At 44.1% G+C, this 57,671-nt stretch carries 56 protein-coding genes (1 of these 56 running past the window's edge); 28 read left to right on the forward strand and 28 right to left on the reverse strand.

Annotation, left to right across the window (positions count from 1 at the left end; genetic code table 11):
• The coding region (locus AB4503_RS03275; RefSeq protein ID WP_372113620.1) for an IS5 family transposase at positions 1-701 on the reverse strand (701 nt) is incomplete at its 3' end.
• 537 nt (positions 702-1,238) lie between these two features.
• Here AB4503_RS03275 and dcuC point away from each other — a divergent pair.
• Positions 1,239-2,606, forward strand: coding sequence for an anaerobic C4-dicarboxylate transporter DcuC (gene dcuC, locus AB4503_RS03280; RefSeq protein ID WP_065584770.1), 1,368 nt, complete (start codon positions 1,239-1,241; stop codon positions 2,604-2,606).
• A 202-nt stretch (positions 2,607-2,808) separates the two neighbouring features.
• On the opposite strand, the gene AB4503_RS03285 is transcribed toward dcuC, so the two are convergent.
• Positions 2,809-3,441: a response regulator gene (locus tag AB4503_RS03285; RefSeq protein WP_017062609.1), complete on the reverse strand. Its 633-nt coding sequence runs from the start codon at positions 3,439-3,441 to the stop codon at positions 2,809-2,811.
• A complete protein-coding gene (gene narQ, locus AB4503_RS03290; protein WP_017062610.1) occupies positions 3,428-5,158 on the reverse strand; it encodes a nitrate/nitrite two-component system sensor histidine kinase NarQ in 1,731 nt (576 codons plus the stop codon). The genes AB4503_RS03285 and narQ overlap by 14 nt, the downstream gene beginning before the upstream one ends.
• Positions 5,159-5,411: 253 nt before the next feature.
• Here narQ and napF point away from each other — a divergent pair, with 253 nt between their 5' ends.
• The 6 genes from napF to AB4503_RS03320 all read left to right on the forward strand — a co-directional run bounded on the left by napF (position 5,412) and on the right by AB4503_RS03320 (position 10,059).
• Positions 5,412-5,891 carry a ferredoxin-type protein NapF gene (gene napF, locus AB4503_RS03295; RefSeq protein ID WP_017062611.1) on the forward strand — a complete coding sequence of 160 codons (480 nt, stop codon included), beginning with the start codon at positions 5,412-5,414 and terminating at the stop codon, positions 5,889-5,891.
• 23 nt (positions 5,892-5,914) lie between these two features.
• On the forward strand, positions 5,915-6,220 hold the full coding sequence (locus AB4503_RS03300) for a chaperone NapD (protein WP_372113622.1): 306 nt from the start codon (positions 5,915-5,917) through the stop codon (positions 6,218-6,220).
• Positions 6,217-8,706, forward strand: a complete 2,490-nt coding sequence (gene napA / locus AB4503_RS03305; RefSeq protein WP_136978659.1) for a periplasmic nitrate reductase subunit alpha — start codon at positions 6,217-6,219, stop codon at positions 8,704-8,706. The genes AB4503_RS03300 and napA overlap by 4 nt, the downstream gene beginning before the upstream one ends.
• A 125-nt stretch (positions 8,707-8,831) precedes the next feature.
• A complete protein-coding gene (locus tag AB4503_RS03310) occupies positions 8,832-9,299 on the forward strand; it encodes a nitrate reductase cytochrome c-type subunit (RefSeq protein WP_102320773.1) in 468 nt (155 codons plus the stop codon).
• Between the two features lie 29 nt (positions 9,300-9,328).
• Complete coding sequence (locus tag AB4503_RS03315) at positions 9,329-9,910, forward strand: NapC/NirT family cytochrome c (RefSeq protein WP_009845456.1); 582 nt, start codon at positions 9,329-9,331, stop codon at positions 9,908-9,910.
• Between the two features lie 11 nt (positions 9,911-9,921).
• Positions 9,922-10,059, forward strand: a complete 138-nt coding sequence (locus AB4503_RS03320) for a TIGR02808 family protein (RefSeq protein ID WP_010430103.1) — start codon at positions 9,922-9,924, stop codon at positions 10,057-10,059.
• A gap of 437 nt (positions 10,060-10,496) precedes the next feature.
• On the opposite strand, the gene AB4503_RS03325 is transcribed toward AB4503_RS03320, so the two are convergent.
• Positions 10,497-11,180: an SH3 domain-containing protein gene (locus AB4503_RS03325; RefSeq protein ID WP_372113624.1), complete on the reverse strand. Its 684-nt coding sequence runs from the start codon at positions 11,178-11,180 to the stop codon at positions 10,497-10,499.
• 96 nt (positions 11,181-11,276) lie between these two features.
• Between AB4503_RS03325 and AB4503_RS03330 the strand changes: the two genes are divergently transcribed.
• Complete coding sequence (locus tag AB4503_RS03330) at positions 11,277-11,852, forward strand: hypothetical protein (protein ID WP_372113626.1); 576 nt, start codon at positions 11,277-11,279, stop codon at positions 11,850-11,852.
• A 269-nt stretch (positions 11,853-12,121) separates the two neighbouring features.
• Positions 12,122-12,364, forward strand: coding sequence for a hypothetical protein (locus AB4503_RS03335; RefSeq protein WP_017062621.1), 243 nt, complete (start codon positions 12,122-12,124; stop codon positions 12,362-12,364).
• 169 nt (positions 12,365-12,533) lie between these two features.
• Here AB4503_RS03335 and AB4503_RS03340 read toward each other — a convergent pair whose 3' ends face one another.
• Positions 12,534-12,992 (reverse strand): Lrp/AsnC family transcriptional regulator, encoded by a 459-nt coding sequence (locus AB4503_RS03340; protein ID WP_017062622.1) that lies wholly within the window; start codon positions 12,990-12,992, stop codon positions 12,534-12,536.
• A 149-nt stretch (positions 12,993-13,141) separates the two neighbouring features.
• On the opposite strand from AB4503_RS03340, the gene AB4503_RS03345 reads away from it, so the two are divergent.
• Both AB4503_RS03345 and AB4503_RS03350 read left to right on the forward strand, forming a co-directional pair.
• A complete protein-coding gene (locus AB4503_RS03345) occupies positions 13,142-14,071 on the forward strand; it encodes a DMT family transporter (protein WP_372113700.1) in 930 nt (309 codons plus the stop codon).
• Positions 14,072-14,229: 158 nt separating this feature from the next.
• Positions 14,230-14,694 carry an exoribonuclease R gene (locus AB4503_RS03350; RefSeq protein ID WP_136974735.1) on the forward strand — a complete coding sequence of 155 codons (465 nt, stop codon included), beginning with the start codon at positions 14,230-14,232 and terminating at the stop codon, positions 14,692-14,694.
• A 49-nt stretch (positions 14,695-14,743) separates the two neighbouring features.
• On the opposite strand, the gene AB4503_RS03355 is transcribed toward AB4503_RS03350, so the two are convergent.
• From AB4503_RS03355 to AB4503_RS03380, 6 genes are all read right to left on the reverse strand, one after another.
• Positions 14,744-16,117 carry a sensor histidine kinase gene (locus tag AB4503_RS03355; protein ID WP_372113628.1) on the reverse strand — a complete coding sequence of 458 codons (1,374 nt, stop codon included), beginning with the start codon at positions 16,115-16,117 and terminating at the stop codon, positions 14,744-14,746.
• A 66-nt stretch (positions 16,118-16,183) separates the two neighbouring features.
• Complete coding sequence (locus AB4503_RS03360; RefSeq protein ID WP_372113630.1) at positions 16,184-16,915, reverse strand: response regulator transcription factor; 732 nt, start codon at positions 16,913-16,915, stop codon at positions 16,184-16,186.
• 81 nt (positions 16,916-16,996) lie between these two features.
• Positions 16,997-17,677: a spondin domain-containing protein gene (locus AB4503_RS03365; RefSeq protein WP_017072230.1), complete on the reverse strand. Its 681-nt coding sequence runs from the start codon at positions 17,675-17,677 to the stop codon at positions 16,997-16,999.
• 9 nt (positions 17,678-17,686) lie between these two features.
• On the reverse strand, positions 17,687-18,376 hold the full coding sequence (locus AB4503_RS03370; RefSeq protein WP_372113632.1) for a spondin domain-containing protein: 690 nt from the start codon (positions 18,374-18,376) through the stop codon (positions 17,687-17,689).
• The gene (locus AB4503_RS03375) at positions 18,369-18,509 is read right to left on the reverse strand and encodes a hypothetical protein (protein ID WP_017067451.1); all 141 of its coding nucleotides are present in this window, start codon (positions 18,507-18,509) and stop codon (positions 18,369-18,371) included. The genes AB4503_RS03370 and AB4503_RS03375 overlap by 8 nt, the downstream gene beginning before the upstream one ends.
• Positions 18,510-18,775: 266 nt before the next feature.
• Positions 18,776-19,117 carry a YggL family protein gene (locus tag AB4503_RS03380; RefSeq protein WP_017062629.1) on the reverse strand — a complete coding sequence of 114 codons (342 nt, stop codon included), beginning with the start codon at positions 19,115-19,117 and terminating at the stop codon, positions 18,776-18,778.
• 254 nt (positions 19,118-19,371) lie between these two features.
• On the opposite strand from AB4503_RS03380, the gene AB4503_RS03385 reads away from it, so the two are divergent.
• Complete coding sequence (locus tag AB4503_RS03385; protein ID WP_372113634.1) at positions 19,372-21,399, forward strand: PhoX family phosphatase; 2,028 nt, start codon at positions 19,372-19,374, stop codon at positions 21,397-21,399.
• A 254-nt stretch (positions 21,400-21,653) separates the two neighbouring features.
• Here the strand turns inward: AB4503_RS03385 and AB4503_RS03390 are convergent, their stop codons facing one another.
• From AB4503_RS03390 to AB4503_RS03400, 3 genes are all read right to left on the reverse strand, one after another.
• The gene (locus tag AB4503_RS03390; protein ID WP_372113636.1) at positions 21,654-22,274 is read right to left on the reverse strand and encodes a LysE family translocator; all 621 of its coding nucleotides are present in this window, start codon (positions 22,272-22,274) and stop codon (positions 21,654-21,656) included.
• A gap of 166 nt (positions 22,275-22,440) precedes the next feature.
• Positions 22,441-23,727: a DEAD/DEAH box helicase gene (locus tag AB4503_RS03395; protein WP_017062632.1), complete on the reverse strand. Its 1,287-nt coding sequence runs from the start codon at positions 23,725-23,727 to the stop codon at positions 22,441-22,443.
• A 182-nt stretch (positions 23,728-23,909) separates the two neighbouring features.
• Positions 23,910-24,893: a GTP-binding protein gene (locus tag AB4503_RS03400; RefSeq protein ID WP_372113637.1), complete on the reverse strand. Its 984-nt coding sequence runs from the start codon at positions 24,891-24,893 to the stop codon at positions 23,910-23,912.
• Between the two features lie 545 nt (positions 24,894-25,438).
• Here AB4503_RS03400 and clcA point away from each other — a divergent pair.
• Both clcA and AB4503_RS03410 read left to right on the forward strand, forming a co-directional pair.
• Complete coding sequence (clcA, locus tag AB4503_RS03405; protein WP_017064484.1) at positions 25,439-26,845, forward strand: H(+)/Cl(-) exchange transporter ClcA; 1,407 nt, start codon at positions 25,439-25,441, stop codon at positions 26,843-26,845.
• A gap of 239 nt (positions 26,846-27,084) precedes the next feature.
• Positions 27,085-28,032, forward strand: coding sequence for a TDT family transporter (locus tag AB4503_RS03410; RefSeq protein WP_017062635.1), 948 nt, complete (start codon positions 27,085-27,087; stop codon positions 28,030-28,032).
• Positions 28,033-28,190: 158 nt separating this feature from the next.
• Here the strand turns inward: AB4503_RS03410 and hmpA are convergent, their stop codons facing one another.
• Positions 28,191-29,387 carry an NO-inducible flavohemoprotein gene (gene hmpA, locus AB4503_RS03415; protein ID WP_017062636.1) on the reverse strand — a complete coding sequence of 399 codons (1,197 nt, stop codon included), beginning with the start codon at positions 29,385-29,387 and terminating at the stop codon, positions 28,191-28,193.
• 368 nt (positions 29,388-29,755) lie between these two features.
• On the opposite strand from hmpA, the gene norR reads away from it, so the two are divergent.
• Together norR and AB4503_RS03425 are read left to right on the forward strand one after the other, a co-directional pair.
• Positions 29,756-31,348: a nitric oxide reductase transcriptional regulator NorR gene (norR, locus tag AB4503_RS03420; RefSeq protein WP_372113640.1), complete on the forward strand. Its 1,593-nt coding sequence runs from the start codon at positions 29,756-29,758 to the stop codon at positions 31,346-31,348.
• Between the two features lie 89 nt (positions 31,349-31,437).
• Entirely contained in the window at positions 31,438-31,797 is a 360-nt protein-coding gene (locus AB4503_RS03425) for a glutaredoxin (protein WP_017062638.1), read from the forward strand.
• A gap of 109 nt (positions 31,798-31,906) precedes the next feature.
• Here the strand turns inward: AB4503_RS03425 and AB4503_RS03430 are convergent, their stop codons facing one another.
• Positions 31,907-32,542 (reverse strand): OmpA family protein, encoded by a 636-nt coding sequence (locus AB4503_RS03430; protein WP_029235219.1) that lies wholly within the window; start codon positions 32,540-32,542, stop codon positions 31,907-31,909.
• Positions 32,543-32,800: 258 nt separating this feature from the next.
• Between AB4503_RS03430 and AB4503_RS03435 the strand changes: the two genes are divergently transcribed.
• The 6 genes from AB4503_RS03435 to AB4503_RS03460 all read left to right on the forward strand — a co-directional run bounded on the left by AB4503_RS03435 (position 32,801) and on the right by AB4503_RS03460 (position 38,398).
• Positions 32,801-33,427, forward strand: coding sequence for a thioredoxin domain-containing protein (locus AB4503_RS03435; RefSeq protein WP_017062641.1), 627 nt, complete (start codon positions 32,801-32,803; stop codon positions 33,425-33,427).
• 76 nt (positions 33,428-33,503) lie between these two features.
• The gene (locus tag AB4503_RS03440; protein ID WP_017062642.1) at positions 33,504-33,977 is read left to right on the forward strand and encodes an FKBP-type peptidyl-prolyl cis-trans isomerase; all 474 of its coding nucleotides are present in this window, start codon (positions 33,504-33,506) and stop codon (positions 33,975-33,977) included.
• Between the two features lie 172 nt (positions 33,978-34,149).
• A complete protein-coding gene (locus AB4503_RS03445; RefSeq protein WP_017062643.1) occupies positions 34,150-34,740 on the forward strand; it encodes a TetR/AcrR family transcriptional regulator in 591 nt (196 codons plus the stop codon).
• 143 nt (positions 34,741-34,883) lie between these two features.
• Positions 34,884-35,915: an NADP-dependent oxidoreductase gene (locus tag AB4503_RS03450; protein ID WP_017064480.1), complete on the forward strand. Its 1,032-nt coding sequence runs from the start codon at positions 34,884-34,886 to the stop codon at positions 35,913-35,915.
• A 35-nt stretch (positions 35,916-35,950) separates the two neighbouring features.
• The gene (locus AB4503_RS03455; protein WP_017064479.1) at positions 35,951-36,571 is read left to right on the forward strand and encodes a glutathione S-transferase family protein; all 621 of its coding nucleotides are present in this window, start codon (positions 35,951-35,953) and stop codon (positions 36,569-36,571) included.
• 150 nt (positions 36,572-36,721) lie between these two features.
• Entirely contained in the window at positions 36,722-38,398 is a 1,677-nt protein-coding gene (locus tag AB4503_RS03460) for an RluA family pseudouridine synthase (protein WP_102320759.1), read from the forward strand.
• Between the two features lie 166 nt (positions 38,399-38,564).
• On the opposite strand, the gene AB4503_RS03465 is transcribed toward AB4503_RS03460, so the two are convergent.
• The 3 genes from AB4503_RS03465 to AB4503_RS03475 form a co-directional block, all read right to left on the reverse strand.
• The gene (locus AB4503_RS03465) at positions 38,565-38,858 is read right to left on the reverse strand and encodes a YkgJ family cysteine cluster protein (RefSeq protein ID WP_080582263.1); all 294 of its coding nucleotides are present in this window, start codon (positions 38,856-38,858) and stop codon (positions 38,565-38,567) included.
• Between the two features lie 175 nt (positions 38,859-39,033).
• Complete coding sequence (locus AB4503_RS03470; RefSeq protein ID WP_372113642.1) at positions 39,034-40,218, reverse strand: serine hydrolase; 1,185 nt, start codon at positions 40,216-40,218, stop codon at positions 39,034-39,036.
• 178 nt (positions 40,219-40,396) lie between these two features.
• Positions 40,397-41,002: a DUF4136 domain-containing protein gene (locus AB4503_RS03475; protein ID WP_372113643.1), complete on the reverse strand. Its 606-nt coding sequence runs from the start codon at positions 41,000-41,002 to the stop codon at positions 40,397-40,399.
• Between the two features lie 268 nt (positions 41,003-41,270).
• Here AB4503_RS03475 and AB4503_RS03480 point away from each other — a divergent pair, with 268 nt between their 5' ends.
• Positions 41,271-41,525 carry a YgjV family protein gene (locus tag AB4503_RS03480; protein WP_017068159.1) on the forward strand — a complete coding sequence of 85 codons (255 nt, stop codon included), beginning with the start codon at positions 41,271-41,273 and terminating at the stop codon, positions 41,523-41,525.
• Between the two features lie 135 nt (positions 41,526-41,660).
• Here the strand turns inward: AB4503_RS03480 and AB4503_RS03485 are convergent, their stop codons facing one another.
• Positions 41,661-43,124 carry a diguanylate cyclase domain-containing protein gene (locus tag AB4503_RS03485; protein ID WP_372113645.1) on the reverse strand — a complete coding sequence of 488 codons (1,464 nt, stop codon included), beginning with the start codon at positions 43,122-43,124 and terminating at the stop codon, positions 41,661-41,663.
• A gap of 292 nt (positions 43,125-43,416) precedes the next feature.
• The gene (locus AB4503_RS03490; protein ID WP_372113647.1) at positions 43,417-46,584 is read right to left on the reverse strand and encodes a chitinase C-terminal domain-containing protein; all 3,168 of its coding nucleotides are present in this window, start codon (positions 46,582-46,584) and stop codon (positions 43,417-43,419) included.
• Positions 46,585-47,060: 476 nt separating this feature from the next.
• Here AB4503_RS03490 and AB4503_RS03495 point away from each other — a divergent pair, with 476 nt between their 5' ends.
• On the forward strand, positions 47,061-48,647 hold the full coding sequence (locus AB4503_RS03495; RefSeq protein WP_017072212.1) for a BCCT family transporter: 1,587 nt from the start codon (positions 47,061-47,063) through the stop codon (positions 48,645-48,647).
• A gap of 128 nt (positions 48,648-48,775) precedes the next feature.
• On the opposite strand, the gene AB4503_RS03500 is transcribed toward AB4503_RS03495, so the two are convergent.
• Positions 48,776-49,138: a RidA family protein gene (locus tag AB4503_RS03500; protein WP_017062654.1), complete on the reverse strand. Its 363-nt coding sequence runs from the start codon at positions 49,136-49,138 to the stop codon at positions 48,776-48,778.
• Between the two features lie 281 nt (positions 49,139-49,419).
• On the opposite strand from AB4503_RS03500, the gene AB4503_RS03505 reads away from it, so the two are divergent.
• On the forward strand, positions 49,420-49,866 hold the full coding sequence (locus AB4503_RS03505) for a DUF417 family protein (protein ID WP_372113702.1): 447 nt from the start codon (positions 49,420-49,422) through the stop codon (positions 49,864-49,866).
• Positions 49,867-49,982: 116 nt separating this feature from the next.
• Here AB4503_RS03505 and AB4503_RS03510 read toward each other — a convergent pair whose 3' ends face one another.
• From AB4503_RS03510 to AB4503_RS03535, 6 genes are all read right to left on the reverse strand, one after another.
• A complete protein-coding gene (locus tag AB4503_RS03510) occupies positions 49,983-50,501 on the reverse strand; it encodes a GNAT family N-acetyltransferase (RefSeq protein ID WP_102333488.1) in 519 nt (172 codons plus the stop codon).
• Positions 50,502-50,570: 69 nt separating this feature from the next.
• Entirely contained in the window at positions 50,571-51,035 is a 465-nt protein-coding gene (locus AB4503_RS03515; protein ID WP_017062657.1) for an acyltransferase, read from the reverse strand.
• A gap of 118 nt (positions 51,036-51,153) precedes the next feature.
• Positions 51,154-51,303 carry a hypothetical protein gene (locus tag AB4503_RS03520; protein WP_372082878.1) on the reverse strand — a complete coding sequence of 50 codons (150 nt, stop codon included), beginning with the start codon at positions 51,301-51,303 and terminating at the stop codon, positions 51,154-51,156.
• Positions 51,304-51,397: 94 nt separating this feature from the next.
• Positions 51,398-51,754 carry a hypothetical protein gene (locus AB4503_RS03525; RefSeq protein WP_102534947.1) on the reverse strand — a complete coding sequence of 119 codons (357 nt, stop codon included), beginning with the start codon at positions 51,752-51,754 and terminating at the stop codon, positions 51,398-51,400.
• 237 nt (positions 51,755-51,991) lie between these two features.
• Complete coding sequence (locus tag AB4503_RS03530; RefSeq protein ID WP_136981896.1) at positions 51,992-53,239, reverse strand: RidA family protein; 1,248 nt, start codon at positions 53,237-53,239, stop codon at positions 51,992-51,994.
• Between the two features lie 569 nt (positions 53,240-53,808).
• Entirely contained in the window at positions 53,809-54,693 is an 885-nt protein-coding gene (locus AB4503_RS03535; protein ID WP_017067592.1) for an AraC family transcriptional regulator, read from the reverse strand.
• Positions 54,694-54,886: 193 nt separating this feature from the next.
• Between AB4503_RS03535 and AB4503_RS03540 the strand changes: the two genes are divergently transcribed.
• The 3 genes from AB4503_RS03540 to AB4503_RS03550 form a co-directional block, all read left to right on the forward strand.
• Positions 54,887-56,035 carry an iron-containing alcohol dehydrogenase gene (locus tag AB4503_RS03540; protein ID WP_372103299.1) on the forward strand — a complete coding sequence of 383 codons (1,149 nt, stop codon included), beginning with the start codon at positions 54,887-54,889 and terminating at the stop codon, positions 56,033-56,035.
• Between the two features lie 225 nt (positions 56,036-56,260).
• Positions 56,261-57,007 carry an amino acid ABC transporter ATP-binding protein gene (locus AB4503_RS03545; protein ID WP_102333483.1) on the forward strand — a complete coding sequence of 249 codons (747 nt, stop codon included), beginning with the start codon at positions 56,261-56,263 and terminating at the stop codon, positions 57,005-57,007.
• Positions 57,007-57,671 carry the 5' portion of an amino acid ABC transporter permease gene (locus AB4503_RS03550; protein ID WP_102444212.1) on the forward strand. The gene runs 133 nt beyond the window's last position, so 665 of the gene's 798 nt are visible here — the first part of the coding sequence; the start codon lies at positions 57,007-57,009; its stop codon lies beyond the right edge, outside the window. Before AB4503_RS03545 ends, AB4503_RS03550 begins: the two co-directional genes overlap by 1 nt.

Raw genomic sequence — 57,671 nt, forward strand, 5'->3', positions numbered from 1 at the left:
CCCACGGCGAGATTTCGAGGATGACCACGCTCCCAGAAGGCTGCCCCTTCTCTTGGGGGAATAAGCGCAACGGCTCGCTTCATCTTAATAGCAGCGCGACACGCTCTCGTGTCGTAAGCGCCATCACCAGACACCTCAAGGATGCTTCGACGTGTTTGTTTCAGTAGGTTCGGGAGTACTTCACCATCTGTAACCGTTGATAAACTTAGCTCGGCGGCAATGATCTCATGAGTGCTTGTATCAACTGCAATATGCAGCTTTCGCCAGACTCTCCGCTTGCCATCCGTCCCGTGTTTTTTGACTTTCCATTCACCTTCGCCATAAACCTTAAGGCCAGTTGCATCAATGGCTAGGTGTTGTATCGCTCCTCTCGCTTTAGTCTTAAATGAGACCTCAACTTGCTTGGCCCTACGACTGATGCAGGTGTAATGCGGACAACTTAACGGCACATGGGCTAACCTAAATATCGAGTCGATAAATCCTTGCAGCGCTCTCAGTGGCATAGAAAAAACTCGTTTCACCATGAGTGCTGTCGTAATAACTAAATCACTGAACCGACGTGGCCTCCCGCGCTTATTCTGTTTGCTTTGCGCCCACCCACTTATTGCTTCTTCATCGATCCAGAAGGTCAGAGAACCACGGTTAATGAGCGATTGGTTGTATTGCTTCCAGTTGGTTGTTTTGTAACAAGGTTTAGGCATAAGGCTACGAGAGAGAGTGGTGGTAGCTGATCAGATCGTAGGTTCTTGATTTAGTTCCATGGAATTACGCAACAAAGCCTTGATATGAACTAAACTCACTCGCTATTTTTAACCCTAATTATATTTTAGTGCTAGCTTGTGTTTTAACGCTTACTTAGGAAAATAAGTAGGCGTTAAACGTAAGTAAGCGTCAAAGCTAAGATTCTCACCTCTTTACTTCGATAAATACCCACTTCGTTACACATTCCCTTCCAAAGTACAAAAAACACTCACGGTTTATAGAACGGCGCCACATATGCAACTAGAACAACCAAAAGTGATCCAAGTTATATTCTGACGAGCTACAAAATTTGTTTATTAACATCTAAACAACAGTAGTTGTTCATGATTTACAACCACAATTAACATCAAAGAAAATGTTTGTCTTAGATCATATCAACCTCAACTATGCCTCGTGCCACAGTGCAGTTTTCTGTACATTCATTGTCATATTCTGAAACACTTTCTTATATTTTTTTAAACTTTGTGGAGATTTCTATGTTAGAGCTCTTGATCGGATTAGTGATTACTATCGCTGTTGGTTACTTTATTGTGAAAGGCTATAAAGCGGCAGGTGTATTACTGACAGCTGGCCTTGCCCTACTTCTTATTACTGGCCTTATAGGTCACACAGTCTTACCCGCTAAGGTCGCTTCAACAGGTAACATGGTTACCGACTCACTAGAATTCGTTAAGTACATGCTTCAGTACCGTGGAGGCGGCCTAGGCATGCAAATCATGCTTCTTTGTGGCTTTGCTTCTTACATGACGCATATCGGCGCAAACAATGTGGTAGTAAAACAATTCTCTAAACCGCTTGCTGCTATCAAATCTCCATACGTACTTCTTGTTGCGGCTTACATCGTAGCGTGTCTAATGTCTCTAGCAGTAAGTTCTGCAACAGGCCTTGGCGTGCTATTGATGGCGACCCTATTCCCAATGATGACGGCAATGGGTATTTCTCGTCCAGCAGCGGTGGCGGTTTGTGCATCACCTGCAGCAATCATTCTTTCACCAACGTCGGGTGATGTGGTTATCGCAGCAGAAAAATCAGGTATGTCTCTTGATGTGTTTGCTGTTCAAACGGTACTGCCTGTTTCTATCTGTGCGATCATCGTGATGGCGGGTGCGGCTTTCTTCTGGAACAAATACCTAGATAAGAAAGAAAACACGCCAATGGAAAAAGTAGACGTTTCAGAAATTGAAACGAATGCGCCGGCTTTTTATGCTGCTCTTCCATTCTTACCTATTTTTGGAGTATTTCTATTCAACGGTCGTACCATTCCGGGCCTTTCACTTGATATCTACACCATCGTAGTAGGTTCAATTTTCGTGGGCGCTGTTATCGATTACGTTGTGAAGAAGTTTGACGGCGAAAAAACACTAGAAGACCTAGATTCTTGCTACCAAGGTATGGCCGAAGCATTTAAAGGCGTAGTAATGCTGTTGGTTGCGGCGGGTGTATTTGCTCAAGGTCTAATGTCTATCGGTGCAATTGATAACCTAATCGGTCTTGCCGAATCTGCAGGCGCAGGCGGTATCGCATTGATGCTTATCCTCACAGGTCTAACGGTTGCTGCGGCAATTGCGACAGGTTCAGGTAATGCACCTTTCTATGCATTCGTAGAACTGGCTCCATCATTAGCGGCGAAAATGGGCTTGAACCCAGCGTTCCTAATCATCCCAATGCTTCAAGCATCGAACCTAGGTCGTACAATTTCACCAGTATCTGGCGTAATCGTAGCGACTTCTGGTATGGGTAAAATCAGCCCATTTGAAGTCGTAAAACGTACGTCTGTACCCGTAATCTGTGGTCTTATTACGGTTATCTTCGGTACGCTTGTATTGGTTCCAATGTCGGCGTAAGCCTTAAGTTTCTAATCTCAAAGAACGAAGAACAAACGAACACCAATACTGAATATAAAATGCGTAAACAAAAAGGCGCTGAACTTAATAAGTTCAGCGCCTTTTTTAATGTCACTTTCTCAACATCGTTAAAACTATCGAGACATGTACAAAATGTATAAACAGTCAGGCTTGAAATAGTGTTATCTCAAAGGAACAAGCCCTACTTCATTTCACCATAGCGTTCTAGATACAGAACCGTTGCAGCGGTACGGGAAGGCACTTGCAGCTTTTTCAACAAGCTTTTCATATGTACCTTAACTGTCGATTCAGAAATAAACAGGTGATCGGCGATCTGCTTATTACGGTAACCTTTCGCGACTTCTTGAAGGATCTGCATTTCACGTTCAGTCAGTTGTTCGAAGATATCATTGCGGCTTCCAGCATCATTTAGGTAACGAGCAACCACACTGCTGTAAGCCTTGTCACCGCTGTGTGCTTGCTTAAGCAGTTCAATTAACTCATCGGGTTCAGTGTCTTTTAACAAGTAGCCATCAGCGCCTGCTTTTACAATCGCTTCAATGTCTGCAGGGCTATCAGAAACCGTTAGAATAACAATGTTTGCGCTAGAACCGTCAGTGCGAAGTGCTTTCAAGGTATCTAAACCAGACATGCCCTTCATATTGAGATCCAAAAGGATCAAATCAGGTTCTTCTTCATGAGCAAGAGCAACCGCTTCAGTGCCGTTACTTGCTTCTGCAATCACTTCGAATTCGTCTTCAAAGCTCAGTAATTGGCTTATACCTCTGCGCATCAATGGATGATCATCAACCAGCATTACTTTACAAATCGTCAACTTTAACTTCCTTCAAACTTTTATATTTCAATATGACTGTACAGCCTTCACCTTGCGCCGCTTCAATCGTCAAGTCGCCATTCAGTCTTGCCGCACGCTCCTGCATAATGCTCATCCCGTAGTGGTTCACCTTGGAACTACTTGAGTCAAAGCCATCTCCATTATCTTTTATCACGACTAATACTTCACCGTCCTCATCGATACAGCATACATCTATCAAGTCGGCATTGGCGTGTTTTATTGCATTTATTGTTGCTTCACGAATCAATTGAAGCAAGTGAACCTGACTATGCGCATCAAGCTCGATCGATGAGAGATTATTAGTGAGGTTAATCTTCGCATCGGTTCTCTCGCTGAGCGCCTCAAGCATGGTACTTAAGGCGTCTCCAAAGTTGCCCTCTTTAATGGTCAACCTAAATGTGGTGAGTAGCTCTCTTAACTGGGTATAAGCGTCGGCTAAGCCGTTTCCGATCTCAGACGCGATTTGTTCAGATTGCTCTCGGTGCTGTTGCTCTGGCAGTTTGCCAATCACACGCTTTAATAGTGTAACTTGAATTTTCAAGTACGACAGTGATTGAGCCAATGAATCGTGGAGTTCACGTGCAATCGTGGCACGCTCTTCCATGATAATAAGCTGTTCAGCTTTCTTTTGAGCACGATTGTAGTAGATCGCTCTCGATAGCAGTTGAATGAAGCTTTCGATCAGAGCTTTAGTTGAGTGCCCGTGGTGATATGAACAGTATAAATAGCCGAGAATAAGTTCGTTATCGTCGAGTTTCATCTCAAACTTTTCGTAGTCTAAATTCGAATCGTAACCTTCATCCATAATCAATGAACGGCCTGAGTTATCGACAATCTCGAGCCTCAGTGATCCAATCCCTTCCAAGCTCACGAGATGCTGCAAGATAGCTCGGAAGTTTTCAGGAGCAATACGCGTCACCGTGAGCTCTTGTGACGAGTTATAAAGTGCCTGCAGCGACTGGTTCGCATTTTGCAGCTCAATCGTCTTTGCATCCACCACATCTTCAAGGTTTCGATAAAGCACGCCTAAATCTTTGGCCATCGAGTTGAAGGTTTTGGTCAAAATGCCCATTTCGTTGTTACTGGTCACCTTGAGTTCTACCTCGAAGTCGCTGTTTTTGATTCTTTGGCTCGCACCGACAAGAGCATGTAGCGGTTTAACAACCTGTTTACGTACAAAGTGAACAACAAAAAGAGATATGACCAGAATCCCACCAAGGCCGATACCACCAGCCCACGCTAACTTTATTAACTTGTCTTCAGAGAACTCTTGCAGCTTATAAACGAAGCCATCGATTTCAGCCACGAAGTTTTCAACCAACACGAGATAGTGATCGCGCTCTTCGCTATTCAAGACCTGTTTTAGCTCATGCCAACGGCCGATAATTAAATAGTAATCTTCTGTGATGTCTGTCGGAACATTCCAACTGACCAAATTAGTCATGGATGGCGAGTAAAGAGAACTTTCGAATTCACGAATATGAGATTCATAATCGACAGATTCTATTTGAATATCATGGGCTAAACGGTAGCTTTGCATTCGCATTGAACCGGCCACGTTAACCGCTTCCGCATCATTCAAACTTGAAGCCAAAGTAAAGATGGCAAAGCCAGTCGTAGCAACCGACAACAGCAGTATAGAGAGCAAAGATTTTGCTATCGTACTTGTTACAGATGAAACCGGTTTTATAAGCAAAAGTGCCTTCCTATTGATAAATGACTTGCCAGCGATATCGTATTGTCACACATCAAAAATCATAGCTCCATTCAATATGTGATCACTCGCTCCGTAATTTATTGATCTAAGACAATATATGCCCCCAATTAGCCCTTAGGGGGTATTTATACAATTGTTTCTAAAACTACACTACTTGTGAGGACTCATTACAAGATATTAATAGAATAATGACCTACAATTACAACATCTTAGTAACATCTATAGGTATCTAGTGGTAGATCTATCAAAACGCCGTCTTTTTTCAAGACGAAAAGTTGACTCAAGCCAGATTCGTTTGCCTTGGATTGACAGCCTAGAAAGCTTTACAGATGACTGTACTCGCTGCGGTAAATGCATCGAGAGTTGTGAGACTAAGATAATCATTGTAGGCGATGGTGGTTTTCCCACTGTAGATTTCTCTATTGATGAGTGTACGTTCTGCTATCAATGTGCAGATGTTTGTCCCGAACCCATTTTTAAGCCAAAGCAAGGAGAGCCTTGGCAAGCAAAAGCACAAATCTCTGATAAGTGTTTAGCGCAACAAAATGTTGAATGCCGAAGCTGTGGTGACATGTGTGAACCTATGGCCATTCAATTTGAACTTAGAGCAGGCAGTGTTGCTCTACCAAAAATCGAGTTAGATGAGTGTAGCGGTTGTGGGGCCTGCGTAGCAATTTGCCCTACTTCGGCTATTCTTGTGAGTAATGCATAAAACAAAAATAACGAGAGCAATTTATGGCACTAAATGAAGTGCATATATCAAGTTTAGTCGTGCATGTGAGCCCTGAGCATCTAAATGAGATCAAAGCGGAGATCGATCAATTCGATAACGCTGAAATCTACGGAGATAGCCCTGAAGGCAAAATCATCGTGGTCCTAGAAACTGAAAACCAAGGTTTTGTAACGGACACCATCGAAGCAATAAACAACATTAAGAACGTTTTGGGGACAGCTTTGGTTTATCACCAAATCGAAACTGGACTCGAAGAAACGGATTTAGAAACTGGAAGTAACAATTCTCAACTTGAGGGTGAAGTATGAAAATGACAAGACGTGCGTTTGTGAAAGCAAACGCAGCTGCATCAGCGGCAGCCGTTGCAGGTGTAACTCTACCGGCAACAGCAACCAACCTGATTGCTAGCTCTGATCAAACAAAAATCACGTGGGATAAAGCGCCTTGTCGTTTTTGTGGTACGGGCTGTTCAGTACTAGTAGGTACTCAAAACGGTAAAGTGGTTGCGACTCAAGGCGATCCAGAAGCTCCTGTAAACAAAGGCCTTAACTGTATCAAAGGCTACTTCCTTTCAAAAATCATGTACGGCAAAGACCGTCTAGAACAACCTCTTCTTCGTATGAAAGATGGTGAGTTCCATAAAGATGGTGATTTCGCACCCGTATCTTGGGACAAAGCGTTCGACGTGATGGCTGAGAAATGGAAAGCTTCACTGAAGAAGAACGGTCCAACAGGTGTTGGTATGTTCGGTTCAGGCCAATGGACAGTAATGGAAGGCTACGCAGCCGTTAAGATGATGAAAGCGGGTTTCCGTTCAAACAACATAGATCCAAACGCTCGTCACTGTATGGCTTCTGCTGTAGTAGGCTTCATGCGCACTTTCGGTATTGATGAGCCAATGGGTTGTTACGATGACTTTGAACACGCAGACGCATTCGTACTGTGGGGTTCAAACATGGCAGAAATGCACCCAGTACTATGGACTCGTATTACAGACCGTCGTCTAAGCCACCCACACGTTAAAGTAAACGTACTGTCTACTTACTACCACCGTTCTTTCGAGCTTGCAGACACGGGTTACATCTTCGAACCTCAATCAGATCTAGCAATTGCTAACTTCATTGCTAACTACATCATTCAAAACGATGCCGTTAACTGGGACTTCGTGAACAAGCACACGAACTTCAAGCAAGCAACGACAGACATCGGTTACGGTCTGCGTGACGATGATCCACTACAGAAAGCAGCCGCAAACCCTAACTCAGGCGAAATGACTGCTATCTCTTTCGAAGACTACAAAGCGTCTGTTGCTGAATACACAGTTGAGAAAGCGTCTGAAATGTCAGGTGTACCTCAAGAAGACCTTATCAAGCTGGCTAAGCAATATGCCGATCCAAACATCAAAGTAATGTCACTTTGGACTATGGGTATGAACCAACATACTCGTGGCGTATGGATGAACAGCCTTGTGTACAACATCCACCTTCTTACAGGTAAGATTTCTACTCCAGGTAACAGCCCATTCTCACTAACTGGCCAACCGTCAGCGTGTGGTACAGCGCGTGAAGTTGGTACATTCGCTCACCGTTTACCTGCCGATATGGTGGTTGCTAACCCTAAACACCGTAAAATTGCAGAAGATATCTGGAAACTTCCAGAAGGCACCATTCCACCGGTACCCGGCGCTCACGCTGTTCTTCAAGACCGTATGTTGAAAGACGGTAAAATCAACGCTTACTGGGTAATGTGTAACAACAACATGCAAGCGGGTCCAAACATCAACACTGAACGTCTGCCAGGTTACCGTAACCCAGATAACTTCATTGTATGTTCTGACCCGTACCCAACGGCAACAGCTCAAGCGGCTGACCTCATCCTTCCAACAGCAATGTGGATTGAGAAAGAAGGCGCTTACGGTAACGCAGAGCGTCGTACACAAGCATGGTACCAACAAGTGAAAACTGTAGGTGAAGCTAAGTCTGACCTATGGCAAATCATGGAATTCTCTAAGCGCTTCACTATTGAAGAAGTTTGGGGTGAAGAACTGGTTGCGAAAATGCCTGAGTACCGTGGCAAAACCATGTACGACGTGCTTTACAAAAACGGCAACGTTGATGCATTCCCACTGTCTGAAGCTCAAGAGCTTAACGACGATGCACAAGCTCAAGGTTTCTACGTTCAAAAAGGTCTATTCGAAGAATACGCAGCCTTTGGTCGCGGCCACGGTCACGATTTAGCACCATACGATCGCTACCACCAAGTTCGTGGTCTACGTTGGCCTGTTGTTGACGGTAAAGAGACACTATGGCGCTTTAAAGAAGGTTCAGATCCATATGCTAAGAAAGGTTCTGATTGGGACTTCTACGGCAAACCAGATGGTAAAGCACTGATCATCAATGCACCATACGAAGCGCCACCTGAAGTACCAAACGATGAATACGATATGTGGCTATGTACAGGTCGTGTTCTTGAGCACTGGCACACAGGTACTATGACTCGTCGTGTACCAGAACTTTACAAAGCAGTACCGGATGCACTTTGTTACATCCACCCTGCTGATGCTAAAGCTCGTGGTCTTCGCCGTGGTGATGAAGTTCTTATCGAAAACAAACGTGGTGAAGTACGCGTTCGTGTTGAAACTCGTGGTCGTAACCGTCCACCACAAGGCTTGGTATTCGTACCATTCTTTGATGCAAGAATTCTGATCAACAAGTTGATCTTGGATGCAACGGATCCTCTATCTAAACAGACGGATTACAAGAAGTGTCCAGTTAAGATCACTAAGGTCGCTTAAGGACAATATGTTCTTACCACTTAGCTCGTAGATCTGACGTTTTTAATATTGCGACTGCTTTTTTCGTTACTTTTTGAAAGAAGTAGTCCACTCAAAGAATTAGCCTTTAGGCGGAGAAATTAACCATGAAAAAACTGATTACTGCCCTACTATCAGCTGGTCTTTTGCTAGCTGGTGCAGTTCAAGCTGAAGCTGAAGCTGAACTGGATAACCCAGGCGGCATTGGTGGCGTAGAATCTCTACGTGGTGCAAGTGAACTTGAAGCAACTCGCGCAGCAGATGACTTCAAAAAGTTCCCTCGTGACCAAGTACTTGAGAGTGACTACGTATACCAACCACCTCTAGTGCCTCATACTATTCGTAGCTATGAAGTTTCTCTTAACGCTAACAAGTGTCTTTCTTGCCACAGCTGGAAAAACGCAAAAGAAATGGGTGCTACTAAAGTGAGTGTAACTCACTACATGAACCGTGAAGATGCGGTACTTGCAGACGTATCACCTCGTCGTTACTTCTGTCTACAGTGTCACGTACCTCAAGCTAATGCTAAGCCACTAGTTGAGAACGAGTTCAAACCTGTAGATTCACTGCGTTAATCGTAGCCGGACTGTAAGAGAGGCTATATATGATAAAATTACTTAAAGCGTTTTGGAAAAGACTTGCGACACCAAGCAAAGCAGCCGTAGGCGTTGTTTTGTTCTTGGGTTTCTCGGGTGGTCTTTTGTTCTGGGGTGCATTCAACACGGGTATGGAGGCAACCAACACGGAAGAATTCTGTTCTGGCTGTCACGCACCTATCGTTGCTGAAATCCAAGAGACAATTCACTACTCTAACCGTTCTGGTGTTCGTGCTATCTGTTCAGACTGTCACGTTCCTCATGAATGGACAGATAAAATTGTTCGTAAGGTTCAAGCATCTAAAGAGCTATACGCACACTTTATTGCGAAAACCATCAATACTGAAGAAAAGTTCAAAGCACGTCGTGCTCACCTAGCGGAACGCGAATGGGCTCGATTGAAGAAGAACGATTCACTTGAGTGTCGTAACTGTCACCAGTTCGATTACATGGACTTCTCAGAGCAGAGCCCCCGTAGTGCGAAACAACACTCGACTGCGCTAGCTTCTGGTGAAAAAACGTGTGTAGACTGTCACAAAGGTATTGCACACAAACTACCAGACATGCACGGCGTTGAAGGCTGGCAATAAGGAGCGATTGAATGAGTACTTTAGAAAGCGTAATTTGGCACATCCTAGGTTACAGCGCTATGCCAGTTATCATTCTTGGTGGCTTTGCAGGTGTTGCAGCCGTATCTCTTTGGATTTTATCTATGGGTAAAGACAAAGAAATCGATTAACAATCGAGATTCCATCAACTTCTACCAGATAATTCTGATATGAGTTGATACGAAAAAGCCACTGATTTCAGTGGCTTTTTTTATTGTCTGGTGCTTCGTATTTCGACTGTTAAGGTATTCCTACTGTTAAGTAAGAGGCAAAACGTTAAGCTTGGTTTTCCGAAGCTTCTGGATCGACGTTCTCTTTATCGACATCTTCCTTATCAAGAATCGGCAGCACCTGCTTTACGGAATCCCGACAACAATACTCTCATACCATAAAAACTGTAGACCCATTGTTTAAACGGAATAGCCAGATACTGCTTATATCGGATTAAATATAATGAGGTGCCAATAAAGAAGCCCACTCTGCGATAAAGTAAGATTTCAAAAATTTTACTTATGAACGGTAACCCTAAAGAATATTAATACGTCCAACACTTAAAATGGGGCGATTTTTACTTCGTAAATATTTCATTTGTATTTACATCAAGATAAATTTTGTTTTCAAGGGACAACCCACCACAATAAATAAAATAAACATCTCGATTGCTGTACTTAACAGATTTCACCCATCCGCCTAATTCTTCAAAATCACTTGGCGCACACTCCCCCTCAGAGATCAGTTTAGCCACCGAATTACGGAATTTTTCTTGATGGATCTTGAGGTCATCAGACTTAACCAAATAGGAATCCAATATCTCTTTGCTTTCTTTTTCCGAAATAATGACTTCATCATTCGATAAGCCTGACATAGAGACCCATTCCGCCGTCTGTGGGCCGCCTTCCTTGAGAACAATATAATCAGAGATACGTGCCCATTCGCCCTGTTTCTCGAGTATCTCCACCTTTTCTCCTTTATAGAGGTAATCTGTTATCAAGCCATCAATTTCAGGTTGCTCGACCACTTCAAGCTTTCTCTCCAAAACGTAAAATTCCGTCTGCTCTGGTTCAGGCTGAAGATCCATGATGGGTACAAGGTCAGATTCAGATTGCTCGGTAGCTTCTAACGCCGGCCCTTCCGTTTTCTCTTGTGGGATTGGGTCTTTATTCATGACCAAGAAGTAGTATGCCGCTCCTCCCCCTCCGCCCAATATCAACAACACAAGTAAAGCGATCAGCGCTTTTTTCATCAAATCCACCAGCTCTTCCGTTATAGGTATGTCTCAAGTGTACATCAACTCATGCTACTGCTCATCTATACTCTCAATAGAGCGCACGGTAAGTAGAGGAAAGTCATGAGTTTTTGGGGGAAGGTTATCATTGTAAGCGTAACTTTGAGTGCCAATGTCGCTCTAGCGGATCATTGTGACCGTGAAAACTGGCAAACACTGTTGGATCGTCAGCTCTCTTTTGAAGGTCGCTATAATCAGTACACCAAAGAGTTCAACCAAGTTCTTTCAACCTATGAGTCACAGACATTGTTATCTAAACACTTTAATGAAAAGCAGATCATTGAGCTTTGGGCAAAGTACGAAGAAAGGTTTAATGTGCAGCTCAATAGTCATATGAATACCGCGTATGACGTCTCTGAGGTTTTGTTGCAACAGGCGTATGTTGTGTCTAGTGAACTTGAAGGCGCTGACTCTCTAGTGTATTCATGGCAAGCCGTCGCCAAACACTGCACCAAAGCAAAACTCCCGCGCCAGGCAGAAAGCGCAAAGGTGCACGTACAAAGCTCACAATCACTCTCCCGAGATCTCCATACACTCAGTGAAAAATTCCGTCAGCTGTCTTCAAAATACCGCAGAGAAGCGACGATGATTGATGAAGCGCGCCACATAAACCAACCAGCAAACGATGCATCAAACTGAAATCACCATTAGATTCTCTCACTCGTTCGACTGGACTTTTCCGATAAATATGCTCAATCCCATTCATAATATTCTAAGAACTCGTTAATCAAAGCTTTATCAATAGGTTGTAAAAGTAATGTGCTATCTATCAACAATGAAGTTCAATTTCCGACCAATGCAAGCGAGTATGTGAGATATTCATCACAAAATAGATTTACAAACGCCAGAAAATTGTTATCATGAATCTTCATATAACTTAATAACAAGAAACATTTTGGCTAGGTAATATGCAAAAGACTATGGCTTTCAACTGCTTGAGTAACACGGAATGGACTGCAGAGATAAGAGGTAAACTTTTATCTGTAGCTAAACACATGGAAGAGTTCGGTTCAGTAAGTGAGCTAGAGCTATGTAAGATATTTGGAGAGACAATTTGGAATGACGGCGTGGATTATCATTCACATGCTTTTTCATTCAGAATTAATGCACAAACTGGGGATTGTTCAATCTCTAACTTTAAGTATCACTAAGTTTTGCACCTATCATATACGGAGTACCTTTCACGAGGTGCTCCGTTTTTTATTGCCTCAAGCCTGACACTTAATGGATGATTTTTGATATTGACCGCGCTTCTACTTCAGGAGTAAACCATTTCGTTTTCAGCTCATTCTGCCTTCGTGTTACTGCTCAGAGTTTGGCTTAATCGGTATAAATTGGCAGTGGTGCATTGCCTTTTACTTGTCTTATCGCAAGGTGGGTATGAATGTCTTTGACGTTAGAGAGCCTTTGAAGTTTTCTTGTAAATGCTTCATAGGCCATCAAGTTCGGGCTAACCACTTCTAGCAAATAGTCATAAGCCCCTGATACAACGTGGCAACTGATCACCTCTTCCATCTCTACAACGGCCGCTTCAAACTTATCTATCGACACTTCTTGGTGATTGTTTAGGCTCACCTCAACAAACACACTCATTGCGATGCCGACTTGTTCTCGTGACAAGCTCACACGATAACCGTCGATAATGCCCTTTTCTTCTAGCCTTTTGACTCGTCTTGCACAAGGCGAAGGTGATAAACCCACTTCATCAGCAAGTTCAGCCGTGGTTAACCTGCCGTCCTTTTGCAGCAGTTCGAGAAGATGTCTATCAATTCTATCCATAGAAAATACCAAAAATTAGTTAAATCCGTTAATTATTTGGTGAATGTTAGCAGAAATCATCAACGATAGTTCAAGTTAAGCCAAAACTTGCCAACCTGTGGCACACCAACTGTTCCATAATGAGTCATCACCCACTCTCCTTCAATATTATGAATCTTGGCTACTTATCTATTACTGTCACCCTACTCATTTGGGCGAGCTTTTTCCTGTCTCTTAAAGGCGGTGCAAATTCAGATTTAACACCTGCCGATATCGCTCTCACAAGATTTCTCATACCGGCTTTGGTGTTATTGCCTTTGATGTGGAAAGCACGCAGCACGATTGCTGAAGTCCCTAAACGATATCTAACGGGTATGTTCGTAGGTAGCGGATTACCTTATCTGCTCGTTGCGGGAACGGCGATGCAGTTTGTTCCGGTATCTCATGGCAGTGCTCTTGTTCCGGGCACTCTTCCTCTGTTCGTTACAGGAATTGCGGTACTGTTTTTTAAGCAGCCACTCAGCCGACATCGTGTTGTTGGTTTAGGTTTGGTTTTGCTCGGCATACTGTTGTTTTTAGGGAGTAGCTTAAGCAGCTTCAACTTCGAATACACCAAAGGTCATTTGTTGTTTTTATGCGGAAGCTTAATGTGGGCGATGTTCACCATCTCAGCCCGTGTCGCTAATCTTAATGCGTTAGTCAGTGCCGGTTTTATTTCTCTCTGTTCTACTTTGCTTTTACTCGTCCTAATCCTGACTGGAACCCTCCCAAGCCACCTAATGGACACACCAATAGCTAGTTGGCCCTTCACGGAGCTTGCCGTTCATTCAACAGTGCAAGGCGTTGGGGCGGGTTTAATCGCTGCGTTCACTTACCTTTATGCGGTTAATACCTTAGGGGCTGAACGCTCTGCCGCTTTTGGCAGTGCAACACCCGCAGTGGCGACCTTGTTGGCGATCCCACTATTCAACGAGATTCCTGATGCGATGACTTGGCTCGCCCTTGGTTCTATTTGCATCGGCAGTTTGGTCGCGAGCAACATATTCATGAGAAACGACCAGTCGATGCAGTACCAACCGCCAAGCCATAGCAAAGCCTGATACTGCGTTCAAACCTAAATACAGTTCCCCTAAGCATCGATTTTAGGGCTTGTAGTACACAGATAAGCCTGCCAACGCAGGCTTATCTAAAATCTGCTTTTTCTAAACTCGCTTCTCCATTAAACTGTCCGACCTTTTTGCAGATCCAAGAGAACACCATGCAACGCGACTACACCTTAAATTGCTTAATCACCATGCCTCGCCATGAACTAGAAGAATTTAGTTTAAGAATGATTCATCGCCTTGTACCTGAAGATGCAATGACGGAATTGTTTACGTTCGAGCAAGAAGAAGTCACCAGCGAAGAACGCATGCAATCAGCGAAATTTGACGCAATGCTTCGAATGACAGCTATCGCGCTTGGTGAAGTAAACCTAGCCTTCTCAGAGTCGGATAACTCGCAACAGAACATCGAGCGAATGACTCGCCTACTGCTTTGGCACTTCTACTCAATTTCTTTCAACCTAGAAGAAGCCATCGCTATCGAAGTGCACTGTGAGAAGGTTGAAAAGATCTTAAAGAACGCCCCAAAAGATGCGTTGGGCTGGGTTAAAGAGTTAACTGAGTTGCTTCACTTCTACGCAAAAGTGAACGAAGGCAACGAAGACAGTAAAGACGCTTAACGTTACTTCTACGTAAGTACACATCAAGCTAAATCGAAGGCAGATAGAGCTATACCGAGGGCAAGTAAAAGCTTTGCTGAAAGGAGTTCTCTGCCTTTGTTGTTTCTAGCACGCTGTGATGTAACATCAGTATCGACTGCGCGATCTTGGTTCCTATTCCCAAAGAACCATTCGGCGCTTCCAGTTCAACCTCATTGTGAATCACCACCTTCACCCGTTTGGAATCCGCTTCAAAACCAACATCTAACGACACCACAGTGCCACTTGGGCTATGCCTCAATGCATTATCTAACAGATTCAAAATCAACCTCTCAAGCAGATCACTGTCACCCACAGCCTTGATTCCAATAGGCATATTAATGTTCAACTCAACATTTTTATGGCGATATTTGCTTTGTATCGTTTCTAAGCATTCGCTCATCAGCCCATTGAAATCGATTGAAGCGTATTGATGTGTGGGTACCGGGTTATCTTTCTTGGCGCTATCTAACAGCGAATGGAGCTGTTCAGATAACTTGTTGCCATTGCGATATGCCACATCTATGAGTGGATCCGAATGTGGGTTTTGAATCCTCCACGTTTCTAGATACCCCAATACACTCGACAATGGCGTTTTCAAATCATGACTGAGCTGTAATAAGCTTTGTCTTCGATGTGACGACTGATATTCAAGTTGCAAAAATTGCTGTTGAATGTGCTTCGCCATCAACTGATACGAGCGTGCAATCGGCACCAATTCTGGTACTTGATGAATGAAGTTCGGGTCCAATCGAAAATCTTGCTCTGCTTGTTGTTGCAGCTTATTTGTAACTTCTTCGATAGGGTTTAAGAGGCTGCGCTTCACGAGCAGGTAAGCCCCAATCGCAAAACCTAAGATAGAGATCAGCATAAGTCCTGCTAGCGCCATATAAGGTGTGTCGACTTGCGAATTAGCAATCACGGTATGGCGATTACTGCCAATCAACACATACAGATACCCAACTGTTGAACCCAACTCTTCAATCGCAGCAACGGAAAACACCTTACGAGAATCAGGATTGATAGGGTCTTCGCCAAGAATCGGATAAGGCTCGTCATTTAAAAATTGTCTAATGGGTGCTAAGTCTATCTGGCTTGCCAACACAGTGCCTTCTGGCGCAGCGTGCGTCGTGATATTTCCTTGGCTGTCGAGAAAATAAATGTCGAAATCGGGACCAATCAACATCAAGGTATGAAATATGGATTTAAGGGCTTTGGGGTTGTAGTCAGTCCCTATCATCAGAGGGTTATCATCGCGCATATGAACCGCGAGCTCTTTGTGTAAGCTCTGCTTAGTTCTTTGTTCTATGGTCTCTTTTTGCCAATTATAGGTATAAGCAATCACCACACTCACGAGCAGAAACCACAAACTGGTGAACAACACTAAACGCGATTTGAAACTCATGTTCTCTCCTCGATGGCTCTTAGGTCTTACTGGCCTTTTAGTAAACTTCGGACGCGACACATAGGCCTAAGCTTTCGACTCAAACTTATAACCAACACCCCAAACGGTTTTAATGAAATCATCATCACTATTCGGCATCGCAAGCTTGGTTCTTAGACGGTTGACTGTGCTACACACGGTATGGTGATAGCCAGAGTGATGAGTATTCCAAACATGATCGAGCAGCTCGTCTTTGCTATACACACGCCCCGGGCGGGTTGCTAAGAAATGAAGTAAGATAAACTCGGTAGCTGTCAGCGGTACGTCTTGGTTATTGAGTGACACCTGATGGCGTTCAGGTTGAATAGTGAGCACACCAAAATTCATAATCGATTCTGCTGTCACAACCTCTTGAGTCGCTGATTCGACATGGCTTAAACGGCGAAGCACGTTCCTCACTCTTGCTTGAAACTCGAGAACGCTGAAAGGTTTCGTTATGTAGTCATCAACACCGGCTTCTAAGCCTGACACCTTATCTAACTCAGCGTCTCTTGCGGTTAGCATGAGTACTGGCGTCCAATCCTCTTGCTGACGCAACATTCGACAGAAATCGAGTCCGTCACCGTCTGGTAAGCCACGATCCAGTACGATCAAATCGAAATGACCCTCTTTATAGAGCGCCTGAGCCTTTTCAATCACATTAGCTCTGATTACGTTATGCCCTTGGAACTTAAGATGCATCTGCACCAGTTCAGCCAAGTCATCATCGTCTTCAACCAACAATATGTTTGCCATCAAATTTACCGCATCACTATTCATGATCCCTGCTCTATTTTGAGTCCGCCCACCTTTCAATTGACCGGAACAGAGCAGGAATTCTTTCATCGTGCTTTCAACCTGTTACTGAGTTCGAGTAATGGTGATTCTTGCACCGGGGTTAAGGAAACGATGATTTGCACTTAAAGTAGAAGTCGTAAGGCCATCATCTTGGCTGATTACGCCAGAGTGAAAACTCACTATATCGGTGTCGTCTCGTGTGGTATTAAAACCTTCACCACCGCCTGCTGGTCCCGGAATGGTTGCAGCAAGCTCATCGTTCAGCTCAGTTCCCGAATCCCAAACATTCATGTTCATGGTAAAGGTATCACCCACCGCTAATGACTTGAGCGATAATCCGGATTCGCCGACAAACGCATCATTGGTGTTCACCAACATGGAAGCAACTGAGATATACCCTTCTTGATTTGGGTCGACACGAATCGACACCGTGTCTTGCTCACCTGAAAGAATCAGTCCATTGCCTGAGATGCCTTGATAAACATTGGCGTCACTGTCACTGAGCGCAAGCAATTGTGCATTACTACCCCCTTCCGCCAAGTATTCCAGATCGACAGAGGCACTTTGCCCAACTTCAAACAGATCAAAATTCGTATTGTGAGTCAACACCGCGAGTGGTGACATTGGTTGATTGGGGGTGAGGTTAGTAACACTCACATCATAGCGATAGTAATCGTCGTCATCGTCCGGACAACCCGCTAACACAGCTACTGATGCAGCGATAAATAGAATTCTAGCTTTCATACATCCCCCTTACTTCACAACAATGGTGATAGTTGCAACAGGGTTTAACCATCGATGGCTACTGCTATCGAGGTCACTGATGCCGCCCGCCGCATCACCATCACCATCACCAATGTTACCTGGATGAATATGAACCTTAGCGTTTGATACTGCCGTTTCTACACCTGTGCCACCAGCGCCAAAGGTAATGAATGGAGGGTTCGGCATACTGCCCGCCAGCTCATCATTGGCTTCTGTGCCTGCGTCATAACCATTTAGAGTCGCTTTGTAGGTGCCCGCTTGAGTTGGGATCTTCCAGCTATCTAGACCAACAAAGCCGTCGTTTGTCGGCAGCAACATTGCACCCAATGATAGGTACTCTAAATCACCAGTACTGATATCAAACGTAGTTGCGACGCCTGGATTGAGGATGCCGGCCGCTGGGTTCTCAATCACCACGCCTCCCGCGTTGGCAATGACACCAGATAAACCTGAAATATCGCCACCTTCGGCCATGGACTCTAGTTCCGAAGAAGCCGTTTCACCCGTTCTAAACATGAACAAGCTTGAGTCATGAGCCGCCGCTAAGATAGGCGTAAAGTAGATCCCTTTCGTTGCATTAGTGACAGTGACTTCAAGCTCAGCAGCCTGAACTTGAGCCGCTCCGAAGGCCAACATAGCCGAGCTGATCACTAAGCTGATTTGAGTACGTTTATTCATTTTGATTCCATCCTTTATCGAGTCCTATCGTTGCCAACAAAACGAATAACAGCGATATACCGTTACCTTTGCCAGAACGAACTGTGGTGTTGTTGACTCTAAGAATGACGATCAAATCTATCAGCAACTTCATTGAATTCTCATAAAACTCTCACAAGTTTATCCAAACTTATTACTGCAAATAAAAATAGCGATAAAGTACTAATATTTAATCGAAAAATATCAATTTATCATTTACGTCAGAAGGGATAGAAAAGAAGATAAAGAATAGAAATGGAACGAATAAAACGCAAAAAGGCCGAATCGATTTAACGATTCGGCCTTTATTCTAGCGTACTGTTGTTACTCTTTCCTAAGCCGTATTTGGCCTTTCAATCGAGCTAACAACACAACATCAAATTAGAACGCGTAGTTTGCGTCAATCAGTTCGCTAACTTCCACTTTGCTTACTTCAGCACGAGCTTCAAGCCATTGAGCAACTTGCAGTTGTTCTGCTTCTGTTACTGAACGGTAGCGCTCAATTGAGCATAAGAAACCTTCAAACAGCTCAAGGCCGCCGCCACCAAAGCACAGACCGATGCTGTCGATGAAATCAATGAACTCATCAATGAACACATCGTATTGATCAAAATCAGTAATCGATGTCTTGCAGCTTACTTCAAAACCCAGAATCGCGAATTCACCTAGGTATAGCTTTTTGCGTAGGCGACGATTTTTGTTTTCGATTTTATCTAATTTCATAACTGCCTCTCTTTTCGTTTGATAAAGCATTTATACACAGTTCCACATCAATCCCCAAGAGTTTTGTATTACACAAGGGTGTTAATGGCAAAAATCGTGCTACAGAAACAAAACCTTAATCAAATCTATAAAAATCTGTCACTTAACTGCTTCACGATTAGTCACACATTGACCCAACTTATTAACCAATTAGTTAGTAGGTGGGTAAGTCATGAATAACGAATAATAAAATCAGCCAATAGGAAGCAGTAAAGATGAGCAAGGAAACATTTGATAGCACTCGTTTTAATAAGAGCAAAAACAAACCCTTCGAAGAAGTTTTAGATGCGAACCTTTCAAGAAGAAATGTTCTCAAAGGCGGTTTAGGCATCAGTGCAATGACGGCGTTTGGTGCTTTTGGTTTAGCAGGCCACAGCACAGCGCACGCGGCGACAGCATCATCTAGCGCACCGCAAAAAAGCACTGCTACACTTGCATTCGAATCGGTTAAAGGCTCACTGACAGACAGTGTCGTTGTGCCAAAAGGCTATACAGCACAAGTATTGGTTCCTTGGGGTACTCCACTTAACAAGCAAGGCAATGCTTGGTTAAAAGATGGAACCAACAACGCACAAGATCAAGCAAACTCACTGGGCATGCACCACGACGGCATGCACTTCTTCCCGCTTAATGGCAACAGCAACGACGGTTTGTTGGTGATTAATCACGAATACATCGACCAAAAAGCACTGCACGCTAATGGTCCTACATACGATGAAGGCAACCGCCCTAGCCTTGATGAAGTACGTAAAGAGATCAACGCACACGGCGTGAGTGTGGTTCGTGTAAAACTTGAAGGCAACCAATGGGTGATGGTCGATAACGATCCACTTAACCGCCGCTACACAGGCGCGACCGTAATGGATCTGTCTGGTCCTGTTGCACACAGTGAATTTACCAAAACCAAGTTCTCACAAGACGGCAGCCAAGCTCGTGGCACGTTGAACAACTGTGGTAATGGCTACACACCATGGGGCACTTACCTAACGTGTGAAGAAAACTGGCCGGGTTATTTCGTTAACAAAGGCGAGACAACACCAGCGCAAGAACGTATTGGTATCGCTACCGACAAAACACGTTACGGTTGGGACACGCTTTCTGGTGACAAACAAGAACGCCTAGACGAATTTGCTCGCTTTGACGTAACACCAACAGGTGAGTCAGCAATGGACGATTACCGTAACGAAGCACACGGTCACGGCTACATTGTTGAAATCGACCCATACACAGCAAACTCTCGCGCTAAGAAACGTTCTGCACTGGGTTGTTTCCGTCACGAAGGCTGTACGTTTGGTAAGTTGACCGAAGGCGAGCCAATCGTATTCTACTCTGGTCACGATTCTCGCTTTGAATACCTTTACAAATTCGTTTCTGAAGCAAATTGGGACCCGCGTGACGCAGAGCCTAGCAATCGCCTAAGTGCAGGTGATAAGTACATGGACAAAGGCACACTGTATGTGGCTAAGTTCAACGATGATGGTTCAGGTACTTGGCTACCACTAACGTTGGGCAGCAAGACTACAAACGGCGGTAAGCTAGGTGATTCATTTGACTCTCAAGCAGCGCTTATCATCAATACAGCAGGCGCTGCCGACCTTGTTGGTGCAACGCCAATGGATCGCCCTGAATGGTGCTCTGTTGACCCAATGACGGGTACGGCTTACCTAACGCTGACTAATAACAACAAGCGTAAAGAAGCGAACTCTGCGAACCCTCGCGTAGACAACAAGTTCGGTCATGTTATCCGTTGGGATGAAGGCAAAACGGCAGGCGAGTTCGATTGGGATATCTTCGTATTTGGTTCACCAGCAATGGAAGACAAGTCTATTAACCGCTCTGGTCTAACAGACATGAACCAATTCGCGAGCCCTGACGGCTTAGCGTTTGATGCTCGTGGCATCTTGTGGATTCAGACAGATAACGGCGCAGACGAAGTCACTGGCTACACCAATGACCAAATGCTGGCAGTGGTTCCATCTCAGTTAACGGATGACAACGGCAACAGTGCGGTGATTGATGCAAACAACCAAGCACAGCTTAAACGCTTCTTTGTGGGTCCAAACGGTTGTGAAGTGACTGGCTTTACCATCAGCCCAGATTTCAAATCACTGTTTGTGAACATTCAACACCCTGCAAACTGGCCATCGTCTGAAGATGCAACCGCACAAACTCAAGGCAATGTTCGTCCAAGAGCATCTACGGTCGTGATTCGTCGTGAAGACGGCGGTGAAATCGCGGTTTAAATATACAACGCAGGCTAATCAGAAACATTTCTGTTATCTAGTCTCTGTTCGCTAGCTAAGTAAAATCAAAAAGAGCGATAAGGCCAAATGCCCTATCGCTCTTTTTATATTCTATGCATTCTTCGGTTTAAGTAAGAATCCGAATTTTCAAAACTCACCGTAATCCTAAGTCGTCATCATCCCACGTACGCGTCACCCTCGAGAAGGAGGAACGACTGAGTCGGGGATCTCTGCTCGTTGTAGGCTAACCAGAATTAGCTCACGAACAACCAAACACCAACGCCCATCATCAACGTACCTGCAATGCGGTTCATCAACTTAACATTGTCGGCTTTGCCCAGCATATGCTTTAAGCTCTTTCCGCCTGTCGCGTATAAGGTCATGCAAACAAACTCAGAAATCAGAATGATTGACACGAGAATGAACAACTGCGGTGCTAAGTCTTTATTGCTATTAATAAAAGGAGGCAGCAAAGAAATCATAAACGCCCAGCCTTTTGGGTTCGCAATTGCAGTGACAAAACCTTGAACCACCAAGTCCCAATCATTGCTGACTTTTGTTGTTTGGTTGTCAGTACTGATCGCCAGTTTGCCTCTCGAACGCCACATCTGAACGCCTAAATAAAACAGGTAACCCGCACCAACAAATTTAAAGCCCGTAAATAGCCATGGGTAATTCAACATGATCGAAGCGATACCCAATACCGCGGCAATAGAAACCACAGCGACACCAGCCAGTTCACCGATCATCATCCATAATGCACGCTTGTATCCAACACTCATTCCAAGTGTCAACGCCAAAGTCATACACATACCAGGCGTGATTGACACGAAGAAAAACGTGGGAATAAAAGCCCAAAGTAGTGCGCTATCCATATTATTACCTTATCGACTTATTTTTATTTAATAGTTCTTGTTTCTTGATCGGGCTTGAAATGAAGCGAGGTTGAAACGAAGCAGTAATGACAATAAACAATATTGCGATCAATACAAACAAAAAGAGCCACATAACAGTGGCTCTTTTTCATTACCAACCGTAATTTTACTTACGACGGTTTTTAATTCGCTTCATCATAGTCAAACGACGTTCAGCGCTTGCTTGATCTTGTGGCTCTTCGTTCGCGTTGTTCTTACGACCCTGACGGTTTTTGTAAGCCGATTTAGTGTTCAGCTTCTCGATGTAAGCATCACGTTTCTTCGGTTCATAACCCGGTTGTTCAACACGACGAATGCGCTGTTGAATCAGTTTTTCAACTTGAACGACAGTCAGCTCTTCTTCGCGGTTAACGAAAGAGACAGCGTGACCTTGCTTACCTGCACGACCTGTACGGCCAATACGGTGAACATAGTCTTCTGCTAGGAAAGGCATGTCGTAGTTAATTACGTGTGGTAAGTCTTCGATATCAAGACCACGAGCCGCAACGTCGGTTGCTACCATTACACGCGCTTTACCTTCTTTAAAATCGTCTAGAGCACGACGACGAGCACTTTGCGCTTTATCACCGTGACACAGTACTGCTTTAATGCCGTCTAGCTTAAGCTCTTTAACTACATCGTTCGCTGTTTCTTTGTAGTTAACAAAAACAAGCACTTGGCGCCAGTTTTTACGACCAATCAGCTCAGAAAGCAGTTCTGTTTTACGCTCTTGATCCACTGGGTAAACCACGTGGCCGACAGTAGCAGCCGTTGAGTTTTCGCGCTCAACACTAATACGTTTTGGTTTACGCAGAATATCAACAGACAGTTGGTTTAACTGAGTAGAAGTCGTTGCAGAGAACATCATGATTTGCGGTGATGTTTCTACATCCAACATGATCTTACGAACGGCATTGATAAAGCCCATATCAAGGATACGGTCAGCTTCATCAAATACTAGAAATTCTAGGTTAGCAATAGACACGTTACCCGCTTCTAAGTGCTCTTCTAAACGGCCAGGTGTTGCAACCAAAATATCCACACCCAGTTCTAGTTGACGAACTTGTGAAGACATCTTGTTACCACCGTAAACCGCAGAAACACTTAGATCTGTGTATTTAACGTAGTCTTTAATGTTTTGAGCGATCTGCGCAGCAAGCTCACGAGTTGGAGCAAGAATAAGGCCGCGAGCCGTTCCTCTAGACGCCTTTTTACCGCTGTTCAAAAGGTGTTGGATAACAGGCAATGAAAATGCCGCTGTTTTACCCGTACCGGTTTGAGCAGTAGCAAAAATATCATGGCCTTTACGAGCCATTGGAATCGCTTTTTGTTGAATTGGAGTGAGTTTTTCATAACCACACTCAGTCAACGCTTTGACTAATTCAGGAGCAAAACCTTGAGAGGAAAATGACATTGTTACGGGTTCCTTAAGCAGACAGCCTACATTCTTATTTCAGCCGAGCACTATAAAGTAATTAGAGTGATTTATCTCACATTTATCGTGATATAACGCAAACTTTCTCATTTAATCTGGTGTTTATCCCGCCTTCAACGAGGTAAACACCAAGATCCTTGGTTCAAACAGCAAAAACAGGGCTATTTGATGCCACACAGCTTGAGTAGAATCTGCTCGAGATCGCCCCATGGCATGATCTGCGAGTCGATCACTTCCAGTCGAGATTCAAAGCCATCAAGCGTAATTTCGTTCACAGACACGACTTGATTCGCCACATTGAATGCGTAGCAACCTTGGTCGGTGTTCACGACAGCTTTTACACGCTCGGCCGTTAGATCTGACAACATAGAGAATAGCGCATCGAAGTTGAACTTATGCTCTGCGCCAAATAGCCAACCACAACTAAAGTAGCCCTGTCCTTTATTCTCTTTACGGATGAAAGCTTCACCAGGAGGAAGTTGGAATTGAGGCTCTTGTTCAGCGTGATCGTGATGATGCGCTTCAATATGAGAGGAAGCACTGCCGTATACTCTTTCAATGTCCAACACTTCCAATGGCACTTCACCATCGTGAATTAGCTTATGGAAGACTTTTGCTGGCGTTTGATCCGTCACCCAATCATTAAACACATCGATGTCTTCAGAATGAACAAGATCAACCTTAGTACCAAGAATCACATCTGCACTATTTAGTTGATCATTAAAATTCTGATTCGAGGTGTACTTTTCATTAGACAGATTTCGTGGGTCAACCAAACCAAGCGTCGCTTTTAAATCGACATATGGTGTGTACTGATCGGAAGTCAGTGTCGCTATAACCTGTTTAGGGTGACCAAGCCCTGTCGGCTCAATCAATAAACGGTCTGGCTTTTGGCGAAGTAAGGCATTAATACCCACTGACATAGGCACGCCCGCAGTACAGCACATGCATCCACCCGGCACTTCTTTAATCAAAGCGCCTTGATCTGTCATCAATGCACCGTCAATGCCGATTTCCCCGAATTCATTAACCAGAACAGCCCAGTTTTCATTCTCAGGTTTGTTTTTTAGTAGGTTCAAGATGGCTGTCGTTTTACCAACCCCCAAGAAACCCGTAATGATGTTTGTAGGAACTTTTTTAGTCATATCAGTTCTCCTTTTTAAGGGAGTATATACACAATCACGGAGAAATTGACCCCAATCGCTTGTTTATACGGAGAATGATTTAAGCCAGAAGTTGTATGGGTGTCACTAGAAAAGGGGGGGGGAACGATGAAAATGGGATGCTCCAGACGAACTAAAGGCGTACTTACTCAGTACGCCTCACCCTCGTTACTCAATCGTGAGTTCGCGAATCAGGAAGCCTTAAATATCGACCTGAACATTTAACGAGGAACTAAAACTTTGTTTCTGAATCCATCCAAATTGTGTGTAAAACCTCACTTCTCCTTGCGGTTCGTTATGTTGCTTTACGATTTAACTATGGTTCATTTTTGGGGATATTCAAGCCGCCGCCAGAGAATCGATCAAAACTGTGACGGTGATTCCACTATTGAGCATATATTCTATTTATGTAACACGTACATTCCATAAATGAAATTCAACTTTTCAACTTTGTTGCTATAGGATATGCAGAGGAAGCGTATAATTTAATGCAACCCCGCCTTAACTCATTCAGGAAACTTATCTTTATGACCAGAAGAGAGAAAATTAAGCAGTCCTTACTAGCCAAGATGCCAAGGGATGCTATTAATCAATTTCTCTCAAGAGATAAGACCCCAGCTTCGGTTCTCTTCCTTTCTTGTATTGTGGGTGTACTTGCTGGTGTAGTGGGTACCTATTTCGAAGTTGCGGTTCATTTCATCACAGAAACTCGTACCGATTGGCTGAAAGATGAAATCGGTAGCCATTTACCACTGTGGCTTGCTGCTTTCCTTATTAGTGCGGCATTCGCCTTTATTGGTTATTTTCTCGTTCACCGTTTTGCTCCAGAAGCTGCCGGTTCAGGTATCCCTGAAATCGAAGGTGCAATGGACGGCATGCGCCCTGTTCGATGGTGGAGAGTATTACCCGTAAAATTCTTTGGCGGCATGGGCGCGTTAGGCTCTGGTATGGTTTTAGGCCGTGAAGGGCCAACCGTTCAAATGGGCGGCAGTATCGGTCGTATGGTCACTGATATCTTTCGAGTCAAAGACGATGACACTCGCCACTCACTGTTGGCTTCAGGTGCCGCTGGTGGCTTAGCCGCCGCATTTAACGCACCACTGGCAGGAATCATGTTTGTGGTTGAGGAGATGAGACCACAGTTTCGCTACTCACTCATATCAATCAAAGCTGTCATCATCTCAGCAGTTTCAGCCAACATTGTATTTCGTTCTATCAATGGCCAATCTGCCGTTATCACAATGCCTCAGTACCAGCCGCCTGAACTCGACGCACTTTGGTTATTCTTATTATTAGGTGTGTTGTTCGGCCTGTTTGGTGTGATTTTCAATAAACTGATTACGCTTTCCCAAGACCTGTTTGTGGCGATCCACAAGAATGACCGTAAACGCTACTTGATGACAGGCACCCTACTTGGCGGTTGCTTTGGCTTGTTGCTCCTTTATATACCTGAATTAACTGGTGGTGGTATTGGTATCATCCCGAACATCACGAATGGCAGCTACAGCGCCAATGTGTTGTTGTTGATTTTCTTAGGCCGAGTCCTCACTACCCTGCTTTGTTTCGGCTCTGGTGCGCCAGGCGGTATCTTTGCACCAATGCTTGCGCTAGGAACACTCTTTGGTTATGCGTTCGGGCTTATCGCAGCGGCATTCTTTCCCGAACTGAATATTGAACCGGGTATGTTTGCAATTGCTGGCATGGGAGCATTATTTGCCGCCACCGTGCGAGCGCCTATCACTGGCATACTGTTGGTTATCGAAATGACCAATAACTACTACCTGATCCTGCCGTTGATCATCACCTGCTTAGGTGCGGTAATCATTGCTCAAATGTTAGGTGGGCAGCCAATTTACAGTCAACTGCTTAACCGTACGCTGAAAAACGAAAAACTAAGACAACAAGATCTCCCTCAACAAGAGGAAGTACGTTAATTACAAATGACTCATGAAACAAAAGCACACATTCAACGTGCTTAATCTCCCGATTCCGTATCAAAATCAAAAAAGCAAACGTTAAACTTGGTATCATCCACTCAAAATTAGTTGAGTGCCCTCAAAATCTATTGATGGAAGACCTACACACTCTAACTAACGCAAATAGTCCAATATTCTGTAATTAACTAAGTCGGAGCAAGTCGTTGAACTGGAGAAGATTAACCCAAGTAAAAAATGTGCCGCCATCTCAGGCGTCTTTAGCACTTGGCGTTATTGGGTTAGGACAAGCTTGGGCGTTATATATCCCGGGCATTGGTGAGATAATTCGTCCCTACCTCGCTGCATTCGGCGCGCTATTATTGCTGCCTGTTTTACTGCGCTATTTAACGAGCTTTAATACCTTCCTTAATGATATTCGCCACCCGTTAAGCGGAAGCTTGATGGCACCAATGAGCATGGCTTTACTGATTCTGTGCGACTATTTAGCCGAGATATCGCCAGCTATCGCCTACCCAGTTTGGTTCTGCGCGCTATTGCTGCACTTTACCATGATGGTGTTGTTCTTCAGTTTTCAGATCATCAACTTCAAAATGTCGAACATTGTACCGAGTTGGTTTCTGTATCCGGTCGGTTTGATCAGCAGTTCCTTAGCTGGCACACAGTTCGGGCACACCGTATTTTCAGAAACACTTGCGGTCACTTGTATTGGTATCTATTTCCTTATGTTGCCAGTGGTGTTATACCGCTTGGTGTTCGAAGGCAATCTTCCTCGCCGAGCAAGACCAACACTCGCTATCATGGCAGCTCCGGTTAACTTGTCTTTAGCCGCTTACTTGGTTAACTTCGACAACCCAGACCCGATTCTAACAGGTGCATTGGCGGGCATTGCCATCACCATGACTTTGTTGATTTACTTGTGTTACATCCGCCTAATGCGTTTGAAGTTCCAACCTTCGATTGCTGCCGTCACCTTCCCATCTGTGATCAGCGCTATTGCCATGCATCGTCTAACTACATTTTTCGGCGCGGAATACCCACAATGGTATTGGCTACACAAGTTTGGTTTCTTTGAGCTAACCATCGCCACCATTCTAGTGATTTGGGTTGCCGGTGGTTACGTAAAAATGTACTGGCCTGAGTTTTTCGATTCCGACTACATGTCCAAGAAGATGAAACGTTCTTAGATAGAAGCGAAAAGATCTTAGCTGAACCATCGTGTACTGCAGTAGTCGATGATGTCAGACAAAACCAACCAAACCCAAAAAGGCCTCACACTGTGAGGCCTTTGAATAGGCAAGGTATTAATAGTTCAGGCGAGTGTTACTAGAAATGCCGAGACCTATTAGAAGTTAGCGTGAGGGCCGAATACTTCGTAGTGAACGCGTGAACGGTCAACTTTCATTGCATCTAGCTGCTCTACGATGTTCTTCATGAAACCAACAGGACCACAGATATAGAAATCGCTCTCTTCAAAGCCTTTAGTATCAGAGATAGACGCTAGATCCATTTGACCTTGATGCGTGTTTTCACATGCAGATTCATCTTTGTTCATGTACCACGTTTTCGCTTCCCAACCTTTGTCGGCAACAATATCTTTAACACGAGTCGTGAAAGAGTGTTGGCCTACGTTCTCACAAGCGTGAAGGTAAAGTACTGGCTCGTTTTTATCTTCCGTGTTTAGGAACTCAAGCATAGACTGCATTGGCGTTACACCAACACCTGCAGAGATAAGTGTTACTGGCTTGCTGCGCTCTTGATACATGAAGTCACCCGCTGGTGCGTATAGGCTAACCTCATCACCAACAGCAACCGTATCGTGTAGGTGGTTAGATACAACGCCTTGTGTCTCTTGGCCTTGTCCTTCACGTTTAACAGAAATACGGTATTGCTTGCCGTTTGGCTTATCAGACAGTGAGTATTGACGAATCTCGCTGTATTGAGAGCCTTCTGGTTTCACTTCGATACCGATGTATTGACCTGGTGTGTAATCCAGAACTTCACCGCCGTCTTTTGGCTGAAGGATAAAACTTGTTACTAGCGCTGACTCTTCGATTTTGTCTGCAATCACAAACGCACGCGCTGCTTCCCAACCACCAACAGCTTGCTTACGCTGTAGGTAAAGTTCAGCTTCACGATCGATGAATACTTGCGCCAAGAATAGGTAAGCGGCTGTCCATGCTTCTTCCACTTCTGGAGTAAAGGCGTCAGCAGCTAGTTCACGTAATGTCTCAATCAGGTGCAAACCAACAATTTGGTAGTGCTCTGGTTGAATGTTAAAGCTTGTGTGTTTCTGAGCAATACGTTCAACGGCAGTTGTTAACGCTGCTAGATTTTCAATGTTCTTTGCATATGCCGCGATAGCTTCAAACAGTGCTACGCCTTGGCGACCTGTTCTTTGGTGAGTCATATTGAAGATATCTTTCAACTCAGGGTTATGCGTGAACATACGTTGATAAAAATGCTGAGTTAAAGCTGGGCCTGCGCTCTCAAGTAGAGGAATAGTAGATTTGATGATTTCGATATGTGCATTGTTAAGCATGAATTTACTCCGAACACTGAGCCTTATGACCTATATGTCATTTTGACTACTAAAAATTAAGAATGACTTATCGATTTTCTGAAACCTTAGTTATTTTTAGAAACTGAGTTATTTTGACTCGTTTTCATTTCAAAAAATCGCGAAACCTGATTAATGCAACCTGATTGATTGAGATCAAGAATCGTCTGTTTAATCAGCGCTATAATTGTGCTTCTCTGTATCTTCTGCACAATCAGTGCCAACTTTATCAATCCCCGTCATTACTGGTTTTCTTCTCAAAACTCATCTTATAAAAATGTCAAAAAGACCTTTTTTTTAAGTCAATAAGACTCTATTATGTAGATAAACACACACAGTTAGAGTTTTTTATGCAAGATATCTCCGCATCTACCCTCATGGAAATGACCATTGGCCTCGCAAGTGGTGTCAACGATCAAGATCGTTTCAATCGCCTGATCGATGCCATTCGCAAAACCATAACGTGTGATTGTGTCGCGCTTTTAAGCCTTCAAGGCGACACGCTAGTACCTATCGCAATGCAAGGGCTCAGCCGAGATACGTTCGGTCGTCGCTTTATCATTTCAGAACACCCACGGTTTGAAGAGATCTGCGCGTCTCGCTCTCCTGTTCGTTTCGATGCTGACAGCTCCTTACCCGATCCTTTCGATGGTTTGCTTATTGACCATGATGGCGATTTACCAATGCATGCTTGTATGGGCTTGCCTTTGCTATTTGGCGATAAGCTCTTAGGTATTCTGACTCTAGACAGCTTGAAACCTGATGTCTTCGCGAATATTCCGGCGCGTAACCTTGAAGTACTGGCAGCTATTGCAGCCTCAACCATGCAGATGGCACTGACCTTCTCGCAACTTGAGCATCAAGCAAAACAGTCAAAGCAATTACTCGAAGAATTGAACGTAGAAGCGTGGGAACGTGACGGCGGCGAGTTGATTGGTAACAGTGACACCATGGTCGCACTTAAGAACGACATCGCTGTTGTCGCGCCGTCTGAATTCAACATCCTGATTCATGGTGACACCGGGGTTGGTAAAGAGCTCGTGGCTCGCACCCTGCACCACCAATCTCAACGTAAACGTAACCCACTCGTCTACGTAAACTGTGCTGCAATTCCTGAAAACTTAGTAGAGAGTGAACTGTTTGGTCACGTTCGTGGCGCGTTCACTGGCGCAGACAAAAACCGCTTAGGTAAGTTTGCTTTAGCCGATGGTGGCACACTGTTCCTTGATGAGATTGGTGAGTTGCCTTTGGCTGCTCAAAGTAAGCTCCTACGTGCGCTGCAAAACAACGAAATCCAACCTGTTGGCCAAGACAACATTCAAACTATTGATGTTCGAGTATTGGCAGCGACAAACCGAGATCTAAAACAAGAAGTTGAAGACGGTCGATTCAGAGCCGATTTGTACCACCGATTGAGTGTATACCCTATCGCGGTGCCAGCACTGAAAGATCGTGGTGACGACATCAGCCTATTAGCGGGTTTCTTCTTAGAACAAGCACGTCGTAAGCTTGGTATCAACCAAGTTAAGTTCCGCTCCGACGTTCTTTCTTTCCTAAACCGTTATGGTTGGCCGGGTAACGTGCGTGAACTTGAGCATGTGATCAGTCGTTCAGCATTGAAAGCGTTAGCGCGCAGCACCAATAAAAACCTGGTGACAATTACCAAGGAAGATTGTGGTCCACTCGACCAAGATCAGCCTATTGCGACGACACAGGTGAAGAACACACCGTTATCGACACCAACGATCGACCTTTCTGTAGGGCTACGTGGTGCAACGGACGATTTTCAACGCAGTATCATTACTGAGGTGTTGGAAGATGCCAACTTTAACTGGGCACAAGCAGGGCGAGTTCTGAAAACAGACCGAGCAAACCTGACTCGACTGTCTAAGCGTTTAGGGCTAAATGTGGCTAAGTCTCACACGATCGAACGGACAAAATAGATATTAGCGGTTTGTTGCGAGCATCTGACAAAACTTGTGTATATAATGCTGCAAATTGTAACGCTAATTTTAAATATGTAGAGAGAGTTATGAAGTTTATCCGTTGGTTCTTAGGTCGTGTCATCTTGTTATTGAATTTTGTTTTCAGCCCACGTGGTGTGAAGCGTTCTCAAGAAGAACAAAGCAAAGTGAATGAGCAAGCAAAAACGCACACATTATACCAATTCGAAGCGTGCCCATTTTGTGTGAAAGTGCGCCGCGCGATGAAACGTCAGTCGGTTCAATTTGAACTTCGTGATGCAAAAAACAACGAGCAACACCGTGCTGAGCTTGAAGCTGGCGGCGGTCGTGTGAAAGTGCCTTGTCTACGTATCGAAAAAGACGGCAAAACTGAGTGGATGTACGAATCTTCAGATATCGTGACTTACTTAGAAAAGCAGTTTGCATAAGCAATAAAGCAACAAAAGTCAGATACAAAAAATCCCTCGAATGTGAGGGATTTTTTATGTCTGTTATTTGGCGTTAATCGCTTCAAATTGGGCGCGAAAGTTCAAACGACTACTTCGTGACAATCAGCATCAATTCAACACGGCGGTTACACGCCTTGCCTTGCGCAGAAGCGTTCGTACAAGCTGGAACATACTCACCGAAGCCACGAGTATAGATGGAACGACTTGATACGTAGTTACTCTCTAATCGAGCCTTCACTTCTTTTGCTCGCTGCTCTGAAAGCGGATCATTGATTCGATCTGTGCCCGTGTTATCGGTGTGCCCTTCAATCACCACATCAATATCTTGGCGTTGAGCAAGGTAGCTGCCTAGCGTATCTAGCCATTGATTATACGCTGGCTCAGGGAATGCTGAACCTGTTTTAAAGTTCACGTGCTGCTCAAGCTTTACCATCACATGGTTACCCGGCAACACTTCAAAATCGATGCGGTTTTGTCTTAAAAAGACTTCCAGTGGGTCGTTAGTCGAAACGCCACGTCCGTAGTTGGTCGTGATGGTTCTGTGTTGATGAGTGCTACTCTGGATAGAGTACCCACGATTGCTTGCTACATGAGTCGTTTGAACCACACCCCATTCAGGATGCATCAAGTCGTAATCGGTTTGTGGTGCAGTCTCTAGCATGTCACCGCCAAGTAAGTCAGTTGGTGACGTGGCTTCACACCCAGCCAAAGCTATGCTTAACATTATCGCTAAATATCTCATTACTTCACCAACCACTCATGCAGATAAACCATTCACTAATGTCTATATCGGCACCGAGGGAAAAACTTTAGACGAAAAGAAAGCAGAACCCAAAAAAGTGCTGTTGATCACAGTTAACCGTCTACTAGCTTGTCTTCAGCCGCTAGTTCGAACTGTTTGCATTTATTTACCTTATAATTGTTTTCCAATTCGTACTAAATAGTTAGAATCTCACGACTTCTCAACGCTAGAGCAAACATTATGTTTAAACCATTTACTAAATTCATCACAGCACTCGCTGCCGTACTCATTATCGCGGGTTGTAGTGAAACAGACGAGCCACAAAAAGGCGTTCAATACGAAGCGCTTCCTACTGCTCTAACAGAATTTAACTTGTCTCCGATCACTGAAATCTTCTCTCTTAACTGTGGTCACTGCCGTCAAATGGAAAGTGCCATTCCAGAGATTGAATCTCTAACAGACCAAACTATTGGCAAGATGCACGTGACGTTCAACGAAAGCGCTCAAATCAGCGCAATGATCTACTACACAGCAGTGATGCAGCTTGATGCGACGCCTGACCACGCATTCATGGACGACCTATTTGGTGCCGTTCAAATGGGTGCAGATGCAACACCTGAGCAGCGTCAACAAGCACTAGAGACAGCGTTTACTTCTCGTGGTTTGGTTAGCCCATACCAGCTGAATAAAGAACAGCAAGTCGCTCTTTTCGACTACGTTAAGCAAGCAGAAGAGATCTCAGTAAAAGGTCAGATCAACTCAGTACCAACCTTTATCATCAACGGTAAATACCAAGTACTAACAGCAGGTCACCAAGACGTTGCTGGCATTGCAAAAACGATCAACTACCTTTTGACTCAACCATAATCACGGCTTTAGTCAACTGATTAACACATTTTGTATTAACTACGAAATTCAGCACTCAATATAAATAGGTTTTACTATGTCTAAATTTGTCATCCCGGTCATTGTCTTTCTTTTGGCGGGTTTCATGATTTACCGTACTTGGACGAATCATAAGTCTGGCGGAGAAAACTTCGAACAAGGCCAACAATTTCTAATTGAAAACGGCACTAAAGAAGGCGTGATTACGACTGAAAGCGGTCTTCAATACCTTGTTCTTGAAGAAGGTACAGGCACAGAGCACCCAACTAAGAACAGCAAAGTAACGGTTCACTACCACGGTACGCTAATCGACGGCACTGTTTTCGACAGCTCTGTTGAGCGCGGCGAGCCAATCTCATTTGCTCTTAAGCAAGTAATTAAAGGCTGGCAAGAAGGTTTGACTTACATGGTTGAAGGCCAAAAAGTTCGTCTATTTATTCCAAGCACTCTAGCTTACGGTAAAGGCGGTTCAGGCCCTATCCCACCATCATCGACTCTGATTTTTGATGTAGAACTCATCTCTATCAAATAATCGAAGTGATTGATTTAAGCCCCAACATACGCGCTATGTCGGGGCTTTTTTATATCTGAACATTTGAAGCCTCTTTAGATATTGAGCTATTTAGCTACTGTAACAACGACCAAATATACCCTCGAAAACCGACCACTAGACGACTGGTCTAATTTAACTTATAGTACCGCCCATGAACGAAAAAACGAATGACACACGCCTGCATGTTTTAGATGTTGGCTACCAATTAATAGTGAACAACGGCTTTAACGGCGTTGGCTTATCGCAATTGCTTAAAGAAGCGGACGTGCCGAAAGGGTCGTTTTACCACTACTTTAAATCGAAAGAGCAATTTGGCGAGGCTCTGATCCAGCACTATTTTGAGACCTACATCAGCAGAGTTGAAACTATTTTGGTTCATGGTGAAGGCAACCATTACCAGAGAATTGTCAGTTATTTCACTCGATGGTCACAGATTGAAAACGGCACCTGCAATGCTCATAAATGCTTGGTCGTTAAACTCAGCGCGGAAGTTTCTGATCTTTCTGATCCTATGCGCCAAGCGCTATTAAAGGGTGCAGAAAAAGTGACGAATACCATCGAACAGTGCATTGTCGGCGGTATTGAAGATGGCTCCATAAAGGTTGAAGAGAGCCAAGAAGCAGCTCAGAACCTATACTCAATGTGGTTAGGCGCCAGCTTATTGAGCAAGCTGAGCCAAAGCTCACATAGCTTACAGTCAGCTTTGAGCCTTACCGAACGAATTTTAAAAGGTGAAAGCTAATAACGCGCAGCGCGCTTTATTGGCTTTAACTTAAAAAAATCACCCGCCCTCTTATCAATTTGATGACGGCGGGATTTTTAGACAACAAGACTAGACGACTGGTCTAATTCTAAATGTATAAAATACACAATTAAGGACATCCAATGACTCAACAAGACAATCGCCGAATCGTATTGGCTTCTCGCCCAGTTGGCGCACCGACTCAAGACAACTTCCGTTTAGAGACAATAGCTGCGCCAAGCATCAAAGACGGCGAGATGTTACTTCGCTCAGTTTACCTTTCTCTAGACCCATACATGCGTGGTCGTATGAGCGATGCTAAATCCTACGCAGATCCCGTTGCGATTGATGAAGTGATGGTAGGCGCAACCGTATGTCAGGTTGAAGAATCAAACCACGCTGATTACGAAATTGGCGAGTGGGTACTGGCTTACACAGGTTGGCAAGATCTTGGTGTGTCTAACGGTGAAGGCCTTATCAAACTAGGTAAAGAACCAACGCACCCTTCTTACGCGCTTGGCATCATGGGTATGCCTGGTTTTACTGCTTACATGGGCTTGCTTGATATCGGCCAACCTAAAGAAGGCGACACGCTAGTCGTTGCAGCAGCAACAGGTGCTGTAGGCGCAACCGTTGGACAAATCGGCAAACTAAAAGGTTGTCGTGTTATCGGCGTTGCAGGCGGTCAAGAGAAGTGCCAATACGCGAAAGAGGTTCTTGGCTTTGATGAATGTATTGACCACAAAGCTGACGACTTCGCAGAGCAACTGGCTAAAGCGTGTGACAACGGCATCGATGTTTACTTTGAAAACGTTGGGGGCAAAGTATTCGATGCAGTAATGCCTCTACTTAACACAGGTGCTCGTATTCCTGTGTGTGGTCTTATTTCTCAATACAATGCGACTTCACTGCCTGAAGGCCCAGATCGCATGTCTAGCTTGATGGGTATGTTGCTGGTTAAACGAATTAAGATGCAAGGTTTCATCATCTTTGATGACTACGCGCACCGTTACAACGAGTTTGCTGTTCAAATGACAGAATGGTTGTCTCAAGGCAAGATGCACTATCGTGAGCACCTGGTTGAAGGTCTAGAAAATGCGCCACAAGCATTCATGGGCCTATTGGAAGGTCAGAACTTCGGTAAGCTTGTTATCAAAACGAACGAAGCTAAATAAATTCAATAAACTGAACCCGTTAACTAGGTAGAATCATGATTACTTTGCATCACCTGAATAAGTCGCGCTCAAAGCGCATCATCTGGCTATTGGAAGAGCTTGGGGTAGATTACCAAATCAAACCCTACCAACGAGACAGTGTCACTTTTCTTGCACCACCAGAACTCAAATCCATTCACCCATTGGGTAAATCTCCTGTCATTGAAGACGATGGCGTCGTGATCACTGAATCTGGTGCTATCACGGAATACCTAATCGACAAATACGGTCAGGGTAAGTTCGCACCTACACGCGGCACCGCAAACTACGTTGAGTATTCGCAATGGCTTCACTTCGCTGAGAGTTCAGGTATTTTGCCAATGCTGCTTAAGATCTTTGTAATGAAGGACGGCTGTGAAACTAACTTCCTAGGCGGTTATGCAGACGATGAAAACCAAAAGATCTTAACTTACGTGAATAATGCACTTGAAGGTAAAACCTACTTGGTTGCAGACACACTAACAGGTGCAGATTTTATGATGTCGTTCATCGTAGAAATCGTTGGTAACTTTGGTGCAACTGCGCTTTACCCTAACATCGCTAAATACGGTGAACTTTTAAAGAGCCACCCTGCTTACCAAAAAGCTGAGCAAGTAGAGCTAGAACACTCGAACTGATCGAGTTTCACTCAAACACGTGCTTGCTAGAGTAAACACAAGAAACTAAATGAAGCCAAAGCCGATTTATCTTCTGCTTTGGCTTCTCATTTGTCTTCATTTCGACAACAATACCGAACTCTAACTGAACAGCCATAGAGTTTGATCTTAATGCCAACAAACCTCGCTCAATACACACCTCTGCACCTAGCAAACACGAATGTCGATTTAGCGCTACCGACTCGTTTTACGTTTCCGTATTACTATACCCCGCACCCTGTGTGTGAATTCGCTATGCTGCAGCTTCAGCAATCACTTGTCGACTGTGGTGTGAATGAAACCTCGCAAGGTAATCTCTACGCTGTGCTTCTTGTTCAGAATCCAACCACACAAGGGTTAGGTTACCTTTCTGCGTTTTCAGGCTTGCAGTTAGATCCGGCTTTGGTCTCTCAGTTAAACAACATTCACTTTGTTCCACCAGCCTTCGATTCAAAACAGTTTCAATCTCAAAACAGTGCGAACCTTGCTCGACAATTGCAGCTCTCGGACGACATTGAAAAGCTGCAACAGTCGCACAATCTAGACACATTATTGGCCGAGCTTGAAGGGTTAAAAATCGAATCAGCAAAAGCTATCGAAGCCTTTCAGTTAGCAATGGCCGCAAACAAAGCTCAGCGTAACGAACTCAGAGAACAAGCCAATCAAGAAAAAGCATTAGGGAATCTAGAGTCAGCGGCGAATTTGCTCAAACAACTGGGCAATCAAAGTAGCCAAGAGAAACGTGACCTAAAAGCACTTCGTATTGAGTGGAAACAGAAGATCGCAGAGCGCCAATCACAAATTGATTTGATTGAAAGCGAACTGAAAAACCGTAAGCAAGATCACCAAGCAGTTTCACAACAGTTGGAAACTCAACGCCTCTCTCACTATCGCTTTATCAATCAAGCCAAGCAATCTAAGAATTTACTCGAGTTGCTCGATGGTAAAGACGCGCTTGAAGGCTCTGGTGACTGCTGCCTACCTAAGTTGCTTAACTTTGCGTTTGAACACGGGTTCAAGCCGTTAGCATTATCTGAGTTTTGGTGGGGATTACCGCCTACAGACATCATTCGACAACACGCAAACCTCTACCCTGTTTGTCAGAGTAAAAGCTTTGAGATCCTCGAACACCAGTTAAGTGGCATAGAGCTAGAAGATAACCCGCTTATCGTGAACCCTGCGGTTGGTAAGTCTTTTAATATTGTTTATGAAGACGATGAAATCGTAGTCGTCAATAAGCCTGAAGAGTTCTTGTCGGTTCCCGGTAAGTTCATCGAAGATTCAGTTTATACCCGCATAAAAGCGCGTTACCCGGATGCGACTGGTCCTTTGATTATCCATAGGTTGGATATGTCGACGTCAGGTTTGTTGATCTTGGCGCTCACGGCGGAATCAAACAAGCATATTCAGAAGCAGTTCATTAATAGAACCGTAGAGAAACGCTACACCGCTTTGTTAGATGGCGAGATAACGGGCGAATCTGGCAATATCAGCCTTCCTTTGCGCGGCGACATCACGGACAGACCAAGACAACTGGTTTGTCACCAACACGGCCGAAATACAGAGACCCATTGGCAAGTGGTTAGCACTCACAATGGCAAAACCAAGGTTCACTTGTACCCTAAAACAGGGCGAACCCACCAGCTGCGAGTGCACTGTGCTCATCCATTAGGGCTTGGTGTACCTATTCGTGGTGACGACTTATACGGATACAAACGCGAGCGCTTACACCTGCACGCTGGCTACTTAAAGTTGATTCACCCGACAACCGGTGAATGGATGGAGTTTGAAGTGCCTTCCGAGTTCTAAACTCTAACTTATCGAGCTAAGACTCTTATCTCACTCAATATTTGATCTCATAAAACGCATCAAGGTTCTACAACTGCTTAAGGTATAGAACCCTGATATTTAATTTTAATGTGATTATCACAGTTCATTAGCGTACTTTAGTTACTGAGTTCAATACTGCAGACGCCTAGCCCATCACATCTTTGCGCTGGTCAACACATTCGAAAGAGCCCATTTCGAACTCGCGACAGATCCATGGTCGGTTTTCGTAGATAGTACACATCAGTGTTTCTCTATCTACCGCAGAACACCAGCCGTCGTCTAAGCGCTTCATGGTTTCACCGCCCCATTCATCATAAGCGATGTGCTCTTCAGGTACGCCCGTATCTGTGATGATCATAACCTCTAAACGACAACAGCATGCCTGACAATTTGCACAGGTTACTTCGGGTTCGGTTACGTTCTTTATATCTATCGTCATAAGTGACTACACTGCTAAATTTTGCGTATAGTAATCGAAACCGCCCGCTACGGCTAATAAAGATAGTGCGGCGCGGCGTTTTCATTGATGTAGAAATAACAAAGGGCGCTGTGATTCACTCACAACACCCATAATATTTCGACTTTTCAGCGCGGCTTATCGCCACAGGCTCTATTTAGAACAGGCTCGCGAAGAACAGCTTAACGTAGTCTATTAAACGTTTGAACAAACCGCCCTGTTCAACCGCTTCAAGCGCGATCAAAGGCTGAGTTTGAACATCTTCGCCATCAACGGTGTAATGAACCACACCTAGAGTTTGACCTTCTGCAATTGGCGCTTTCAGTTCAGAGTTAAGCTCGATAGATGCAGTCAGCTTTTTACTGTCTGACTTAGGCAACGTAATGAACGTGTCTTCTGCCACACCTAATTTCAATGTGTCTTGCTCACCAAACCATACCTTCTCTTCAGCCACTTGATCGCCGCCTTTATGCGGGTTTAGTGTATCGAAGAAACGGAAACCGTAGCTCAACAGCTGTTTGCTGTCTGATTCACGGCTCTTAACGCTTGATGTGCCCATCACAACCGCGATAAGTCTCATCTCACCTTGTGTCGCTGAACTCGCCAAACTGTAGCCAGCACCAGAGGTGTAGCCCGTTTTCATGCCATCAACGGTTAAGCTTCTATCACGCAACAAGCCATTACGGTTATGTTGAGTGATGCCGTTGTAACTGAAAGAGCGTTCGCTGTATAAGCCATACACATCCGGTAAATCACGAATAATGGCACGACCGAGTAACGCGATATCGTAAGGAGTCGAATAGAGGTCGTCTGCATCCAAACCATGTGCATTGGCAAAATGGGTGTTTTCTAGCTTCAGAGAGGTAGCCCAAGAGTTCATCAGGTCAACGAATGCATCTTGTGAGCCTGCAACATGCTCTGCAATCGCAACGCTAGCATCATTACCGGATTGAATAATCAAGCCACGATAAAGATCCATCATCGCTACATCGGTGTTTACTTCGATGAACATTTTTGAAGAGTCTGGGAAGTTCTTCGCCCACGCGTTCTCACTGATTCGTACCTGATCATCAGCAGAGATGTTGCCTCGCTTCATCTCTTGACCTGCCACATAGCTGGTCATCAGTTTGGTCAAGCTTGCTGGGTTTAACTTCGTATGTGCGTTTTTTTCTACCAGCACATCACCAGAATTAAAATCAATTAACACATACCCTTTTGCGCCTAGGCTAGGTGGGCTTGGTACTATAGAAGGTGCTGCGATAGCTGCATTACTTACCATCGCGGCGTTACTTACAATGAATATACTTAATAGAGGGAGAGAGTATTTGGAAAACAGTTTCATTGAATCAAACCTAAGTTAACGTTTTGAGCAGTATAGACAAATGCTAGCAAAAGAAGCGCGAACTTTACGTTGCTTTACGTATTTGTACCATTCGTTACAAATAAAAAAGTATAATCTGCGATCTGACCATATTTTCCACAACTAATATTTACTCCACGAATGCATTCAACGCCTAATGCTATCGCTCAGGCATGCGTCTAAATAACATTTCAACAAAGCCAGTAATACGCAGTTTGCTCTCGCTTGGCTCTAAATCAGGTTGGATGCCAGACTGTGCTAATGCTTGCCATTGTACGACCTCTGAGTTAGGTACGAAAAACGCAATGTACAACGACCCTTTCTCCGCGACTTTACCTTCACCATCGTAAAATGGCACACCAGTAGATAGCTTAATCGCATCGAAGATAGACTCATCGTTCAGTTCCGATTCTTCCGCTAATCCAAAGCCTACAACAACATCACCGACACCATCCTGCTTTAACTGATAACCTTTACTTGAGAGCTGTTCTTGAATCGAATCACGCACTAAATCGGTTACCACGGTTTCATCGTATTTTTGAGAAAGGTAAACCTTTTCTGACTCAGGGTGCCAGGAGTACGTCATCACGCCGTGTTTCATGAAACCAAAGTCACCGCTAGTGACCACACCATAATTGTGTGTGGGTGGTATTTCTTGCGTAGAGCATGCGGTCAGCCCAATAGCCATCAAAGCCATCAAAGCCATCAAAGCCAATAGTGCTGCTTTTTTTATGCTTTTTGTTGCACAAATGGATCGTTTTATCATTCGAGGCTTCCTTACCTATATAAGAATAACTATCAATTCAACCTCCAACATAAATAGTAATTATGTTAATAGAAAGGTCATTAAACGTTTGCGTAATCGCTAACCTTCACCTCTGTCTGTTTTGGGGGTTTAATCACAAAAACAGAGTTGGTATAGTTCTCCCCGTTAAACAAAACCAGACCATTCGAGGCACGGAGCTTCCTCAATCATCTCATGAAGAGAAGAATTGGTACCGACAAAGTATCGGCAAATTTAAGAGGGTCAAACAATGGAATTCAATATGGTTGAAATTTTAGGTTACGCTGCGTCTATTATGGTCGCAATTTCATTAACAATGAAAGATATCGTTCGTCTGCGTGTCCTTAACTTTATTGGCTGTGCACTCTTCACAGCATACGGCATCATGATTGACGCATGGCCAGTTGCAGCCACCAACGGCTTTATCGCTTGTGTAAACATCTACTTCCTTGCAAAAATGCAAAAGGAAAAAAAAACGGAAGCGATGAAAGCAGCGAAAGCTTAAATTAACGATTAGCCTTTCAAATAATTCTGAAAAAGCCCAAATAGAGCGATCTATTTGGGCTTTTTTGTGTTTGTCGTTCTCAAGAGCTCGATTTGTGTGAACAAAACTTTTCAATTCAATGAGGCTTTCAACCGATCACATGTAAGCAACGTGATATTCGTTCTCTCGATACGCTTGAGTGTTGTTACGTCCACTCTCTTTTGCTTGATAAAGCGCTTTGTCGGCTTTATCGATAGCGGTTTCAATGTCAGTCAGTGCTTGAGCATGGCAACAACCAGCGCTGATTGTTACTGGCGACACTAAGCCTTGAAGTTGCTCAACACATAACCGTAACGCCTCTGATAATTCGAATAACTCATGTTCATCACAATCAAACGTCACCAAAATAAACTCTTCACCGCCATAGCGTGCAATCAAACGACGACGGTTAACAAATCTCTTCAGTGATTTTGCGACCTCACAGATAACCCTATCGCCTTGAGCATGACCATATTGATCGTTCACCCGCTTGAAATGGTCAATATCCAGCAAAATGACACCGACATTTGTTAGCGGATAAGGCGACCTTTGAGTAATTTTCAGTTTTAGCTGTTCGATAAAACTCCGTCGACTAGGAAGCCCAGTAAAGTAATCGAGGCTTGCCACATCCAAGATTCTAAGATGACGATGCCGCAGGTAAAGCACCAACACGACAATAATGCTCAACAAACTTACAACCAAAGCCATCAAGCTAATAAACAATAGGCTATGATTTCGATTAAGCTCTTGCTCTAAGATACCTGCAGAAATGACCCAATTAAGATAAGGGTAAAACTTATAGAAGATTTTTTTGTTGGTCGTGCCACTATCACTGGAAATCGAGTAACTGAATTGACCTTCTGGTTTGGTGGCGATTCGATCAATAAGCAGTTCAGACGAGTAGCCTATTAAGGATTTCAATGATTTGTGCTCATAATCTGGATGAAGTACTAAGTTACCCTGCAGATCGACAATGTACACATATCCGCTATCACCAAACGCATACTTTCTAAGTTTATCTTTTAAACCTTCAAGATCGACCAAATACATCAATTCTTCTTTATAGGTCGTCGCAACCAAAGTATTACCACTCGGTAGCCTCATCGAATAAGCGACTTTGGCTCTGCGGCTTATCTCATGAGGGTTAGCGTGAAAGTACTCGATCATGCCAGAGTCAATAGTGAGCTGTTTTTGGATATGAGTAAGATGCCCACGCTTCTGACCTTGCAAGAATGGATGGTAGAGATGGACGCCTTGGGGTGACATCAAATAGATATAACCCGATTGTCCAATATGCAATTCACGGGCAATTTGGCTTACCTGTTCAACTTCTTGTTCTGGCGTGGTATGCCATACATGAGACGCAACGGTATCCGTAATTCCTTTAAGATATGTCTTTATCGCCTCATTAACTGTGGTGTCGACAATATCGTAACTCGCGTTCACAATCGTACGAAAAAACAGTTGGTTAGATTCCAACAATGACCTTTCAGTTCGATTAAATTGAAAGGCAGAGAGGATCAGAGAAACTACGGCCAGCACAATTGAGAAACTAAGAATGTATTTACGTCTGACTTTCAAGATTACCCCATAGCTTTCTAATTTTAGGTAACGCTATTTTTTGTTATAGGCAGACTGTTTTATATCATACTTATCTTTTTTACTGAACGAGTGTCGATATTCTGAGAGGTTTCTATACGCAATCTGTGACTTATAGCAAAAACGCCGAACTGGATTCAGTTCGGCTTTTTGATTTTACGTCTAGATTGATTACTTAATTGATACTAATTCCTGATAAATAGACTTAAAAGCATTTGTGTTTATTACCTATTACTACACTCTATTGTCTATAAATAGTTTGCTTAGCATTAAATTAAGAACAAACTTGAGTCCAGCTACCATCGCTACCCGGTTCAGAACTTGTCCACCAGTTTGCTTGGTAAACACTACCGTTGTGAACCACTTGGTCTCCTGTGTTTGCATGGCTTGGGTTACCTGCCCAATCTTTCTGAGGTAAGTCTGGGTAAACCGCTAAACCTGCCGTATCACATGTACCTGGATTGGTGCCACCATCGCCAGGGTTACCGCCACCTGAACTGATATCACCTAATGGTAGATCTGGCTGCTCGAAGCTAAACGCGTAATCAACGCCACCGACATTCACCGCGTAGTTAGCAGGGCCAGAAATTGGCAAGTAATACACCATGTCTAACTCATACACACCGCCAGCAGGAAGCTCTTCCCATGTCGGCAACGTAAACGCCACTCGGTGCATGGTTCCATCTAGTCCACCGATGTTATCCGCGCGAGTATGACCTGAAGCAATCACGGTCAAACCACCACCCGATTGATCTTTCGCGTTATCAGGTGCAGATACTGGGATATCGAATTGGAACTCAGTTCCACCCGGAAGAGCTTGCCCTGTGTTGTTCGTGAACGTGATCTTAGGGTTGATTGGGTAGTTTTGGTCACCGACTTTGAAGCCACCAACCGATACCGCGATATCTAGCGCTTCTGTTGGAATAGCACCCGTCGCTACTTTGTTTCCATATGGTGTTGCAGACTTAAACTTATCGTAGATAGCTTTCGTCATGGTGTTACCCATGTGGAACTCACCGTTACCGCTGTTACACGCTTGCTCAGTCGTATCGATAGAGCTTCGGTTGCCATTCGCATCGAGAACATAACAGTTATAATCCCCTGCTAGTTCCCAGAACATAATGCCGCCGATCTCTTTGTCGATAACGTAGTCCGCTTTCACGTCGATAGACTGTTTATCTTCTGTTGAAAGGAATACGCCCTTCTCTGCGTTCCACAACCAAGGGGCAACCGCCACACTGTCGTAGTTTCTCGTGTAAGTGCCCGTTAGAACATCTGAAGGATCATTCACAGGATCAAGCTTGTAAGCTTCAGCGTAAGAGCCCCAAATACCCTTCTCTAGGTTCTTCGCGTGCCACATAGGGTTAGAACCCGCGCCCATTTCGTTACCTTTTGGATCGGTATCGTGCCACATGTTGTCGATACCAATAGCGCCATGGCCACAGTTGTTTTTCTCGCCTTCACCCGTACCCGCTGAACATTCAGATTGGTTTGGCAGTGCTGCTCGGCCCCAAAGACCATTCTCACCACCCGTTACGCCTTGCCAACCACGAGTGTAGTAAGGCACACCGATGTTAATACGGCCTGCTGGCATAGAACCACGGAAGTAATGGTAAGCCCAATCCGTGTTCAGATAACCAATACCACCGTAAGCCGCCGTGTCGTATACGTTCCACTGCGCTAGCTCTGAATCTTTACCCGTATCAAACAAGGCTGCGTTATGACCTACGTGATCGTTCCACGCACCGTGAAGGTCGTAAGACATGATGTTTACGTAATCGAGGTACTTGGTTACATCGAATGTTTCCATACCGCGTAATAGGTAACCAGAAGAAGGCGCTGCGATCGTTAACATGTAGTGATTGCCATCTTGCGCAGACGCCGCATCGAGCTTCTCACGTAGCACTTTCATCAACACTTGGTACGACGCCCACAGGTATTGACGACGCGGCTCCATGAAGTCTTTGTCGTATGGGTTACCTGCGCCAGCCATAGAAGTTGGGTATTCGTAATCGATATCTAGACCATCGAACTGGTACTTACGCAGCATTTCGACCGCTGAAGTCGCGAATGTTTCGATACCTTGATGGTTGATAGAACCATCAGCATTGGTCGTCATGGTGTAGAAACCACCATCAGCCACGCGGCTGCCATCAGTCGCGAAGTGACCACCTGTTTCAGCCCAACCACCGATTGAGATTAACGTTTTCACGCCGTGTTTTTTCTTCGCTGTCGCTAATGCACCGAAGTGACCTTTGAAGCCTAATGCCGGATCAACTTCCACACCCGGCCACTCTTTACCAACCGCTGCGTTATTTGGATCGTTTACATCACCGACGTTTACTTTGCCATCTGAACCGATGCTCACGAAAGCGTAGTTAATGTGTGTGAGTTGTTCCCAAGGAATATCATTTACTAGGTAAGCAGCTTGTGGGTCATCCCCTGCACGCCAACTTGTGAAGTAACCAATGACACGACGGGGATGGTCTGCGCCCATTTTCTCACGGCCTTCATCATCGTAAATTGTACAGTAAGGAACATCGACACCTTGAGTTTGATATAAGCCATCAGGGCGACATGTGCTCACTGTTGGAGCGCCGTTCACGGTCAAAGATGCCAACGCAGAATCTGCAGTCGCACCTTGGTCGTCTGTTGCTTTCGCGTAAACCGCTAAAGAACCCGCTTGAGTTGTTGTGTAATCTAACGTGTAAGGGCTCGTTGCAGCAGTGCCCACAAGAGCACCCGCTACGTAGAAATCAACCTTATCAACCGTGCCATCGCTATCTGCTGCCGTTGCTGTCAGTGTGACTACACCACCAACATCAACAGATGTCACTGAAAGTGCAACTGAAACTGTCGGTGCTTCATTCCCTGGTTGTGCTGAATCAACAGAAACAGAAACCGCACTTGCAACACTTGCTGCGCCTTCATTATCCGTTGCAACAACAGAAACCTGATGATTACCCGACGTTGCAGCCCAAGTCGCTTCCAAAGGTGCCGCTGTGACTACCGCAACAGATGCGCCATCAACAAAGAACTCAACCGAAGCCACACTGCCATCAGAATCTAGTGCTGTTGCACTCAATACAACATTATCGCCTTCAGTAATCACGTCAGAAGCAGAGGGTGCCGTTAATGAAGCCGTTGGTACTTCATTTGGCGTACCGCCACCTCCGCCACCACTACACACATCAATCTTTTTCCATTGTGCATAGTCACCCTCAAATTGGCTCGGGTTGTTATTTTGATTCCAGTAATTCGCTGAGTACGCGCTGCCGTCATGTGAAACCTGATCACCACCGGTGTACACCGTGGCGGAATCCCACGCTTCTAACGTTGAACAATCCACAGCCGCGTAGCTGTTGAACGCCATTAAGCATGACGCGGTGAGAGTACTGAGTGTAAAAACCTTCTTGGCCACTCTCCCTTGGTTTAGGTGCATGTTAGCTGTCCCTTAAGTTATTGTTTCAAGATGCTTAATTTAAGTGTCATATTTCTCATCACTTAAATCTCTTCGCAAAACAACTGTAGGTAACAGTGCCAATTTAACACCTAAAATATTCGATATTTATAAAATGACTCGCATTAATTTGTTTATAGCATGCAATGAGTCGACACTTATTTTGCACGAACAACTAATATTAAATTTATTTCGGTACGCTAAAAAATATCGCCTAATTCGTATCCTTAATTACAAAACTCTATTCATATCTGCTTTATTTGTTCGTTCTGAAATTTCGTTTTAAAACTAACCAAAAGGGATTGATTTCGCCGTAGAACTGATTTCTTTTCTAAATTTGCCCACTTTTTCTTAACAATTGTGGTAGTATCGCGGATTTTTTTGACGAACCTCACATTTCCAATGCAAGTGTGGGAGAAATACATAGGCTCGAAAGAGCCAAATATAGCGAAGAAATAATGTCCAACTTGACGCAAGTCGCCAACGAAAACATCAACGCAGAATCTACTTCTATCGATTTCAATAAAGCTCAATCTTTGGGTGAAAAACTGGAACTCGGAAACCCAGTCTTTTGGCTTAGTGGCAGTTTTTTAACCCTCTTTGTCATCCTAGCCTTCACCAACACCTCCGTGTTGTCCGAACTTGTAAACATCGGCTTTAGTTATTCAACTAAGTGGTTCGGTGCTTTCTGGCAAGTCCTACTACTTCTCAACTTCATTATCGGTTTAGTGCTTGCACTAGGTCGCACCGGCCACGTTCGCTTAGGAACGCTTGCCCTACCTGAAATGACCACCTTTAAATGGATGTCTATCGTCCTATGTACGCTGCTAGCCGGCGGTGGTGTGTTCTGGGCAGCCGCAGAGCCTATCGCTCACTTTGTTTCAGCTCCGCCACTGTATGGCAACGCAGATCCTCAAGCGATGGCGTTCAATGCTCTATCACAATCTTTCATGCACTGGGGTTTCCTTGCATGGGCAATCTTAGGTGGTTTGTCTTCCATCGTGTTAATGCACTTGCATTACGACAAAGGCCTTCCTCTTAAGCCTCGCACTCTGCTTTACCCAGTACTTGGCGACAAAGCGATTAACAGTTGGGTTGGTAACGTTGTCGACGCATGCAGCATCGTGGCTGTAGCCGCAGGTACTATCGGCCCTATCGGCTTCCTTGGCCTACAAATCAGCTACGCACTGAGCGAACTGTTTGGCATTTCAGACAGCTTTGCAACTCAAAGTGTTGTTATTATCTTTGCTATCGCAATGTACACGCTTTCTGCTTTGAGCGGCGTGAACAAAGGTATCCAACTGGTAAGCCGTTACAACATCATCTTGTCTGTGTGTCTAATCGGCTACATCCTTCTTGTTGGCCCAACGAGCTTCATCGTTGATGGCTACCTGCAAGGTATGGGCGAAATGGTTGATAACTTCATCCCAATGGCGCTATACCGCCAAGATACAGCATGGCTAGGTGGCTGGACTGTGTTCTTCTGGGGTTGGTTCTTAGGTTATGGCCCAATGATGGCGATCTTCATTGCTCGTATCTCACGTGGCCGTACTATTCGCCAAATGATCGTTTCTATTAGCATCGTTGCACCGCTTGTAACGTGTTTCTGGTTCAGCATCGTTGGTGGTAGTGGTCTAGCGTTTGAATTAGAGAACCCAGGTGTGATTTCTAGTGCGTTCGAAGGCTTCAACCTTCCGGCGGTTCTTCTAGCAATTACCGCGCAACTGCCGTTCCCAACTCTGATTGCAATTCTGTTCCTGATCCTGACGACCACGTTCATCGTGACAACAGGTGACTCAATGACTTACACCATCAGTGTGGTAATGACGGGTACGACAGAGCCAAACGCAGCGGTACGTACTTTCTGGGGTATCATCATGGGTGCGGTAGCGATCGCACTTATCTCAATGGGTTCAGGCGGCATCTCCGCTCTACAGTCGTTCATTGTAATCACAGCGGTTCCGGTATCGTTTATCTTGCTCCCGTGTCTATGGCACGCGCCGAAGATCGCGAAGCAGATGGCAAGAGATCAAGGTATCGCTTAATACCTGACCCGATTTAGTTTCGGGTAGCGTAGAACACTAAAAAGCCACTCAAGTGATTCACCTGAGTGGCTTTGTTTTATCTGTTCGTTACTTCTATCTACGAAGCTTATTTCAATCGATAGTTCGGCTTATTGAAACTTTTCACCCGCAGCAACCATAAACGACATCTCAACCAGTAGCTCAGGATTAGCAAGTTCTGCTTTCACGCATGCACGGCTTGGCGCGCAGCCTTCAGGGAACCACGCTTCCCAAACTTCATTGAGTGCATCAAAGTTAGCGAAATCCGTGAGATAAATAGTCACTGACAATACGCGAGATTTGTCGCTGTCTACCAAACTCATCATTTCTTCGGCTTGTTCGAAGATTTGCTGAACCTGACTCTTAATTCCTGCTGTTGTATCCGTCTCTGCCACTTCCACAAAGCTTGCAATACCGTTAAAAACAGTTACATCAGACCAACGTTTGGTCGGGTTAATTCTATGAATTTTCACTGGTTATACTCTTCTTATAATTAGGGTGAACATCAGCGTAATCTAATCCAAATCATGAATATTGAAAACAAAAATTAGAAAGCTCGCGTTACCTTTTGAACAGCACTATCGCCTACCCATTGCTTTGGTTCTCAACATCACTAGCCTTTGAGTTCCTATCGAGACAATAAGTCGCTACCTATTAAGTTTTTAGATAAATATATTAATTATTATTCTCAATGCGAAATTTAATCTGAGCTATTGCGGTCATATTCAGGGAGTTTATTAAATTGAGTACTTTTATGCATGTTCAAACCTATGATTTAAAACAGAGTAATGTGGGATATAACCTAGGCGTGATTGGCGTAGCGTTGGTGTTAGCTTGGATTGGTATTTACAAGTTTACGCCAACCGAAGCAATGCTTATCGAGCCTTTAATCGCAAACCATCCTGCAATGAACTGGCTTTACAATCTGTTCTCAGTCCAAGCTGTGTCTAACATGGTGGGTGGCGCGGAGATCATTGTCGCGATTGGACTGATCGTTGGATTTAATAAACCGACAGTTGCCTTCTACTCAGGCATTGCTGCAGCGGCTATCTTTGTTGTGACACTCAGCTTCCTGATTACAACGCCAAACGCTTGGAAAGTATCGGATGGCATCTTAGTCACTAACTTCTTCCTAGTGAAAGACATCCTGTTTTTGGCAATCGCAATTAGCGTAATCGAACGCAATAAACCTCAGAAGTAACTGTATAACTAGAAGTGGCCATGACCCTAGAAGTAACCTTAAACCTTGAAAATAAAGGCTCGAAGCTGGCTAGAAGGACGCTGCCAGCTTCTAATGTATAAGGCACTGATAGTCACCTAGTCAGCTAAAACCTTACGATAATAATGAGCATCTTGATGTTCTCCTTTAAACACCGCGTAGCTCTCAACATACTCGACCAATTCAAAACCGGTATTGGATAAGATTTTGTTGGAACCGATATTGCCCACTAACGCATAGGCATCAACATATTTAAGGTTGGTCTGTTCCTCCAAATAGAGTAGAAACTGCTTTACTGCGTTAGACGCAATGCCTTTTGAAGCAAAGGAACGACCTACTCGATACCCTAGCTCTCCACTATGGGCGATCTGGTCGATATCGCGGATGTTGATTCTTCCACAGACAGTGCCATTGGCATCTTTGATCAACATAGGAATCATCTCACCATTCTCGTATTCAGTTAGAAAGCTGGTGATTTGCTCGGTCACACCTGCATTTGAATAGAAGCTATCACCCCTAACTGGAATAAATTGCTCAAACCACTCTCGATTTTCGACCTCAAAATCCAAAAGCGCACTCGCGTCATTCGGTTGAAGTAAGTGTAAAAATACATCCATGACAAATACTCTAATGTTTCCCTAAAAAGCCGCACCTTATGATTCATGAACCACGGCTTATTAATACGGTTACGGTAAACCTCTCAATTTCTTGGCTGGGTTACCTGCGTAGATACCTTTTTCGGTGATGTCTTTCGTTACCACACTGCCCGCGCCGATTACTGCACCTTCGCAAATGCTGACAGACAGAACCGTAGCGTTAGAACCGATCGTGACGTTGTCAGCTATCAAGGTACGCCCCCAACTTTCAGGATTAGGATCTGGCTTGCCCTCTTTGAATAAGTCGTTGGCAAACATGACTCCGTGACCAACAAAGCAGTCACTTCCAATGGTCACATACTCACAGATAAAGGTGTGAGATTGAATCTTGCTTCTCGCACCTATCACGGTGTTCTTTTGAATCTCAACAAAGGGGCCAACGAACACATCATCTTTAAGCTCACAGCCATAAACGTTACTTGGCTCGATGATAGTGACATTCTCGCCACAGGTAATATCAGTAATCTGTGACTTTAATACTCTTGGACTTGCCATACTTCACTTCCTCTCGACATTAGCGTCACAATTCAACCTAAGAGATTGTGCCGTAGCCATTAAAGTGCAGCAAATAGATATGTTGAGAGTTGGCAATGGATCAGAAATTCTGCATAAATTAAAACAGTCCTACCAGCACAACTGACAACAGCACCCCACCGATAGAACTTGGGGCATGAAATGGCCGAGCCCGAGATTTAATGTACTCTTTCTCAAGCTCTTCTTGGTAAGTTTTAACGGCGAGTTCTTTTACGTAGTTATTTTGCATAATAAGCTCCTTCTTAATCAGTAAGAGAAGCTTAAGACTTGAAGTTAGGTTGAGGTAAAGCAAAAATTCAGATTAATTGAACACTTTAGTTTTGTTACTCGAGGACTACTCTGAACACATCGTTATTCACACCGCCAACATCCACTAACTCTCCCGGCTTCATAACAAGCGAGGCGTTCAGCTGTCGTGTTGAACGTGGCTCTTTCATTTCTCGAATCACTAACATATCGACAAAGTAGCCTGAGTTTTGCTTTGATATTGAGCCCGAGAAAGTAACACTCTCTTTTCTATTGGCTAGCACCGAATTAAATGTTTTATCCTCTAAAACACCTGCAGAGATGGATGTATCACCATAAAAAAGCGTGATAGTTGTCGGATCAGGCATTAGCTTTTGATTAGACGAACAACCCATAAGGGATAGGCACAGCAGTAAAATAATTCGAAATTGCATAAACTGGTTTTCTTTCGTTAAGCGTCTGTTTTTCATATTAAAACACTTCGACTTAATAATCACCATATGTCGGGTCGAAGCTTGGTTATATTGCTTCGAATAAGTTGTGTAGCGAGGCTTGGGATTGGCAGTATCTGTGGCGAGTTAGCAGATCAGACCGCCGGCTTATGTTTCGACTCAATGTTTAAGAGCTAAAGCTGGGATCTGATCGCTATTATCGAGAAGGGTGCAATTAATTTAAGCAACCACGTCTTGTGGTGGCGTACCTTCGCAGTTAGAAACGACGGCATCAATTTGAATTAGAGCATTCATAGGGATCTCTGAAACCCCAACCACCGTTCTTGCCGGTAAATCAGTGTTAAAGAATGCGGTGTAGATTTCGTTTACCGCATCAATATCTGAAATATCCTTAAGTTGAATATTAATTTTCACCGTATCGTCCATGCTATGGTCAACACTTTCAATTATCGCCTTAATATTTTTTAAACATTGTTCCGCTTGCTCTTTTACACCACCAGCAACAATTTCATTTGTTTTCGGGTCTAAAGGCAATTGTCCTGAAATATGATTGTAGTGAGAGAAAGCAACAGTATGCGAATAAGGCATGAATGGTGCTGCAACAGTATTATTGGTTTCAATAACCAGTAAGCGAGTGTCTTCTGGTAATTGCGGCGGTGTACCGTCACCATGTGAAACGGATGTATCAATTTGAATTAAAGCGCCCATTGGTAATTCAGCTGCGTTAACAACGGTACGAGCAGGAACGTAGCTTGGGAAGAATTTAGCACATATTTCATTTACCACTTCCGCATCTGCGATATTTTTTACGTAGATAGTCGTTTTAACCACATCATTCATGACATGTCCGATGCTTTCTAAAATAGCTTTAATGTTTGATAGACATTGGGCCGTTTGCGCTTCGATACCACCATCAACCAACTCACCTGTGGTTACATCTATCGGTAACTGAGCTGAAAGATTGTTGTAGTGAGAAAAAGCCGCAGTCTGCGTGGACACAGCACTTTGAGGCGCATTATCCGTATTCCTTGATACCTTAACTAGTGCGCAAGGTGCTTGTGGTTTAGTGCCTTCACCGTTAGAAATGAGAGCATCCATTTGAACCAGCGCATCGCTGCTTGGCAGTGCAGTGACACCCACGACAGTGCGTGTTGGAAGGCTGTTGTGGAAGAAGTTTTTGTAAACTTCATCAATAGCATCGATATCAGAAATATTCTTAACGAAAACATTAATCTTCACGACATCATCCATAACATGGTCGATGCTTTCAACAATCGCTTTAATATTATTCAAACATTGTGCTGCTTGATCTTTAATATCACCGATGACTATTTCACCCGTTTTAGGGTCAATCGGAAGTTGAGCAGAAAAGTTATTATAATGAGAAAAAGCGACCGTTTGTGTAGATACAGAATTAATTGGTGCGTTTTCAGTGTTTCTTGAAATTTTAATGATATCGCTACTCATCGGTATTATCCTTTAAATAAAATAGGTATACGTATTTATATTTAACAATCGTATTTGGAAGAATGATTAAAGTAGCGCCATGTTAAGTGAATTATTTTAGGGTAAACGTGATATCCATCAGACTCTCAGTTGACTATAAATCAGCAAGTTACAGAATAATTAGTCATCAAACGACTAATTATCCGTCGTACTAGGCTTTATCAACTGCTAAATTATCTTTAATTTTAAGTCTATTCAATAATCCTGAATACTCTCTCTGATAGTACGGTGAGTAATTCCAGAATTTTAGATAATATTTGATAGGTTGTTCACACTAAAACTTCGTTAATAGCTAAGTTAGTGAGTTTCTCCCCTATACCTGTGCATAAACTCTTAGGCTATTTAATTAATTATTTTCGAGAGCTTATTTTATATAAGTACGTTAATAATATATTCGAGAATCAAATACCTACAATCTGACAATGCCTATGATTAGATACATTTACTCATATAATTCAACAAATATGAGCAATCGTCACCATAGCTTTTGGCATTATAGCTCTCAACACATAGTTTCGTTGAAAGAAGAACTAAACAGCTCTTGGAGTGGTATTGAAATGGCGCTTAAATTCACGGCTAAATTGAGATGGGCTGGAGTAACCGACTCGACGTGCAGCATCACTAATACGAAGGCCTTCTAGTTGAATCAGCTCTTTGGCTTTATTAAGTCTAACCTTTTTCAAGTATTGAAGAGGTGATTCAAAGGTGACATTACGGAATGCATTGTGGAAGGCAGACACGCTCATGTTGGCTTCGTCAGCAAGCGATTGAACGGTGATGGTTTGGTCGTATTCTTCATGCACTTTAGACAGCGCTTTAGCGACACGTGCGTAATGGCCATCATGATGAGCTAAATCAAACAGCACACGCCCTTCTGAACCGGTTAATGCGCGGTAGACAATCTCTGTCACCATCGCATCGCCCAATATATTGGCTTCAATGTCGCAATGCAGCGTTTTCACCAACCGGGTAAAGCTCTCTAGCATTTGCTCTTCCATCGGCGTCGATTCTAAGCCACTCGAGTTCTGTTTATGCTTGTTGCAGTAGCTCTCTAGAAAGCCTTGGTCTTCGAGCTTTTTGACTAAGCTATGCAAACGTTGAGAATCAATGCTTATCGACAAACCAAGCAATGGTTCGCCATTAACAGGCAAGGCTTCGCACTCTAACGGCATTGGCACACCCACCACAAGATAATCACCTGCAGCGTAAGTCACTGGCCTTTCACCAATGTAGATGTTCTTTTTGCCCTGTCCGAGCATGATAATGCCAGACTGGTAAGTAAATGGCTGACGCTGATTCCCGCCACTGCTTCGATACAACCACACACCGCTAATTTCAGTTTCTCTGATCCCTTCAAGGTCATCCCAACCTTTGTGTTCAACATAAGACTGTAATAACTGAGCGAGTGTTTTCATAAGTGGCGACTTTCCATTCTAAGTGCTAAGAGTAAGTAAGCTAAAGCAGAGGAAGAATATCAAGTTTGTAGAAATAGGCAATTTATTTGGAGGAACAGCTCTTCATTGACCTAGATTACTGTACTAATATGCAAATATAGAAATTGAGCAATAAACCAAAATAACAAATTTCGCTTTACACAAGGAATCTCTGATGCAATTTACTTACGTTAACCCTACTGTTATCCATTTCGGTCAAGGCCAAATCAACGCTATCAGCCAAGCGGTTGATACTTCAAAGAAAGTACTAGTCATCTATGGTGGCGGCTCAATCAAGAGCAACGGTGTTTACGACCAAGTTGTAGAGTCTTTAAAAGATCACTCTTGGATTGAGTTCTCTGGCGTTGAAGCAAACCCAACCAAAGAGACGCTAGACAAAGCAGTCGCTCTTGTTAAAGAAGAAAACGTAGAGTTCATTATCGCTGTTGGCGGTGGTTCAGTAATCGACGGTTCTAAATACGTTGCTGGAGCGGCTAAATACGACGGCGACGGTTGGGATATCCTAACGGGCAAACACCAAGTAACTGAAGCGACGCCAATCGGCGCGGTACTGACTCTTCCTGCGACAGGTTCTGAATCTAACATGGGCGCGGTAATCACGCGTAAAGCGACTCAAGAGAAACTGGCATTCATGAACCCTGCAGTACAGCCTAAGTTTGCGGTTATGGACCCAGATGTAATGAAGTCTCTACCTGAGCGCCAGCTGATCAACGGATTAGTTGATGCGTGGGTTCATGTATGTGAGCAATACATCACGATGCCAACAGACGCAATGGTTCAAGACGGTTACGCAGAAACACTGCTTAAGAACCTACTTGTACTGGGTAAGCAATACGACGAGCGTGACAACGATGCATGGCGTGCAAACCTAATGTGGACAGCAAACCAAGCGCTTAACGGCCTGATTGGTACAGGTGTTCCTCAAGATTGGGCAACTCACATGATTGGCCACGAATTCACTGCACTATGGCACGTAGACCACGCACGTTCGCTTGCGATTGTTCAACCTTCACTACTTCGTAACCAAATCGAAGCGAAACGTGGCAAGCTAGAGCAAATGGGTCGTAACGTATTTGGCTTAGAAGCGGGTGCTGATTTAGCAGAACGCACAATCGCTGCAATCGAAGCGTTCTACCACAGCCTAGACGTAGCAACCATGTTCGACGGCTACGAAACAAACAAAGCAACGGCGATTGACAATGTTGTTGCTCAACTTGAATCACACGGCTACCTACAACTTGGTGAGAACCAAGCAATCACGCCAGAGAAAACACGTGAGATTCTAGAGTCTGCGATTCACTAAGAATCGGGAAAATAGAGAGAAAGTAAAGATATTGGTCATACAACGATGAATTTTCACATCTGACTGAACCCATTACTTTTTTCTTTCGTACAACAGAAGCAGCGTTCATTTTGGGCGCTGCTTTTTAATTTGCCCTACAAGATGCTATTAAATTCTCATAAGTCCCTAATTTTATGTGCAATCATATTTCTATATTGTTAAGGTAAACCTGTCTCTTTACTAGGTATGAACAACGATTTGAACAATCTCAAGGAAATGGTTAAGTTTAAGTCACTTAACAAGTGGTATGGTGATTTTCATGCCCTAAAGGATATTGATTTAAATATTGAACAAGGAGAGATAGTGGTGATTTGCGGGCCGTCTGGTTCGGGTAAATCAACATTGATCCGTTGTATCAATCAGCTAGAACCTTTCGAAAGTGGCGAACTTTCCGTGCTAGAACAAGTACTCCCGAGTAAGTTCAACACACCGGGCCAAGTCGGAATGGTGTTTCAGCACTTTCATTTATTCCCCCATCTTACCGTGCTTGAGAACCTAACTCTGTCGCCAATTCGTACGCTTAAAAAAAGCAAACAAGAAGCCGAGAAGATAGCAATGCACTATCTAGAGCGTGTGCACATTGCAGAACAAGCCAACAAATACCCAGTGCAACTTTCTGGCGGCCAGCAACAACGCGTGGCTATCGCCCGTTCCCTGTGTATGAAGCCGGAATTACTCTTGTTTGACGAACCCACTTCAGCGCTTGATCCGGAGATGATCAACGAAGTGCTCGATGTGATGGTTGAACTGGCGAGCGAAGGCATCACTATGGTGTGTGTGACCCACGAAATGGGCTTTGCAAAACAAGTGGCCGACCGCGTTATCTTCATGGATGAAGGACAAATTGTGGAATCGAATACTCCACAATCGCTTTTTGAAACCCCTCAACATGAACGTACTCAAGCGTTCCTAAATCAGATCCTGACTTATTGATGTTGATTCGAATTATTAAACCCGCCCTATCTGCTTTGGTACAGATTGTTGTACTGGTGGCTGCTGTTGTTTGGATTCTCGACTCTGGTGCACAAACAATGGGATACAGCTGGCAATGGGAGCGTGTGCCGGACTATATTGCTTTCTATGAAGATGGTGAATGGTGGCCTGCAGAATTAGTTGAAGGGCTACTGGTTACCATCAATATCTCTTTGATTTCTTTGGTTGCTACGCTGTTCATTGGTTTAACGACAGCACTATTGAGAAACTCAAATTCGGTGGTTGGACGCACCTTAGCCACCAGCTATGTTGAGTTGATTCGTAACACGCCGTTATTAGTACAAATTTATTTGCTCTATTTTGTATTTGGCCCCGTATTAGGGCTCGATCGCTTTAGTACTGCCGTTTTAGCCTTGGCACTTTTCCAAGGCGCTTACACCGCCGAGATATTTCGTGCTGGTTTAAATGGTATTGCGAGAGGACAATTTGAAGCAGCTCAATCCTTGGGCTTATCAAAGACCTATACTTACTGGGATGTGATTCTTCCTCAGGTGGTGCAACGCACCTTGCCACCTTTGACCAATGAAGTGATCTCTCTTATTAAAAACTCTTCAATTGTGAGTGTCATGGCTATTTTTGACCTGACGACTGAAGCCAGAAACAT

Source organism: Vibrio sp. 10N.222.55.B11 (assembly GCF_041473705.1).
Classification (GTDB): Bacteria; Pseudomonadota; Gammaproteobacteria; order Enterobacterales; family Vibrionaceae; genus Vibrio; species Vibrio crassostreae_C.

Excerpts from the sequence above, each read along its gene's own strand:
- dcuC (WP_065584770.1), top strand. The coding sequence starts at position 1,239 with ATGTTAGAGCTCTTGATCGGATTAGTGATTACTATCGCTGTTGGTTAC.
- AB4503_RS03300 (WP_372113622.1), top strand. The coding sequence starts at position 5,915 with ATGGCACTAAATGAAGTGCATATATCAAGTTTAGTCGTGCATGTGAGC.
- napA (WP_136978659.1), top strand. The coding sequence starts at position 6,217 with ATGAAAATGACAAGACGTGCGTTTGTGAAAGCAAACGCAGCTGCATCA.
- AB4503_RS03310 (WP_102320773.1), top strand. The coding sequence starts at position 8,832 with ATGAAAAAACTGATTACTGCCCTACTATCAGCTGGTCTTTTGCTAGCT.
- AB4503_RS03315 (WP_009845456.1), top strand. The coding sequence starts at position 9,329 with ATGATAAAATTACTTAAAGCGTTTTGGAAAAGACTTGCGACACCAAGC.
- AB4503_RS03320 (WP_010430103.1), top strand. The coding sequence starts at position 9,922 with ATGAGTACTTTAGAAAGCGTAATTTGGCACATCCTAGGTTACAGCGCT.
- AB4503_RS03330 (WP_372113626.1), top strand. The coding sequence starts at position 11,277 with ATGAGTTTTTGGGGGAAGGTTATCATTGTAAGCGTAACTTTGAGTGCC.
- AB4503_RS03335 (WP_017062621.1), top strand. The coding sequence starts at position 12,122 with ATGCAAAAGACTATGGCTTTCAACTGCTTGAGTAACACGGAATGGACT.
- AB4503_RS03340 (WP_017062622.1), bottom strand. The coding sequence starts at position 12,992 with ATGGATAGAATTGATAGACATCTTCTCGAACTGCTGCAAAAGGACGGC.
- AB4503_RS03345 (WP_372113700.1), top strand. The coding sequence starts at position 13,142 with ATGAATCTTGGCTACTTATCTATTACTGTCACCCTACTCATTTGGGCG.
- AB4503_RS03350 (WP_136974735.1), top strand. The coding sequence starts at position 14,230 with ATGCAACGCGACTACACCTTAAATTGCTTAATCACCATGCCTCGCCAT.
- AB4503_RS03355 (WP_372113628.1), bottom strand. The coding sequence starts at position 16,117 with ATGAGTTTCAAATCGCGTTTAGTGTTGTTCACCAGTTTGTGGTTTCTG.
- AB4503_RS03360 (WP_372113630.1), bottom strand. The coding sequence starts at position 16,915 with ATGAATAGTGATGCGGTAAATTTGATGGCAAACATATTGTTGGTTGAA.
- AB4503_RS03365 (WP_017072230.1), bottom strand. The coding sequence starts at position 17,677 with ATGAAAGCTAGAATTCTATTTATCGCTGCATCAGTAGCTGTGTTAGCG.
- AB4503_RS03370 (WP_372113632.1), bottom strand. The coding sequence starts at position 18,376 with ATGAATAAACGTACTCAAATCAGCTTAGTGATCAGCTCGGCTATGTTG.
- AB4503_RS03375 (WP_017067451.1), bottom strand. The coding sequence starts at position 18,509 with ATGAAGTTGCTGATAGATTTGATCGTCATTCTTAGAGTCAACAACACC.
- AB4503_RS03380 (WP_017062629.1), bottom strand. The coding sequence starts at position 19,117 with ATGAAATTAGATAAAATCGAAAACAAAAATCGTCGCCTACGCAAAAAG.
- AB4503_RS03385 (WP_372113634.1), top strand. The coding sequence starts at position 19,372 with ATGAGCAAGGAAACATTTGATAGCACTCGTTTTAATAAGAGCAAAAAC.
- AB4503_RS03390 (WP_372113636.1), bottom strand. The coding sequence starts at position 22,274 with ATGGATAGCGCACTACTTTGGGCTTTTATTCCCACGTTTTTCTTCGTG.
- AB4503_RS03395 (WP_017062632.1), bottom strand. The coding sequence starts at position 23,727 with ATGTCATTTTCCTCTCAAGGTTTTGCTCCTGAATTAGTCAAAGCGTTG.
- AB4503_RS03400 (WP_372113637.1), bottom strand. The coding sequence starts at position 24,893 with ATGACTAAAAAAGTTCCTACAAACATCATTACGGGTTTCTTGGGGGTT.
- clcA (WP_017064484.1), top strand. The coding sequence starts at position 25,439 with ATGACCAGAAGAGAGAAAATTAAGCAGTCCTTACTAGCCAAGATGCCA.
- hmpA (WP_017062636.1), bottom strand. The coding sequence starts at position 29,387 with ATGCTTAACAATGCACATATCGAAATCATCAAATCTACTATTCCTCTA.
- norR (WP_372113640.1), top strand. The coding sequence starts at position 29,756 with ATGCAAGATATCTCCGCATCTACCCTCATGGAAATGACCATTGGCCTC.
- AB4503_RS03425 (WP_017062638.1), top strand. The coding sequence starts at position 31,438 with ATGAAGTTTATCCGTTGGTTCTTAGGTCGTGTCATCTTGTTATTGAAT.
- AB4503_RS03430 (WP_029235219.1), bottom strand. The coding sequence starts at position 32,542 with ATGTTAAGCATAGCTTTGGCTGGGTGTGAAGCCACGTCACCAACTGAC.
- AB4503_RS03435 (WP_017062641.1), top strand. The coding sequence starts at position 32,801 with ATGTTTAAACCATTTACTAAATTCATCACAGCACTCGCTGCCGTACTC.
- AB4503_RS03440 (WP_017062642.1), top strand. The coding sequence starts at position 33,504 with ATGTCTAAATTTGTCATCCCGGTCATTGTCTTTCTTTTGGCGGGTTTC.
- AB4503_RS03445 (WP_017062643.1), top strand. The coding sequence starts at position 34,150 with ATGAACGAAAAAACGAATGACACACGCCTGCATGTTTTAGATGTTGGC.
- AB4503_RS03450 (WP_017064480.1), top strand. The coding sequence starts at position 34,884 with ATGACTCAACAAGACAATCGCCGAATCGTATTGGCTTCTCGCCCAGTT.
- AB4503_RS03455 (WP_017064479.1), top strand. The coding sequence starts at position 35,951 with ATGATTACTTTGCATCACCTGAATAAGTCGCGCTCAAAGCGCATCATC.
- AB4503_RS03460 (WP_102320759.1), top strand. The coding sequence starts at position 36,722 with ATGCCAACAAACCTCGCTCAATACACACCTCTGCACCTAGCAAACACG.
- AB4503_RS03465 (WP_080582263.1), bottom strand. The coding sequence starts at position 38,858 with ATGACGATAGATATAAAGAACGTAACCGAACCCGAAGTAACCTGTGCA.
- AB4503_RS03470 (WP_372113642.1), bottom strand. The coding sequence starts at position 40,218 with ATGAAACTGTTTTCCAAATACTCTCTCCCTCTATTAAGTATATTCATT.
- AB4503_RS03475 (WP_372113643.1), bottom strand. The coding sequence starts at position 41,002 with ATGATAAAACGATCCATTTGTGCAACAAAAAGCATAAAAAAAGCAGCA.
- AB4503_RS03480 (WP_017068159.1), top strand. The coding sequence starts at position 41,271 with ATGGAATTCAATATGGTTGAAATTTTAGGTTACGCTGCGTCTATTATG.
- AB4503_RS03490 (WP_372113647.1), bottom strand. The coding sequence starts at position 46,584 with ATGCACCTAAACCAAGGGAGAGTGGCCAAGAAGGTTTTTACACTCAGT.
- AB4503_RS03495 (WP_017072212.1), top strand. The coding sequence starts at position 47,061 with ATGTCCAACTTGACGCAAGTCGCCAACGAAAACATCAACGCAGAATCT.
- AB4503_RS03505 (WP_372113702.1), top strand. The coding sequence starts at position 49,420 with ATGCATGTTCAAACCTATGATTTAAAACAGAGTAATGTGGGATATAAC.
- AB4503_RS03510 (WP_102333488.1), bottom strand. The coding sequence starts at position 50,501 with ATGGATGTATTTTTACACTTACTTCAACCGAATGACGCGAGTGCGCTT.
- AB4503_RS03515 (WP_017062657.1), bottom strand. The coding sequence starts at position 51,035 with ATGGCAAGTCCAAGAGTATTAAAGTCACAGATTACTGATATTACCTGT.
- AB4503_RS03520 (WP_372082878.1), bottom strand. The coding sequence starts at position 51,303 with ATGCAAAATAACTACGTAAAAGAACTCGCCGTTAAAACTTACCAAGAA.
- AB4503_RS03525 (WP_102534947.1), bottom strand. The coding sequence starts at position 51,754 with ATGCAATTTCGAATTATTTTACTGCTGTGCCTATCCCTTATGGGTTGT.
- AB4503_RS03530 (WP_136981896.1), bottom strand. The coding sequence starts at position 53,239 with ATGAGTAGCGATATCATTAAAATTTCAAGAAACACTGAAAACGCACCA.
- AB4503_RS03535 (WP_017067592.1), bottom strand. The coding sequence starts at position 54,693 with ATGAAAACACTCGCTCAGTTATTACAGTCTTATGTTGAACACAAAGGT.
- AB4503_RS03540 (WP_372103299.1), top strand. The coding sequence starts at position 54,887 with ATGCAATTTACTTACGTTAACCCTACTGTTATCCATTTCGGTCAAGGC.
- AB4503_RS03545 (WP_102333483.1), top strand. The coding sequence starts at position 56,261 with ATGAACAACGATTTGAACAATCTCAAGGAAATGGTTAAGTTTAAGTCA.